At 55.3% G+C, this 57,671-nt stretch carries 52 protein-coding genes (2 of these 52 running past the window's edge); 29 read left to right on the top strand and 23 right to left on the bottom strand.

Going from position 1 to position 57,671, the window contains the following annotated elements:
* From gsiD to EPG66_RS05590, 5 genes are all read left to right on the top strand, one after another.
* On the top strand, positions 1-789 hold the 3' portion of the coding sequence (gene gsiD / locus EPG66_RS05610; protein ID WP_182686190.1) for a glutathione ABC transporter permease GsiD. The gene continues 117 nt to the left of window position 1, outside the view; 789 of the gene's 906 nt are visible here — the last part of the coding sequence; the start codon falls outside the window, past its left edge; the stop codon is at positions 787-789.
* Positions 786-1,235: a DUF4385 domain-containing protein gene (locus tag EPG66_RS05605; RefSeq protein WP_010254385.1), complete on the top strand. Its 450-nt coding sequence runs from the start codon at positions 786-788 to the stop codon at positions 1,233-1,235. The genes gsiD and EPG66_RS05605 overlap by 4 nt, the downstream gene beginning before the upstream one ends.
* A gap of 516 nt (positions 1,236-1,751) precedes the next feature.
* On the top strand, positions 1,752-2,387 hold the full coding sequence (locus tag EPG66_RS05600; RefSeq protein ID WP_010254395.1) for a carbonic anhydrase: 636 nt from the start codon (positions 1,752-1,754) through the stop codon (positions 2,385-2,387).
* 141 nt (positions 2,388-2,528) lie between these two features.
* Positions 2,529-3,188: a DUF3313 domain-containing protein gene (locus EPG66_RS05595; protein ID WP_182686435.1), complete on the top strand. Its 660-nt coding sequence runs from the start codon at positions 2,529-2,531 to the stop codon at positions 3,186-3,188.
* A 115-nt stretch (positions 3,189-3,303) separates the two neighbouring features.
* Positions 3,304-4,440, top strand: coding sequence for a PQQ-dependent sugar dehydrogenase (locus EPG66_RS05590; RefSeq protein ID WP_182686188.1), 1,137 nt, complete (start codon positions 3,304-3,306; stop codon positions 4,438-4,440).
* A gap of 207 nt (positions 4,441-4,647) precedes the next feature.
* Here the strand turns inward: EPG66_RS05590 and EPG66_RS05585 are convergent, their stop codons facing one another.
* Positions 4,648-5,304: an HAD family hydrolase gene (locus tag EPG66_RS05585; protein WP_182686186.1), complete on the bottom strand. Its 657-nt coding sequence runs from the start codon at positions 5,302-5,304 to the stop codon at positions 4,648-4,650.
* Positions 5,305-5,576: 272 nt separating this feature from the next.
* Here EPG66_RS05585 and EPG66_RS05580 point away from each other — a divergent pair, with 272 nt between their 5' ends.
* A complete protein-coding gene (locus EPG66_RS05580; RefSeq protein WP_010254406.1) occupies positions 5,577-6,779 on the top strand; it encodes a serine hydrolase in 1,203 nt (400 codons plus the stop codon).
* A gap of 300 nt (positions 6,780-7,079) precedes the next feature.
* On the opposite strand, the gene ybjG is transcribed toward EPG66_RS05580, so the two are convergent.
* Both ybjG and EPG66_RS05570 read right to left on the bottom strand, forming a co-directional pair.
* Positions 7,080-7,685: an undecaprenyl-diphosphate phosphatase gene (gene ybjG / locus EPG66_RS05575; protein ID WP_010254408.1), complete on the bottom strand. Its 606-nt coding sequence runs from the start codon at positions 7,683-7,685 to the stop codon at positions 7,080-7,082.
* Between the two features lie 404 nt (positions 7,686-8,089).
* Entirely contained in the window at positions 8,090-9,778 is a 1,689-nt protein-coding gene (locus EPG66_RS05570; RefSeq protein WP_115758265.1) for an aspartate:alanine antiporter, read from the bottom strand.
* A gap of 258 nt (positions 9,779-10,036) precedes the next feature.
* Here EPG66_RS05570 and ybjM point away from each other — a divergent pair, with 258 nt between their 5' ends.
* Positions 10,037-10,402, top strand: coding sequence for an inner membrane protein YbjM (gene ybjM / locus EPG66_RS05565; protein WP_010254412.1), 366 nt, complete (start codon positions 10,037-10,039; stop codon positions 10,400-10,402).
* Between the two features lie 87 nt (positions 10,403-10,489).
* Here the strand turns inward: ybjM and EPG66_RS05560 are convergent, their stop codons facing one another.
* The gene (locus EPG66_RS05560) at positions 10,490-10,753 is read right to left on the bottom strand and encodes a GrxA family glutaredoxin (RefSeq protein WP_010254413.1); all 264 of its coding nucleotides are present in this window, start codon (positions 10,751-10,753) and stop codon (positions 10,490-10,492) included.
* A 254-nt stretch (positions 10,754-11,007) separates the two neighbouring features.
* Here EPG66_RS05560 and EPG66_RS05555 point away from each other — a divergent pair, with 254 nt between their 5' ends.
* The 10 genes from EPG66_RS05555 (at position 11,008) to rlmC (ending at position 19,830) form a co-directional block, all read left to right on the top strand.
* Positions 11,008-11,259, top strand: a complete 252-nt coding sequence (locus tag EPG66_RS05555; protein WP_031593165.1) for a DUF1418 family protein — start codon at positions 11,008-11,010, stop codon at positions 11,257-11,259.
* Positions 11,260-11,275: 16 nt separating this feature from the next.
* Complete coding sequence (gene nfsA / locus EPG66_RS05550; protein WP_010669740.1) at positions 11,276-11,998, top strand: oxygen-insensitive NADPH nitroreductase; 723 nt, start codon at positions 11,276-11,278, stop codon at positions 11,996-11,998.
* 20 nt (positions 11,999-12,018) lie between these two features.
* On the top strand, positions 12,019-12,921 hold the full coding sequence (gene rimK, locus EPG66_RS05545; protein WP_115758266.1) for a 30S ribosomal protein S6--L-glutamate ligase: 903 nt from the start codon (positions 12,019-12,021) through the stop codon (positions 12,919-12,921).
* An 87-nt stretch (positions 12,922-13,008) separates the two neighbouring features.
* Positions 13,009-13,488 (top strand): YbjN domain-containing protein, encoded by a 480-nt coding sequence (locus EPG66_RS05540; RefSeq protein WP_022625960.1) that lies wholly within the window; start codon positions 13,009-13,011, stop codon positions 13,486-13,488.
* 387 nt (positions 13,489-13,875) lie between these two features.
* Entirely contained in the window at positions 13,876-14,985 is a 1,110-nt protein-coding gene (gene potF / locus EPG66_RS05535; RefSeq protein ID WP_109653102.1) for a spermidine/putrescine ABC transporter substrate-binding protein PotF, read from the top strand.
* 122 nt (positions 14,986-15,107) lie between these two features.
* Complete coding sequence (potG, locus tag EPG66_RS05530; protein WP_010254420.1) at positions 15,108-16,241, top strand: putrescine ABC transporter ATP-binding subunit PotG; 1,134 nt, start codon at positions 15,108-15,110, stop codon at positions 16,239-16,241.
* A gap of 9 nt (positions 16,242-16,250) precedes the next feature.
* A complete protein-coding gene (potH, locus tag EPG66_RS05525) occupies positions 16,251-17,213 on the top strand; it encodes a putrescine ABC transporter permease PotH (protein WP_010254421.1) in 963 nt (320 codons plus the stop codon).
* Positions 17,210-18,055, top strand: coding sequence for a putrescine ABC transporter permease PotI (gene potI / locus EPG66_RS05520; RefSeq protein WP_010254422.1), 846 nt, complete (start codon positions 17,210-17,212; stop codon positions 18,053-18,055). The genes potH and potI overlap by 4 nt, the downstream gene beginning before the upstream one ends.
* A gap of 75 nt (positions 18,056-18,130) precedes the next feature.
* Positions 18,131-18,598 (top strand): YbjO family protein, encoded by a 468-nt coding sequence (locus EPG66_RS05515; RefSeq protein ID WP_010254423.1) that lies wholly within the window; start codon positions 18,131-18,133, stop codon positions 18,596-18,598.
* 41 nt (positions 18,599-18,639) lie between these two features.
* On the top strand, positions 18,640-19,830 hold the full coding sequence (gene rlmC / locus EPG66_RS05510; RefSeq protein ID WP_182686184.1) for a 23S rRNA (uracil(747)-C(5))-methyltransferase RlmC: 1,191 nt from the start codon (positions 18,640-18,642) through the stop codon (positions 19,828-19,830).
* Here the strand turns inward: rlmC and EPG66_RS05505 are convergent.
* The 6 genes from EPG66_RS05505 to EPG66_RS05480 all read right to left on the bottom strand — a co-directional run bounded on the left by EPG66_RS05505 (position 19,809) and on the right by EPG66_RS05480 (position 24,285).
* Positions 19,809-20,540 (bottom strand): arginine ABC transporter substrate-binding protein, encoded by a 732-nt coding sequence (locus tag EPG66_RS05505; RefSeq protein ID WP_064704719.1) that lies wholly within the window; start codon positions 20,538-20,540, stop codon positions 19,809-19,811. The two genes, rlmC and EPG66_RS05505, sit on opposite strands and share 22 nt — an antisense overlap.
* A 115-nt stretch (positions 20,541-20,655) precedes the next feature.
* Complete coding sequence (gene artM / locus EPG66_RS05500) at positions 20,656-21,324, bottom strand: arginine ABC transporter permease ArtM (RefSeq protein ID WP_031593159.1); 669 nt, start codon at positions 21,322-21,324, stop codon at positions 20,656-20,658.
* The gene (artQ, locus tag EPG66_RS05495; RefSeq protein ID WP_010254430.1) at positions 21,324-22,040 is read right to left on the bottom strand and encodes an arginine ABC transporter permease ArtQ; all 717 of its coding nucleotides are present in this window, start codon (positions 22,038-22,040) and stop codon (positions 21,324-21,326) included. Before artQ ends, artM begins: the two co-directional genes overlap by 1 nt.
* A gap of 6 nt (positions 22,041-22,046) precedes the next feature.
* Positions 22,047-22,778 (bottom strand): arginine ABC transporter substrate-binding protein, encoded by a 732-nt coding sequence (artJ, locus tag EPG66_RS05490; RefSeq protein WP_031593157.1) that lies wholly within the window; start codon positions 22,776-22,778, stop codon positions 22,047-22,049.
* A 15-nt stretch (positions 22,779-22,793) separates the two neighbouring features.
* Positions 22,794-23,522, bottom strand: a complete 729-nt coding sequence (gene artP / locus EPG66_RS05485; protein WP_010254433.1) for an arginine ABC transporter ATP-binding protein ArtP — start codon at positions 23,520-23,522, stop codon at positions 22,794-22,796.
* A 223-nt stretch (positions 23,523-23,745) separates the two neighbouring features.
* A complete protein-coding gene (locus EPG66_RS05480) occupies positions 23,746-24,285 on the bottom strand; it encodes a lipoprotein (protein WP_182686182.1) in 540 nt (179 codons plus the stop codon).
* 106 nt (positions 24,286-24,391) lie between these two features.
* Here EPG66_RS05480 and EPG66_RS05475 point away from each other — a divergent pair, with 106 nt between their 5' ends.
* Entirely contained in the window at positions 24,392-24,712 is a 321-nt protein-coding gene (locus tag EPG66_RS05475; protein WP_003849304.1) for a heavy metal-binding domain-containing protein, read from the top strand.
* Positions 24,709-25,533 carry an N-acetylmuramoyl-L-alanine amidase gene (locus tag EPG66_RS05470; RefSeq protein WP_182686180.1) on the top strand — a complete coding sequence of 275 codons (825 nt, stop codon included), beginning with the start codon at positions 24,709-24,711 and terminating at the stop codon, positions 25,531-25,533. Before EPG66_RS05475 ends, EPG66_RS05470 begins: the two co-directional genes overlap by 4 nt.
* Positions 25,534-25,537: 4 nt before the next feature.
* Here EPG66_RS05470 and ltaE read toward each other — a convergent pair whose 3' ends face one another.
* The 3 genes from ltaE to EPG66_RS05455 form a co-directional block, all read right to left on the bottom strand.
* A complete protein-coding gene (ltaE, locus tag EPG66_RS05465; protein WP_182686179.1) occupies positions 25,538-26,539 on the bottom strand; it encodes a low-specificity L-threonine aldolase in 1,002 nt (333 codons plus the stop codon).
* A gap of 69 nt (positions 26,540-26,608) precedes the next feature.
* On the bottom strand, positions 26,609-28,330 hold the full coding sequence (gene poxB / locus EPG66_RS05460; RefSeq protein WP_182686177.1) for a ubiquinone-dependent pyruvate dehydrogenase: 1,722 nt from the start codon (positions 28,328-28,330) through the stop codon (positions 26,609-26,611).
* Between the two features lie 130 nt (positions 28,331-28,460).
* Positions 28,461-29,360, bottom strand: a complete 900-nt coding sequence (locus tag EPG66_RS05455; protein ID WP_031593151.1) for a LysO family transporter — start codon at positions 29,358-29,360, stop codon at positions 28,461-28,463.
* Between the two features lie 132 nt (positions 29,361-29,492).
* Here EPG66_RS05455 and EPG66_RS05450 point away from each other — a divergent pair, with 132 nt between their 5' ends.
* The gene (locus EPG66_RS05450) at positions 29,493-31,130 is read left to right on the top strand and encodes an ATP-dependent nuclease (RefSeq protein WP_182686175.1); all 1,638 of its coding nucleotides are present in this window, start codon (positions 29,493-29,495) and stop codon (positions 31,128-31,130) included.
* 73 nt (positions 31,131-31,203) lie between these two features.
* Here the strand turns inward: EPG66_RS05450 and cspD are convergent, their stop codons facing one another.
* Entirely contained in the window at positions 31,204-31,425 is a 222-nt protein-coding gene (cspD, locus tag EPG66_RS05445; RefSeq protein ID WP_010254451.1) for a cold shock-like protein CspD, read from the bottom strand.
* 316 nt (positions 31,426-31,741) lie between these two features.
* On the opposite strand from cspD, the gene clpS reads away from it, so the two are divergent.
* Together clpS and clpA are read left to right on the top strand one after the other, a co-directional pair.
* Positions 31,742-32,062 carry an ATP-dependent Clp protease adapter ClpS gene (clpS, locus tag EPG66_RS05440; protein ID WP_010254453.1) on the top strand — a complete coding sequence of 107 codons (321 nt, stop codon included), beginning with the start codon at positions 31,742-31,744 and terminating at the stop codon, positions 32,060-32,062.
* 52 nt (positions 32,063-32,114) lie between these two features.
* A complete protein-coding gene (gene clpA / locus EPG66_RS05435) occupies positions 32,115-34,391 on the top strand; it encodes an ATP-dependent Clp protease ATP-binding subunit ClpA (protein ID WP_031593147.1) in 2,277 nt (758 codons plus the stop codon).
* Between the two features lie 86 nt (positions 34,392-34,477).
* Here clpA and infA read toward each other — a convergent pair whose 3' ends face one another.
* The 5 genes from infA to trxB all read right to left on the bottom strand — a co-directional run bounded on the left by infA (position 34,478) and on the right by trxB (position 40,379).
* Positions 34,478-34,696 carry a translation initiation factor IF-1 gene (infA, locus tag EPG66_RS05430; protein WP_002211347.1) on the bottom strand — a complete coding sequence of 73 codons (219 nt, stop codon included), beginning with the start codon at positions 34,694-34,696 and terminating at the stop codon, positions 34,478-34,480.
* A gap of 345 nt (positions 34,697-35,041) precedes the next feature.
* On the bottom strand, positions 35,042-35,734 hold the full coding sequence (gene aat, locus EPG66_RS05425) for a leucyl/phenylalanyl-tRNA--protein transferase (RefSeq protein ID WP_182686172.1): 693 nt from the start codon (positions 35,732-35,734) through the stop codon (positions 35,042-35,044).
* A 33-nt stretch (positions 35,735-35,767) separates the two neighbouring features.
* The gene (cydC, locus tag EPG66_RS05420; protein ID WP_069026010.1) at positions 35,768-37,498 is read right to left on the bottom strand and encodes a heme ABC transporter ATP-binding protein/permease CydC; all 1,731 of its coding nucleotides are present in this window, start codon (positions 37,496-37,498) and stop codon (positions 35,768-35,770) included.
* Complete coding sequence (gene cydD, locus EPG66_RS05415) at positions 37,498-39,267, bottom strand: heme ABC transporter permease/ATP-binding protein CydD (RefSeq protein ID WP_182686170.1); 1,770 nt, start codon at positions 39,265-39,267, stop codon at positions 37,498-37,500. The genes cydC and cydD overlap by 1 nt, the downstream gene beginning before the upstream one ends.
* A gap of 143 nt (positions 39,268-39,410) precedes the next feature.
* Complete coding sequence (gene trxB / locus EPG66_RS05410; RefSeq protein WP_003849329.1) at positions 39,411-40,379, bottom strand: thioredoxin-disulfide reductase; 969 nt, start codon at positions 40,377-40,379, stop codon at positions 39,411-39,413.
* 520 nt (positions 40,380-40,899) lie between these two features.
* On the opposite strand from trxB, the gene lrp reads away from it, so the two are divergent.
* The 6 genes from lrp (at position 40,900) to EPG66_RS05380 (ending at position 50,059) form a co-directional block, all read left to right on the top strand.
* The gene (lrp, locus tag EPG66_RS05405; RefSeq protein WP_006118610.1) at positions 40,900-41,394 is read left to right on the top strand and encodes a leucine-responsive transcriptional regulator Lrp; all 495 of its coding nucleotides are present in this window, start codon (positions 40,900-40,902) and stop codon (positions 41,392-41,394) included.
* 118 nt (positions 41,395-41,512) lie between these two features.
* Positions 41,513-45,064: a DNA translocase FtsK 4TM domain-containing protein gene (locus EPG66_RS05400; protein ID WP_182686168.1), complete on the top strand. Its 3,552-nt coding sequence runs from the start codon at positions 41,513-41,515 to the stop codon at positions 45,062-45,064.
* Positions 45,065-45,241: 177 nt separating this feature from the next.
* Positions 45,242-45,853 (top strand): outer membrane lipoprotein periplasmic chaperone LolA, encoded by a 612-nt coding sequence (gene lolA / locus EPG66_RS05395; protein WP_003849334.1) that lies wholly within the window; start codon positions 45,242-45,244, stop codon positions 45,851-45,853.
* Positions 45,854-45,860: 7 nt separating this feature from the next.
* Positions 45,861-47,204 (top strand): replication-associated recombination protein A, encoded by a 1,344-nt coding sequence (locus EPG66_RS05390; RefSeq protein WP_033757131.1) that lies wholly within the window; start codon positions 45,861-45,863, stop codon positions 47,202-47,204.
* Between the two features lie 92 nt (positions 47,205-47,296).
* Complete coding sequence (gene serS, locus EPG66_RS05385) at positions 47,297-48,589, top strand: serine--tRNA ligase (protein WP_010254930.1); 1,293 nt, start codon at positions 47,297-47,299, stop codon at positions 48,587-48,589.
* A 318-nt stretch (positions 48,590-48,907) separates the two neighbouring features.
* Positions 48,908-50,059: an MFS transporter gene (locus EPG66_RS05380; protein ID WP_182686158.1), complete on the top strand. Its 1,152-nt coding sequence runs from the start codon at positions 48,908-48,910 to the stop codon at positions 50,057-50,059.
* Between the two features lie 543 nt (positions 50,060-50,602).
* On the opposite strand, the gene pflA is transcribed toward EPG66_RS05380, so the two are convergent.
* The 4 genes from pflA to ycaO form a co-directional block, all read right to left on the bottom strand.
* Positions 50,603-51,343, bottom strand: coding sequence for a pyruvate formate lyase 1-activating protein (gene pflA / locus EPG66_RS05375; protein WP_010254935.1), 741 nt, complete (start codon positions 51,341-51,343; stop codon positions 50,603-50,605).
* Positions 51,344-51,508: 165 nt separating this feature from the next.
* Positions 51,509-53,791, bottom strand: a complete 2,283-nt coding sequence (gene pflB, locus EPG66_RS05370; protein WP_031594115.1) for a formate C-acetyltransferase — start codon at positions 53,789-53,791, stop codon at positions 51,509-51,511.
* A 71-nt stretch (positions 53,792-53,862) separates the two neighbouring features.
* On the bottom strand, positions 53,863-54,723 hold the full coding sequence (focA, locus tag EPG66_RS05365) for a formate transporter FocA (protein WP_010254939.1): 861 nt from the start codon (positions 54,721-54,723) through the stop codon (positions 53,863-53,865).
* A gap of 373 nt (positions 54,724-55,096) precedes the next feature.
* Positions 55,097-56,860 carry a 30S ribosomal protein S12 methylthiotransferase accessory factor YcaO gene (gene ycaO / locus EPG66_RS05360; RefSeq protein WP_182686156.1) on the bottom strand — a complete coding sequence of 588 codons (1,764 nt, stop codon included), beginning with the start codon at positions 56,858-56,860 and terminating at the stop codon, positions 55,097-55,099.
* Between the two features lie 326 nt (positions 56,861-57,186).
* Here ycaO and serC point away from each other — a divergent pair, with 326 nt between their 5' ends.
* Positions 57,187-57,671, top strand: partial view of a 3-phosphoserine/phosphohydroxythreonine transaminase gene (gene serC / locus EPG66_RS05355; RefSeq protein WP_010669757.1) — the beginning only. It continues 601 nt past the right edge of the window; only the first 485 of its 1,086 coding nucleotides appear in the window; it begins with the start codon at positions 57,187-57,189; the stop codon falls past the right edge of the window.

The raw sequence follows: 57,671 nt of genomic DNA, 5'->3' as shown, positions 1-57,671 counted from the left end.
CTGGCCGGGCTGTTTGTGCTGATACTGATTGTGCTGGCGGTTATCGCCCCGTGGATTGCGCCATTCGACGCAGAGAACTACTTCGATTATGACCGGCTCAATGACGGCCCCTCGCTGATGCATCTGTTTGGCGTCGATTCGCTGGGGCGCGACATCTTCAGCCGGGTGCTGGTCGGCACGCGGATTTCCCTGATTGCGGGCTTCTTTTCGGTGGTGATCGGCGCGCTGATCGGCACGCTGTTTGGGCTGTTAGCCGGCTATTACGAAGGCTGGTGGGACCGCATCACCATGCGTATCTGCGATGTGCTGTTTGCCTTTCCCGGCATTCTGCTGGCGATTGCGGTGGTGGCGATTATGGGCAGCGGCATGAGTAATGTGATTGTGGCGGTCGCTATCTTCAGTATCCCGGCGTTTGCCCGGCTGGTTCGCGGCAATACGCTGGTGCTGAAGCATCAGACCTATATTGAGTCGGCACGCAGTATTGGCGCTTCTGACTGGACTATCCTGATGCGGCATATCCTGCCCGGCACGGTATCGCCGATTGTGGTCTATTTTACCATGCGGGTTGGTACCTCAATCATTACCGCGGCCAGCCTGTCGTTTCTGGGACTAGGAGCGCAACCGCCTACGCCGGAGTGGGGTGCAATGCTGAATGAGGCGCGGGCCGACATGGTTATCGCGCCTCACGTGGCGATTTTCCCCAGCCTGGCCATCTTCCTTACCGTTCTGGCATTTAATTTACTCGGAGACGGGCTGCGCGACGCACTTGATCCTAAACTAAAGAGATGAAACCTTTCGATTATGATCAGGACTTCAGCACTATCGACTTCCGCCAGCACCCCGAGCTTTATCAGGTCGGGCGTGGCGAGCAGGGCGTGCTGATGGTCGAGCCTTATAAAGGCGAAATACTGCCACACTGGCGTTTTCGTACCGTTCCCATTGCTGAAGAGTCGGCTGAGAAAATCATGGCGCTGTTTGAGGAGTATCGGCGCAAGGACGATTTTGTCGGCATGGATATGGCGCGCAAATTTATTCAGATGGGGTATACCCGTGCGCGCCGTTACAGCAACCACAAGGGCGGACGCAAATATGACGCGGATGGCAAGGAGCTGCCGCGCGGCGTCAACGAGGAAAAAGCCGCGGCGGCGGCTGTTTTCAAAGGCTACTGGGACAAACTTCGTGCAGATGAGGACTATCTGCGACGTAAAAAAGCGCATCAGCAGCAGTATGGTTAAGCGTTAACGCTGCTCTCCCGGCAGTCGCTACCCCCTGCTGCCGAGGTTGTTTTAATGAACCCGTCCTGCTCAATCTTATCCCTCATTGCTTGCCTGCAACGGCTCTGGCGCAGCGCCCGTGCTGCCAGATGCACAACCGTTTCGCCACGCCCTAAAACGCCATCGCCCGCCACGCTTGCCGGATAAGTTCAGACAGCAGCAGAAGTGAAACCTTTTCTGCTGGCGAGCCGGGGGCGTAAAGTAGTGAAAAAACGCGTAAAAGCCGATCCACAGCACAGGCAAAAAAACGGGCGGTTCAAACCGTGCTTTTTCCAATAACTTCCCGTGCTATAAAAAGAAATTGGCTGCGGAGCCTCTGACTGGCGGACAAGCGAAACGCTGACAGTGGCCGCTGTTCAGAGCATCCGGTAAAACGCGGGTTGATATTCACTTGTTTTCATTAATAATAAACGGGCAAACCCCACTGAGGGGGCTATGCCCCTCAGGTAATGAAATGGATAATGTGAGAGCTAAATAATGAAAGAGATCATCAACGGATTTCTGAATTTCCAGCAGAATGTGTTTCCTGAAAGGAAGGATCTTTTCAAAAGCCTGGCATCAAATCAAAATCCGAAAGCGCTGTTCATCTCCTGTTCAGACAGCCGTCTGGTGCCTGAACTGGTGACGCAGCAGGAGCCAGGAGAGCTGTTCGTTATCCGCAATGCGGGCAACATCGTTCCCTCATTCGGCCCGGAGCCAGGCGGTGTCTCCGCCACTATCGAATATGCGGTAGTCGCGCTGGGCGTCTCCGACATCATCATCTGTGGTCACTCTAACTGTGGTGCCATGAACGCCATCGCCTCCTGCGCCTGCATGGATACCATGCCTGCGGTTGAGCACTGGCTGCGCTATGCCGATGCGGCAAAAGCGGTGGTTGAGCAGCGTGAGTATGACTCGCCAGAAAAGAAGCTGAACGAGATGGTCAAAGAGAACGTCATCGCCCAGCTGAACAACATGAAAACCCATCCTTCCGTGTCCGTCGCGCTGCGTAACGGTAAGCTGCGTCTGCACGGCTGGGTTTACGATATCGAAAGCGGCACCATTATGGCGCTGACCCAGGGTGGCAAACAGTTCATCACCCTGTCTGAGAATCCTGACACCTGCTTTGAGTAATCTTTTTCGCCCGCTGTGCTCTGCAGCGGGTTTTCCTGCTACTCATTCAGCATAAGAGCGTTAAACCGCCTCTGTTATTCTGCATTTCCCCTCTGGCTTATCTATGCTTGCTTAAACCTTCCTGATACAAGCGAGTTGATGATGCGTAAAACTTCCGTTGCTGCTCTTCTGGCGGTCTCTGTCGTGCTGCTTAGTGGTTGTACATCTCATGTTGCTGATAAGCAGCAATATTCAGGTTTTTTAAGCGATTACAGCCAGTTGCAACCGACGTCGTCAGCCAGTGGTGAACCGACTCTGCGCTGGATTTCACCCGATTATCAAAGCAGCCATTATAAAGATGTGCTTTATACATCGCTGATCTACTACCCGGCGGCGCACCCCACGCCACGCGTCACTCAGCAAACGCTGGATCAGGTGCTCAGTTACACCGACATCCAGCTAAAAGGCGCGATAGCCACCCGTCTGCCTCTGGTGAATCAGGCTACGCCGCATACCCTGAAGGTAAGGGCCGCCATTACCGCCGTGTCAGCAGAAAACCAGGGCGTGCAGTTTTATGAAGTGGTACCGGTTGCCGCGGTCGTTGCCAGCACCATGGCGGTGTCAGGGCATCGTACTCAGAACAGCGAACTGTTTCTGGAGATAGAGGCCAGCGATGCGGTGACGGGCAAACCGCTGATCCGGGTGGTTCGCAAAGCCTTTGGCAAAACGGTCAGTAACAGCAATACGCCGATCACCTTTGACGAGCTGAAGCCTGGTATCGATACGATGGTGCGTGACACGGTAAGTTTTAACGCGCCCTGACTCTGACGGGCGACAGCAGAGCGCTGTCGCCCTGATTAATCTTTTGTAAATCCTCAACATCATTGCAGAGGGGCTGACTACGCTTAAGGGCATTCTATCCCGTCAGGAGATCGTTATGGCCCGTTTCTCAACAACCTTGTTGCTAAGTGGCGCACTATTCTGCGCCTCGCCGCTGTTTGCCGCCGACGTAAAGGTCGAGTTATTACAGGATAAGTTACAACATCCATGGTCCGTCGCCTTCCTGCCCGACAACAAAACACTGCTGATTACCGAACGTAGCGGACAACTGCGCAGCTGGAGCCCGGAGAGCGGTCTGTCACAGCCGATCCAGGGGGTGCCAAAGGTCTGGGCAGAACGGCAGAGTGGCCTGCTGGACGTGGTGCTGGCACCCGATTTTGCCACCAGTCGTCGCGTCTGGCTTAGCTATACCGAAGCGAACAGCAGTGGCAAAGCGGGCGCGGTGGTAGGTGTGGGCACGCTGAGCAAGGATAACCGGCAACTCAGCGATTTCCGCGAGGTGATTCGGCAGACGCCGATGCTCTCCAGCGGCAACAACATCGGAACCCGGCTGGCGTTTGATACCCAGGGCTATCTCTGGATCGCCTTCGGCGATAACTTTGCCAGCAGCGCTGCGCAGGATCTTGATAAGCTGCAGGGCAAACTGCTGCGGCTCAACGCCGATGGCAGCGTGCCGGACGATAACCCGTTTGCGAAACAGCGCGGCGCACGGCCAGAGATCTGGGCCTATGGTTTGCGTAATCCGCAGGGGCTGGCGCTTAACCCCTGGACCGGCAAGATATGGGAAAATGAACATGGCCCGCGCGGCGGCGATGAAGTGAATATCATGGAGCGGGGCAAGAATTACGGCTGGCCGCTGGCAACCTACGGCATTGACTATAGCGGTGACAAAGTGCCGGAGTCACAAGGCACACAGGTTGCGGGTACCGAACCGCCGCTTTATCACTGGAAGGATTCTCCGGCCATCAGCGGCATGGCGTTCTACAATAGCGCCCGTTTTCCGCAGTGGAAAAACTCGCTGTTTATCGGCGCTCTGAAAGAGAAAAACCTGATTCGTCTGAGTATCAACGGCGAGAAAGTGGTGGAAGAGCAGCGTCTGCTGGACGATCAGAAGGCGCGCATTCGCGATGTGCGGCAGGGGCCGGATGGCTGGCTCTATGTGCTGACCGATGAGGCCAATGGCAAGCTGCTGAAAGTGGGATTAGCGCAGGACGCTGGCGCGTCCCGCGGCTAAGAGCCTGTCCCCTGGCTATTTTATGTGTCAGTCTAGGCCAGGGCAGTGCTCACACAGGCTGCTTTAGCAACCTGAACGCCCGTCAGGGCGGCCCTGAAGGAGCGAGCGCAGCGAGTAATCCTCACGGACTACGTGTACTACGGATTGTTCCGCGCTGTCCGTGTCCAGGCTGCCAGCAACAGTACGCCTGATGGACCAGGCTCTGAGTCAGCGCGCCCAGTGATAAACCTGCCAGCCGCGGTTTAACGCTTCCTGGTGCAGCTGTTCGTCAGGGTTGATGACATGGGCATGATCGGCCTGTGCCAGTAGCGGCAGGTCGTTCATCGAATCGCTGTAGGCCCAGGTGCGGTCAAAGGCCTCGTCCTGCTGCAGCGCTTTCCAGTCACCCAGTCGGGTGACTTTACCCTCTTTATAGGTCATGGTGCCGTAAGTGTTGCCGCTGTAGCGCTCGTCCACGATTTCAACGCCAATCGCCAGCGCGCCGCAGGCACCCAGCTTCTCTGCAATCGGCACCACCAGATGCTCGCCGCTGGCGGAGATGATCATGACCTTGTCGCCACGCGAACGGTGCCACTCAATCCGCTCGCGGGCCGCAGGATAAACGCGTGGCATAATGTCGCGGTGAATGAAGCGGCGCACCCAGCCTTCAACGGTAAGCGTGGCCATGCCCGCCAGAGGCGAGAGTGTTTTATTCATATACTCTTCAATCGACAGCGTACCGGCATAGTACTGGCTCATTAATGCCTGTTCCTGATCAATCAGTTCACTGGGGGCGAATCCCTGTGATACCAGCCAGCGCAGCCACAGGCTGGTGCTGTCTTCACAAATGAGTGTTTCATCCAGATCAAAAAGGGCTAAGTCCATGGTCGGTCTCCTCGGCTGACTGGCGTTCAGGTTAACTGATATTTGTGACGGGCTTAACTCTTCTGCGAAAAATCGGAATTTCACGCAGTTTTGATAGCGACAGAATCGGGGAAAAGCGGCACGCGCGCGGCACTTGTGCCAGGGTTACTCTACTAAACTCTAAAAAACTTTACGATTCGACGGTTTTTTTCGCTGCCGTCAAGGGTTAGCGTTTGAGTGAGAATTTTCTGCCCCTGGAATTTCGATTTAACAAGGACAATCCGGCCAAGCCCATGACAAACACTCGCTTCACATCTCGCCTGCGGCACCTTGCTGCCACTTCATTACTGATTCTTGCCCCCGTCAGCGTTTTTGCTGAGCAGGCTCCCGCCGCGCCAGGCATTGATGCTAAAGCGTGGATTCTGATCGACTATGCCAGCGGTAAAGTGTTAACCGAATCCAGTGCCGATCAGCGCCTCGACCCCGCCAGTCTGACTAAAATGATGACCAGCTATGTTGTTGGTCAGGCGATTAAAGCGGGCAAAATCAAGCCGGATGACCTGGTTACCGTCGGACAGGATGCCTGGGCCACCGGCAACCCTAAGCTGCGCGGCTCGTCGCTGATGTTCCTCAAACCTGGCGATCGTATTCCGGTGCATGAGCTGAATAAGGGAATCGTGATCCAGTCCGGCAATGACGCCTGTATTGCGCTGGCGGATTATGTCGCGGGCAGTCAGGATTCGTTTATCGGCCTGATGAACAACTATGTGAAGGCGCTGGGACTGCAGAATACCCACTTTATGACGGTGCATGGTCTGGATGCAGAAGGGCAGTACAGTACCGCGCGTGACATGGCGCTGATTGCTCAGGCGCTGATCCGCGATGTGCCCGAAGAGTATGCGCTGAATAAAGAGAAAGAGTTTACCTTCAATAATATTCGTCAGATCAACCGCAACCGCCTGTTGTGGAGCACCAACCTCAAGGTTGATGGCGTCAAAACCGGGCACACCTCGGGCGCGGGAAATAATCTGGTCGCTTCAGCAACTGAAGGCGATATGCGTCTGATCTCGGTGGTGCTGGGCACCGCCAGCGATGCGATTCGTTTCCGCGAAAGCGAAAAGCTGCTGACATGGGGCTTCCGTTTCTTTGAAACGGTCACACCGATTAAAGCGGATGCGCCGTTTGCGCAGCAGCGGGTCTGGTTCGGTGATCGCAGCCAGGTCAATCTGGGCGTAGCGAAAGATGCTGCGCTGACCATCCCTAAAGGGCAGATGAAAAATCTGAAGGCGAGTTTCAGACTCACTACGCCGCAGCTGGAAGCCCCGCTGAAGAAGAATCAGGTGGTCGGCACCATCGATTTCCAGCTGGATGGGAAAACGATTGAGCAGCGGCCACTGGTGGTGATGCAGGATGTGCCGGAAGGCGGGTTCTTCAGCCGGATGATTGATTTCGTGATGATGAAATTTAATGGCTGGTTCGGGAAGTGGTTTTCATAAGTAAGCAGGGACGCAGGCTCGTACTGCGTTGAGCCCGAGCCTGCACAGGGAACAGGGTCAGATCGGAAAGACGCAAAATCCGTCATCCATGACACGCTCGGCCCGCGCGATTACGCACCTCATCCCTGAGGTGCGCCCGTTGCCGGGCCAACGCTTCGCGTTGTTCAAAAACGCTCCCGGCGTTTTTGTCCCTGGCGCGGGACGCTTTCCTCCTCTGACCCTGTTCCCTGCGCTTTAAGCTTATTCGCTGCGGTAAATCCGGGTTTGCCACAGTGCTGGGGACGCTAAGGCGTCCCTTTCTTAATCCTGCGTCCAGCCTTTGCGAATCGGCACGGCAAACAGCGATCGATAGAGTGGATTGATCACCGCCAGCATCCGCTCGCCATAGAACTGCCACGCCAGATGCGAAGCCAGACAGCTCAGCAGCCCCACCAGGAACCCGCCCAGCATATCCATTGGCCAGTGAACGCCAAGGTAGACCCGCGACCAGGCAATAGCGCAACCGGCCACCATCAGAACCACACCTGACCAGAGGCGATGCCAGAAGATAAAGGCCAGCGCAAAGGTGAATATCGTGGTGCCGTGATCGCTGGGATAGGAGTCATCGGCGGCGTGATGCAGGAACTGATAACCAAAACCGATAGCGAAAGGGCGGGGATGTGGTAACAGCTGGCCTACAGACCAGGAAATCGCCAGCGCATAGATTAGCGCCATACCGGTTTTCAGTACCAGTACCCGCTGCGAAGACACCTGATCGCGCGGTCCCCAGAGCCACATCGCTACGATTAACAGCGGCACGATGGCGATCAGATCTTTGGCAAAAAACGTCGCCAGCTGCAGTAACCAGGCGGGTGAAGCCGGTGTGGCATTAATGGCAGTAAACAGTGAATGGTTCAGCTCTTCCATTTCGGGATAAATTCCTCAGCAGACAGTCCGGTTAACGGCAGCTGGCAGCATTCCGCCAGCCCGGCCCGATAACAGCGGCAAAAAAAACGGTCAGCGACAGCACGCTCACCCAATCAGTCAGCACAAATTGCTAACTAAACAGTGGTCTATCCTGCTTTTTACCGTTTTGTTCGTCTATAGAAAGGCTCTTAATCTGCCGTTGAGTTGTGTAACTGTTTAAGTTTTATGACACATGCAGTTGAGAATCAGGTGGGGAATGACGGACAGGGACGAAAAAAGGGCATAAAAAAACCCGCCGGGAAAAAGACCAGCGGGCTCCACAATTTGGGGATTTCAAAGAAAAGCAGTGGCACTTATTATGACTATCCCTTAACAATAAAGTTCTGGACGCAGGCAAAAAAATTTTATAGGGGCAATATCGGCCAGACAATCACAATCAGCGTCCCCGCCAGCGTCAGCAACACGTTGGCGATGGCATAGGTCCCGGCATAGCCCAGCGCCGGGATATTGCTGCGTGCCGTATCACTGATGATCTCCATAGCCGGTGCACAAGTACGCGCGCCCATGATGGCGCCAAACAGCAGGGCGCGGTTCATCCGCAACACATAAGCACCAAACAGATAGCAGATGATCACCGGAATCAGGCTGACCAGCAGGCCGCACAGCAGCATCATTGCACCGTCGCTGCTCAGGCCGTGATTAATGCCGCTACCGGCACTCAATCCTACTCCCGCCATAAACACCATCAGACCGAACTCTTTGACCATGGTGAGCGCGCCCTGCGGAATATAACCAAAGGTCGGGTGGTTGGCGCGCAGGAAGCCGAGCATGATACCGGCGAACAGCAGGCCCGCGGCGTTACCAATACCAAAACTGAAATTGCTGAACTGGAAGGTGATCAGACCAATCATCAGACCCACGATAAAGAAGGCGCAGAAGGCTAAGAGATCGGTCATCTGACTGTGAATCGCGATAAAGCCAATGCGATCCGCCACGCTTTTGACCCGTCGTGCCTCGCCGCTGACCTGCAGCACATCACCTTTGTTCAGCATGATACTGTCGTCGATCGGCATCTCTATCTGACTGCGTATCACCCGGTTCAGGAAGCAGCCGTGATCGGTGAGGTTTAACTTGCTGAGGCGTTTGTTTACCGCATTGTGGTTTTTCACCACGATCTCTTCTGTGACGATGCGCATATCCAGCAGGTCGCGGTCAAAAACCTCTTTGCCGTTGCGGAAGCTGGGGTCGAGCCGGGCGTGAGCATCCGGATAGCCCACCAGCGAGATATCATCACCGAGCTGCAACACCGCATCACCGTCGGGACTGGCGAGAATACCGTTGCGGCGGATGCGCTCAATGTAGCAACCGGTCTGACGATAGATGCCCAGTTCACGCAGGTTTTTGCCGCCGCTCCACGCCACCAGTTCAGGACCGACGCGATAGGCACGGATCACCGGCAGGAAGACTTTGCGCTGGCTGTCCGCATCCAGACCGCGTTCCCGGGCGATCTGCTGAGCGCAGGTGGGCAGATCCTGATGTTGCAGACGGGGCAGATAACGTGCGCCGAAAATCAGACTGACCAGGCCTATCAGATAGGTTACGGCATAGCCGAGGCTCAGTTGATCCTGCATCAATCCAAGCTGCTTCGGATCGCTGATGCTTTGCCGCAGGGTATCGCCCGCCCCGACCAGCACCGGCGTTGAGGTCATCGACCCCGCCAGCATGCCGGCGGTGAGACCGATATCCCAGCCAAAGAATTTGCCCAGTCCCAGCGCCAGCAACAGTGCGCTGACCACCATGACGATGGCGAGCATGAAATAGTTTTTGCCGTCGCGAAAGAAAATGGAAAAAAAGTTGGGACCGGCTTCGACGCCGACACAAAAAATAAACAGCATAAAGCCCAGACTCAATGCATCGGTATTGATCGTAAAGTGCTGCTGGCCTAATAAGAGCGAAACCACTAATACGCCAATCGAATTTCCCAGCTGAACCGAGCCCAGACGCAACTTACCCAGACAGAGGCCGAGCGCTAAAACGACAAACAATAACAAAATGTCATTTCCGCTTAACAATCCTGCGACGTTAATATTCACTGTTTAACTTCTTGTTTACATGTAACCTATTGAAGAGTAGCCTGTTTTTCGCTATCGTGAGCAGGCCGTTGAGGTGCTGTTGCATCAGTACTGCAAATAGAACCTTTACTGCGGCGCTATTCTAATCACAAATATCTTTCACAGCCATTGGCTGTTTTCATTCGTTGCCACAGCGAACTGTTTCTTTTTATTTCCATCTGAACGCATCAGGGTTATCAGCAGGTTATTGTCGGGGTTACTTTTAATCAGTGGGGTGGTATGCCGCAGCGTTCTTATCTCTGGACTACCCGCCTGTGCGGCGTGGTGTTGTATAGTCTGGTGTTTGTCTTTACCTGTCATTTCTGGCAGGTCGGTCCCGGCCCACTTCGTGGTCAGCCCGAATTACTGCTCTTTATGTTGCCCGGTATTGTGATGGCATTGGTGCAGGTGGAAAGCCCGTTAAAAAGTACCCTGCTGATGGGGCTGTGGGGAACGTTACTGGCAGCACTGCTGTTAAACAGCAGCCTGTTTATCCACAGCAATGCACTTTTTGTGGTCGCATGGAGCCTTAGCGCGCTGTTCTGGGCAGGCTGCGGTGCCTTGCTGGTGCGGTTGATGCAGATAGTGATGGCCTCTCTCAATTAAACAGTGCCGGGTGACGGGTGTCAGGCAGAAAGTAAAAAGGCGAGACAGGAAAACCTGTCTCGCCTTTTTCATTCCGGCTATCTGTAGTTACGCGGCAAATCCCAGATTCTCTTTAGTCCAGGCCGCAAACTCGGTGTAACCACCGATATGTTTTTCGTCGACGAAAATCTGTGGCACGGTGCTGACCGGTTTACCGGCGCTCGCTTCCAGATCGGCTTTAGTAATGCCTTCTGCGTTAATATCGACATACTGATAGCTAAAATCATCACGCTCAGCGGTCAGCTTGTCGGCCAGTTCATGGGCACGCACACAGTAGGGACAGCCCGGACGACCAAAAATAACAGCAATCATTGAGAACTCCTTGCAGCGACTATTATGTGATGTGTATCACACAATGAAACAGAGAATGGCAACCATGATGCCCGCTCGTATCGCTTAAGGAAAGCAGGATTTGCCTGTTAGTCTGATGCCCGCACGCTATTGCTGACCGGTCAGGAAGCCTCTGAATCAGAGGCTTTTCGCGCCGGCAGCCCGTGTAACCCGCGCAATTTTTGGGTTGTTGACCATAATTGACGCTCAGTCAGCCGCTAAGGCAGGAGGATATCATGCAGAGTGTAGCCAGATTACCCCGATTTGTGGTGGTGCTGGAGGCGGCTGGCGGCCTGTTAATCGTGGCCGCGCTGCTGCTGATCAACCACTGGCTTCCGCTGCCAGACCTGGCGGACGTGAAAACGCTGGCGACTGTGCTGTTCATTGCTGGCGTGGTTCTGATGCTACCTGCTGCCTGGCTGTTAATGTGGCGCACCGCGAAAGCGATAGCACCACAGCTGTTCAATCAAACTGACAAAAAAAGATAATGTTGCTGGAGACTTTATGACACCGACCATTGATTTACTGTGCAGCCATCGTTCAATCCGCGCTTTTACTGACCAGCCGGTCAGCGAAGCACAGCGTGAAGCGATTATTACTGCGGCGCAATCGGCGTCCACATCCAGTTTTTTACAGTGTTCTTCCATTATCCGTATCACCGACAAAGCGCTGCGCGACAAGCTGGTGACGCTGACGGGCGGACAGACATGGGTCGCGGATGCGCCTGAGTTCTGGATCTTCTGCGCTGACTTTAATCGCCATCTGCAGATTTGCCCTGATGCGCAGCTGGGTCGTGCCGAGCAGTTGCTGCTGGGCTGCGTCGATACCGCGCTGATGGGTCAGAATGCTATGGTCGCAGCGGAATCGCTGGATCTGGGCGGCGTCTTTATCGGCGGAATCCGTAACAGCATCGCGGAAGTGACAGAACTGCTGGGCCTGCCGAAATTTGTCCTGCCGCTGTTTGGTTTTTGCCTGGGTCATCCGGAGTCAAAGCCGGACGTCAAACCGCGTATGCCGCACGCGATGCTGGTGCATGAGAACCGCTATCAGCCGCTGGATCCGGCGGTGCTGGCCGAATACGATAGCCGCACAGAGCTCTATTATCAGCAGCGCGACAGCAACCAGCGCAGCGAAACCTGGAGTGAGCTGATCCAGCGCCTGATCATTAAAGAGACGCGTCCGTTTATGCTCGATTATCTGCATCAGCAGGGCTGGGCCACGCGTTAAACCAGCAAGGGAGAGCAGCGATGAAGATAGCTATCCTGTCGCGTGATGAGACGCTCTACTCCAGTCGGCGACTGCGTGAGGAGGCCGCCGCGCGCGGCCACCAGGTCCGGATCATCGATCCGCTCTCCTGCTATATGAATATTAATCCCGCCTCACCGGCGGTTCACTACTGTGGTGAACCGCTGGGCCATTTTGATGCGGTTATCCCGCGCATTGGCAACCCTATTACCTTTTATGGCACGGCCGTGCTGCGACAGTTTGAGATGTGCGGCAGTTATCCGCTGAATGAGTCCGCCGCCATTACCCGCACCCGTGACAAATTGCGCTCGCTGCAACTGCTGGCACGGGAAGGCATCGACATGCCGGTTACCGGCTTTGCCTCCTCACCCGATGACACCGCTGATCTGATCGCCCTGGTCGGCGGTGCGCCGCTGGTGGTCAAGCTGGTGGAAGGTACCCAGGGCATTGGCGTGGTGCTGGCGGAGACGCGGCAGGCGGCGGAAAGCGTTATCGATGCCTTTCGCGGCCTGAATGCCCATATTCTGGTACAGGAGTTTATTAAAGAAGCGCAGGGTCGTGATGTTCGCTGTCTGGTGATTGGCAATCAGGTGGTGGCAGCGATTGAGCGGGTGGCGAAAGAGGGCGACTTCCGCTCAAATCTGCATCGCGGCGGCAAAGCTTATCCGATCGTCATTACGCAACAGGAGCGCCAGATCGCCGTGAAAGCGGCGGCCACGCTCGGGCTGGAAGTGGCGGGCGTCGATATTCTGCGCGCCCATCGCGGCCCGCTGGTGATGGAAGTTAACGCCTCGCCCGGTCTTGAAGGCATTGAAACCAGCAGTGACCTTAACATCGCCGCCCTGATGATCGCGCGGATTGAGCAGCAGGCCATCCCCGGGCTCCGTCCTAAAACCGCTGGCTGACACGCGCTTTTCAGCGGTTTTCATGGCATCGTCGCGCATTTTTCCGTAAGCTAAGTCGCCTGTTTATCACCCCACTGGGATTTTACGATGGATTCTCTTGTCGTTCCGGATATCGACCTGCTGCGTCGCTGGCTGGATCAGCAAAATATCACCTGGTTCGAATGCGATGCCTGTCAGGCACTTCATCTGCCGCACATGCAAAACTTCGATGGGGTGTTTGACGCCAAAATCGATCTGGTCGACAACGTCATTCTGTTTTCGGCGCTGGCTGAAGTGAAGCCGACGGCGCTGATTCCACTGGTTGGCGATTTGTCGCAGATCAATGCCAGTTCGCTGACGGTGAAAGCATTTATCGACATTCAGGATGATAATCTGCCGAAACTCATTGTCTGTCAGTCAATGATTACTACCGCCGGGTTAACCTTTGGTCAGTTCTCGCACTTTATGAAACAGAGTGAAGAGCAGATCTCGATGGTGATCCTGGAAGCCTTTGCCAACAATCTGTTGATTGTGGGCGAAGAAGAAGAGCACGTTCCGGTGACCAGCGTTCATTCTGTGCTGCACTAAGCCCGACATGGTCACACACTAAGCCGTCCCTGAGACGGCTTTTTTATGCCCGCCATCCACTGCCGCGATAATTTTTTATTCTGCACTTTGCCCTTTAACGCCAGATATTAGTCGTGGTTTATGCCATCAAAGCCGAACCTCATAGCTCAAACATGCATAAAATATCGGTTTCAGGCGTTTTTTACGCTGGGGTCTGGTGAAGCCTGACCGGGGGGGCTATGCTTGCGGGGCTGTAACAGGCGCGTAACTGCGCCTCAGCTATAGGTTTTTGCTATTAAACTCCCGCTGAATAATGATTCATTGTGTCACTGACGTCTTGTACAGAACGCAATGCAGGGATCTCTGGTTTGCAGCGTTGTAATGACCCGCTCAGGAGGATGGAAAAATATGTTCAACTCACGTCAGAAATGGCTGTCAGCTGTGGTAGCTGCTGCGCTGATGGCCGCATCGGCCAGCAGCATGGCGGAAGATAAAACGCTGCACGTCTACAACTGGTCCGATTATATTTCGCCAGACACCGTGCCGAACTTTGAAAAGCAGTCCGGCATCAAAGTGGTCTACGATGTGTTTGACTCCAACGAAGTCCTGGAAGGCAAACTGATGGCGGGCAGCACCGGCTATGATGTGGTGGTGCCATCCTCCAGCTTCCTGGCGCGTCAGCTGCAGTCCGGGGTATTCCAGCCGCTGGATAAGAGCAAACTGCCTAACTACAAAAATCTCGATCCGGCGCTGATGGAAAAAGTGGCGCAGCACGATCCGGGTAACAAATATGCCATCCCTTATCTGTGGGGCACCACCGGTATCGGCTACAACGTCGACAAGGTCAGGGCCGCACTGGGCGCCGATGCGCCGGTCAACAGCTGGGATCTGGTGCTGAAGCCGGAAAACCTGGAGAAGCTGAAAAGCTGCGGCGTCTCCTTCCTGGATGCGCCAGAAGAGATTTTCGCCACGGTGCTCAACTACCTGGGCAAAGATCCTAACACCTCTGATGCCAAAGAGTATTCCGGCGCGGCCACTGACCTGCTGCTGAAACTGCGTCCGAATATCCGCTACTTCCATTCGTCGCAGTACATCAACGATCTGGCCAACGGTAATATCTGCGTTGCCATTGGCTGGTCGGGCGATATTCTGCAGGCGAAAAACCGTGCTGATGCGGCGAAAAATGGCGTACATCTGGGCTACAGCGTTCCGAAAGAGGGCGCACTGGCCTTCTTCGATATGATGGCGATCCCGAAAGATGCGAAAAACCTCGATGGCGCTTACGCCTGGCTGAACTACATCATGGATCCGAAAGTGATCGCCGATGTCTCCAACAAAATGAACTACGCCAACGGCAACAAAGCGTCGCTGCCGCTGATCAATGCCGATGTCCGCAACAACCCGGGTATCTTCCCGACGCCTGAAGCGATGTCGAAATTGTTTGTGCTGAAAGTCCAGGATCCAAAACTGGATCGTGTGCGTACGCGCGCATGGACTAAAGTAAAAAGTGGTAAGTAATTCGTCCTTAACGGATTGACCTGTCATGTATCAGCAACAGAGGCGCGGTGTCGGCCTCTGTTGTGCCATTTTTAGCGGCACATTTTGTCGCCATGTTCCGCCTGGCTCCGGAGAGAACCTTTGTGAACGATGCCATTCCCCGTCCTCAAAATAAAACCGCAAAGGCGTTAACGCCACTGCTGGAAATTCGCAATCTGACCAAATCCTTTGACGGGCAACACGCCGTGGATGATGTCAGCCTGACAATTTATAAAGGTGAGATCTTTGCCCTGCTGGGCGCATCGGGCTGTGGTAAATCAACGCTGCTGCGCATGCTGGCCGGTTTTGAGCCGCCAACCAGCGGGCAGATTGTGCTGGATGGTCAGGATCTGTCCCACGTTGCTCCCTATCAGCGCCCGATCAACATGATGTTCCAGTCCTACGCGCTGTTTCCCCACATGACGGTGGAGCAGAATATCGCCTTTGGTCTGAAACAGGACCGGCTGCCGAAAGGGGAGATCACCAGCCGGGTAGCAGAGATGCTGGCGCTGGTGCATATGCAGGAGTTTGCTAAACGCAAACCGCACCAGCTCTCCGGTGGTCAGCGTCAGCGTGTGGCGCTGGCCCGCAGCCTGGCGAAGCGGCCGAAACTGCTGCTGCTGGATGAGCCGATGGGGGCACTGGACAAGAAGCTGCGCGACAGGATGCAGCTGGAAGTGGTCGATATTCTGGAGCGTGTTGGCGCTACCTGCGTGATGGTGACGCACGACCAGGAAGAGGCGATGACCATGGCGGGCCGTATCGCGATTATGAATCGCGGCAAGTTCGTGCAGATTGGTGAACCGGAGGAGATCTACGAGCATCCTACCAGCCGCTACAGCGCGGAATTTATCGGTTCGGTTAATGTTTTCGAAGGCTTACTGCGTGAACGTCAGGCGGATGGCCTGGTGATTGACAGTCCCGGCCTGATGCATCCGCTGAAAGTCGACTCCGATGTCTCGGTGGTGGATAACGTTCCGGTCCATGTCGCACTGCGCCCGGAAAAAGTGATGTTGTGCGATGAGGTGCCTGCCGATGGCTGCAACTTTGCGGTGGGTGAAGTGGTCCACATCGCCTATCTCGGCGACCTCTCTATCTTCCATGTCCGTCTGCACAGCGGACAGATGATCAGCGCACAGTTGCAAAACGCACATCGCTACCGCAAAGGGTTGCCGACCTGGGGTGATGAAGTCCGCCTCTGCTGGGAATGCGACAGCTGCGTGGTGTTGACGGTTTAAGGAGCGGCTATGAGCCAGATTTTCCAACGCGCTAAAGCGCCTGCCCGACTGGTCGGCACGCCGCTGCAACGCTGGGCCACGCGGATAAAAATGCAGCATGGCCGCAAGCTGGTGATCGCCTTGCCTTATGTCTGGCTGGTGCTGTTATTTCTGCTGCCGTTTCTGACGGTGCTGAAGATCAGCTTCGCGGACATTGCGCGAGCGATTCCCCCCTACACCGAGCTGGTGAGCTGGGCTGATGACCAGTTCAGCATTGTGCTCAATTTCGGCAACTACCTGACGCTGACCGACGATCCGCTCTACGTCGATGCCTATCTGCAGTCGCTGAAAGTGGCGGCGATCTCCACGGTGATCTGTCTGCTGATTGGCTACCCGCTCGCGTGGGCCGTGGCGCACAGCAAGCCATCCATGCGCACCATTCTGCTGCTGCTGGTGATCCTGCCGTCGTGGACCTCATTTCTGGTGCGCGTCTACGCCTGGATGGGGCTGCTTAACAACAACGGTATTCTGAACCGGTTCCTGCTGTGGCTGGGTGTGATCGATCATCCGCTGGTGATCCTCTACACCAATACAGCGGTCTATATCGGTATCGTCTACTGCTATCTGCCGTTTATGGTGCTGCCAATCTACACCGCGCTGACCCGCATTGATTACTCGCTGGTGGAAGCCTCACTGGATCTGGGTGCGCGTCCGCTGAAGACCTTTTTCAGCGTGATTGTCCCGCTGACCAAAGGGGGCATTATCGCCGGGTCGATGCTGGTGTTTATCCCGGCGGTGGGGGAGTACGTGATCCCTGAACTGCTGGGTGGGCCGGACAGCATCATGATTGGCCGTATCCTGTGGCAGGAGTTCTTTAACAACCGCGACTGGCCGGTGGCCTCCGCGCTGGCGGTTATCATTCTGCTGATCCTGATTCTGCCGATCATCTGGTTCCACAAGCATCAAAACCGTGAAATGGGAGAGAAGGCATGAATAATTTGCCAACCATTCGCTCACCCTGGCGTACCGGGATTCTGGTTTGCTGCTTCCTGTTCCTCTATGCGCCGATGCTGCTGCTGGTGGTTTACTCCTTCAACAGCTCACCGCTGGTAACGGTGTGGGAGAGCTTCTCGTTCCACTGGTACAGGGTGCTCTTTCAGGACAGCGCGATGATTGACGCCGTTCTGCTGAGTCTGAGCATTGCCGGTCTCTCCGCTACCATGGCGGTGGTGCTGGGCACGCTGGCGGCGGTGATTATCGTGCGCTTTGGTCGCTTCCGCGGCCACAATGGTTTTGCCTTTATGCTGACCGCGCCGCTGGTGATGCCCGACGTCATCACCGGCCTGTCGCTGCTGCTGCTGTTTGTGGCAATGGGCAACGCCTTTGGCTGGCCGAGCGAACGCGGCATGCTGACCATCTGGCTGGCCCACGTCACCTTCTGTACCGCCTATGTGGCAGTGGTGATTAACTCGCGTCTGCGTGAGCTGGACCGCTCCATCGAAGAGGCGGCGATGGATTTAGGCGCAACGCCGCTGAAGGTCTTTTTCGTGATTACCGTGCCCATGATTGCTCCGGCTATTGTGACCGGCTGGCTGCTGGCGTTTACCCTGTCACTCGACGATCTGGTGATCGCCAGCTTTGTAACCGGGCCGGGTGCCACCACATTGCCGATGGCGATCTTCGCCACCGTGCGACGCGGCGTTAACCCGGAAATCAATGCGCTGGCTTCATTGATCCTGTTTGTGGTCGGTTTAGTTGGTTTTATCGCCTGGCGGGTGATGGCACACGAAGAAAAACAACGTTTAAGCGATATTCAGAAAGCTAAACGTGGCTGAAATCCGTAACCTTTGCCACTATATGAACGGGCCGGTCTGACCGGCCCGTTTTTCGATCAGGTGGAGTCAGGGACTATGTCAGAAATCTTCAAAAGCAGTGCCACGCTTTCAATCGCGCCGGTTCCGGTGACGGTTGCGGGCATTGCTATTATTGCGACCCGCTGCCTGAGCGTCCTGATGCTGGCAAACGAGCTGGGTTACAGTGAACTCGCCAATTTTGTTCACCGCAGCGCCCAGTCCTGGGACGCGACACTCATCTTTGTCGCCAGCCAGCTGATCTTCCTGTTCGAACTGCGCTGCGCCTTTACGCTGATGCGCGGCAGTAACCGTGGACGCTGGGGCTATGTGGCGACGCAGGTGATTGTGCTCAGCTATATGCTGGTCGCCTCGCTGGGCTGGATCTACCCTGAGATTTTCAGCATTGATGGCGACAACAACGTCCAGATTATCCACCATACCCTGTCGCAGAAAATCCCCGATCTGCTGGTGCTCCTGCTGCTGTTTCTGCCTGCCAGCAGCCGCGCTTTTTTCAGGAAGCGATGATACAATCGCGCTCCGCCCGACCCGATCGTTAAGGCTTTACCATGCACTGCGCGCTTTATGACGCTAACCGTTGCCGCTCCTGTCAGTGGCTGGAAAAACCCTATCCCACTCAGTTGAACGAAAAACAGTCGATGCTGGAACAGTTACTGGCTGAGCAGCCGGTCACTGCCTGGTTGCCGCCGGTCACCTCACCGCAGCAGGCATTTCGTAATAAAGCCAAAATGGTGGTAAGTGGCAGCGTCGAGCGTCCGGTGCTGGGATTAATCCATCGTGATGGTGAAGCTGTGGATCTGTGCGATTGTCCGCTCTATCCCGCCAGCTTCCAGCCGGTTTTTGCTGCACTTAAGCCGTTTATTGCCCGTGCCGGACTGACGCCCTATAACGTGGCGCGCAAACGCGGCGAACTCAAATTTCTGCTGATAACCGAAAGCCAGCAGGGCGGCGTGATGCTGCGTTTTGTCCTGCGCTCAACCGCGAAACTGGAACAGCTGCGCGCCGCATTGCCGTGGCTGCAACAGCAGTTGCCGCAGCTGGCGGTGATCTCTGCCAATATTCAGCCGGTGCATATGGCGATTCTGGAGGGGGAAGAGGAGATTGCGCTGACGCCCGCGCAGTCGCTGGCAGAGAACTTCAACGGCGTGCCGCTGTGGATCCGCCCGCAAAGCTTCTTCCAGACCAACCCGCAGGTTGCCAGCGCACTCTATGCCACCGCGCGCGACTGGGTCAGGGCGCTGCCGGTCAACAGCATGTGGGATCTCTTCTGCGGCGTGGGCGGTTTTGGTCTGCACTGCGCGACAGCGGAGATGGAACTGACGGGCATTGAGATCAGCGCCGAGGCGATAAAATGCGCCCAGCGTTCCGCTGAGATGCTGGGGCTGGAAAAAGTGCAGTTTGCGGCGCTGGATTCTACGGCGTTTGCGACCGGACGCGATGAGGTGCCGCAGCTGGTGCTGGTTAATCCACCGCGTCGTGGGATTGGTGAGGCGCTGTGTGACTATCTCAGCCAGATGGCCCCGGATTATCTGCTCTATTCAAGCTGTAATCCGCAGACCATGGCGCAGGATATTGCCCGACTGAATGCCTATGAGGTGACGAAGGTGCAACTGTTCGATATGTTTCCCCACACCGCCCATTTTGAAGTGCTGACACTGTTAACCCGCCGTCAGCACGAGTCCGGGAAAGCATCGGCAGAGGCAGCCTCAGCCGGTAATTACTCAGGGAACCACTTCTGATTAAGCTGCTGCCAGCTGCCGTTGGCTTTCAGTTCGTTCAGTGCCTGATTGAACTGATCGCGAAGCACCGTATTGCCTTTACGCACGGCAATGCCGAGACCGGTGCCAAAGTAGTCCGCATCCGTAACATGTTCACCGACAGTGGCGAGATCTGCATTGGTCTTCAGCCACTGATTCACCACCGCGCTGTCGCCAAACACGCCATCCAGCCGGCCACTCTTCATATCCAGAATCGCATTCTGATAGCTGTCATATGCCACCACTTTCACTTCCGGATGCTTATCCTGCAGGTACTTCTGGTGAGTGGTGCCGTTTTCCACGCCAATGCGCTTGCCCTTAAGCTCACCAAAGTTGCTGAACTGGCCTTTACGGGCGATCACGATGGCGGAGTTAGCGTAATAAGGCTGGGTAAAATCGACCTGCTTGCTGCGCTCAGTGGTGATATCCATGCCGGAAATCACCGCATCATAGCGGCGGAACTTCAGTGACGGGATCAGGCTGTCGAAGGCATTGTTGGTAAAGGTACACTCCGCTTTCATCTGCTGGCACAGCGCTTTGGCCAGATCGATATCGAATCCCACCAGTTTATTTTCCCGGTCCAGTGATTCAAACGGCGGGTAGGTCGCTGAGGCGGCGAAGCGAATCTTTTCCGCTGCCTGGGCGGTAAGTGCCAGCGAAGCCAGCGCAGCGGCAACAATCCATTTTTTCATTTTATGATTCCTGTGAAGTGGTCAGCCAGAGAAGGCGATACCCTGCCATAAAATGCATTTTTATGCAATTAGTGTGATTTTTCAGGCGAAAAGGGCGAGGGGCCTCGCCCGGATATCAGTTACGTCGTTCGAAGGCCAGGGCGCGCTTTTCGATCAGCCGCATCATCAGCGTCAGCAAACCGTTAACGCAGAGATAAACCAGACCCGCCGCGGCATAGACCGTGATGTCGTAGGTGCGGCCATAGAGCAACTGTCCGTGGCCCATGACTTCCATCAGGGTGATGGTGTAGGCCAGCGAGGTGCCTTTGAACACCAGCACCACTTCATTGGAGTAGGAGGAGAGGGCGCGTTTAAATGCATACGGCAGCAGAATGCGCAGGGTATCTTTGCGGCTCATGCCGAGCGCGGCACACGATTGCCACTGACCGGAAGGAATCGCACGCACCGCACCGTAAAATAGCTGTGTGGTGTAAGCCGCGCTGTTCAGTGACAGCGCCAGCATCGCGCACAGCCAGGGTTGCGACAGTAAATGCCACAGCCAGGGGATCTGCTGGATCGAGGGAAACTGTCCCGGACCGTAATAGATCAGGAAGATCTGCACCAGCAGCGGTGTGCCGGTAAACAGTGTAATAAAGCCTTTGACCAGCGGGTTGAACACCGGCGTTTTCAGCGACAGTACCACGGTGAAGAGCAGCGCCAGCAGCAGGGCCACGACCAGCGAGGCTGCCGTCAGCGTCAGGCTGGTATGCAACCCTTTCAGGAGTTCAGGCAGATAGGCCAGCATTAGCTGTTCCCCCGTTCAAAGCGGGTGGTGCGCAGTTCGATGCGGCGTAACACCGCCTGGCTGAAGAGCGTGATCACTAAGTAGATAGCGGCCGCCACCAGGAACCAGGTAAACGGCTCCTGCGTGCGGGTGGCGATACTTTTGGTTTGCAGCATCAGATCGTTGACGCTAATCAGCGAGACCAGCGCAGTATCTTTCAGCAGCACCAGCCACTGATTGCCCAGACCGGGCAGGGCGTGACGCCACATCTGGGGCATAATCAGCCGGAGAAAGATGGCCGATTTTTTCATACCCAGCGCCTGACCCGACTCCCACTGACCCATCGGCACCGCTTTCAGCGCGCCGCGCAGCGTCTGCGAGGCGTAGGCGGCATAGAGCATCGCCAGCGCAATCACACCGCACAGGAACGGACTGACGTCGAAGTTTTCAATTTCTACCTGAATCGGTAACTGAAACAGGCCGAAATTCAGGGTGAAGCCGTCAGAGAGGGTGAGCAGCAGCTGTGAGGCACCAAAATAGATAAACAGCACTACCAGAATTTCCGGCAGGCCGCGGATTAGCGTCACCAGACCGGTGCCAATCCACGCCAGCGGTTTCAGGCGCAGTGACTCCCAGCCAGCGAAAATCATCGCCAGCACCAGGCCAGCGATGAGAGCACAAACAGCAAGGCCGACGGTCATGCCGGCGGCGCTTGCGAGGGTCATCATTTCATTCATCAGAGATTACTGCTGGAACCATTTGCTGTAGATGGTTTTGTACGTGCCGTCTGCTTTGATCTTATCCAGCGCGCCATTGAATCTGGTCTGCAGATCGGTGTTACCGGTACGTACCGCAATGCCCAGGCCGGTACCAAAGTAGGCTTTGTCTGTGACTTTCTCGCCGACGGCAGCCAGTGCGGCATTCTGCTTCAGCCATTCGTTGACGACTGCGGTGTCACCGAACACAGCATCAATACGGCCATTTTTCAGATCCAGCACCGCATTCTGATAGCTGTCGTAAGGAACGGTGGTGATTTCGCTGTGTTTCTCAGTCAGGTATTTCTGATGGGTGGTGCCGTTCTGGACGCCAACCCGCTTGCCTTTCAGCGCTTCCACGCTGGCGACTTTGCCTTTCTGGGCAACAAACAGCGCGGAGTTGTCATAGTAAGGCTTGGTGAACAGAACCTGTTTTTCACGATCTGGCGTGATATCCATGCCCGCCATCACCGCATCAAAGCGACGGAATTTCAGGCTTGGGATCAGGCTGTCGAACGCCTGATTGGTGAAGGTGCAGGTCGCGTCAATCTCTTTACACAGCGCATTGGCCAGATCGACATCAAAGCCCTGAATCTTGTTGTCCGCATCCACAAACTCAAAAGGAGGATAAGAGGCTTCGGTCGCAAAACGAATCGTCTGAGCCGCCGTAGCGCTCAGGCTAAAACCAGCAAGCAGTGCAGCAAGTACCATTTTTTTCATTTTTAGCATCCTGACTTAGTGCGAAAGATAGTGAGCAAACGCCTCGGTTTGCGGCTGTGTAAAGCGGCTGGCATCGCCCTGTTCCACAATGTGACCGTTCTCCATATAGACGACGCGGCTGGCCGTTTTACGTGCCACCTCCACTTCATGGGTCACAATCACCTGGGTAATGCGGGTCTGGGCCAGTTCGCGAATGATACTGACAATCTGTGCGGTAATTTCAGGGTCCAGCGCGGCAGTCGGCTCATCGAACAGCAGCACCTGTGGCTCCATCATCAGCGCGCGGGCAATCGCCACACGCTGCTGCTGACCACCGGAGAGATGCAGCGGAAAGCGATCGCTGTAGGGCGTCAGGCGCAGCCGGTCAAGCAGCTTGTCGGCGCGGGCGCGGGCGTCGCTTTTGCTGAGGCCCAGTACCCGGCAAGGCGCTTCAATCAGATTCTGCAGCACGGTAAGGTGCGGCCAGAGGTTGTACTGCTGAAACACCATACCGACGTTCTGACGCAGTTCGCGAATCGCAGCATCGGAGGGTTTCTGGCTGAAGTCGAACTGATTACCGGCAATCTGCAACTGACCTGAACGGGGTTGCTCCAGCAGGTTAAGCACCCGCAGCAGCGAACTCTTACCCGCACCGCTGGGACCCAGCAGTACCAGGGTCTCGCCTTGCGGACACTCAAGGTTGATGTCGAACAGCGCCTGATGAGCACCGTAGAAGCAGTTTATTGCGTTTAGTTGAATACTCATGCGCCAGATTTGAATAGCTATTAGTGTCGCGGATTTTAACGTCACCAGAATAGTTATGCAAATAAGGTGGGTTAAAATTTGTAAAACAGCAGGCTAACCGCAAAAGCTTAGCACAATATCATGCACAGTCTGGGGGCAGCCCGCTGCAGCGGGCCGGACGGCGGAAATAAAAAAGCGCAGCGCCCGGGGGCGACTGCGCTTCGCTGAACGGATAAGCCTGAGTTTATTTTTTCGATTTCTCAAGCATCTGGCTAAGGCTGCCACCCTCTGCATGCGCAGGGTTGGCCATGTAGCGCACATCATCCACCACCCAGCAACTGCCCTGATGGATCATCAGCACTTCATCCTGCCACTGCTTGCCGTCGCGGCTCAGATCGACCCGCAGCGGGATGTTGCGCGCATCGCGGTTCGGAATGGTGGAAGCATCAGCAACGCTGGCAGTGGTCGGACCCTGTGACAGGCTGGAGAAGAGATCGCCATTGCGCCACTGTGCGCCTGCATTGCTGCCGCTTGCCGACTGCAATGAGTGGTACAGCGCATCACTCAGGTAAGGGCGATATTTTGCCAGGGTGTTGCTGTCGGGCAGACCCTGCGTAGGCTGTTCGATACGCAGGTCGTAAAACTGCTGGGCCACCTGGTCAGGACCGCCTTCAATGCACGGTGCGGTACGTGGGCCATTATCCTTAATGACTGGCTCAACGGTGGTACAGGCGCTGAGCAGCAGGGCTGCCGGGATCATTAGCGCAAACGCGTTGTTTCTCATCTCGATTTCCTTATGGTTCTCTGGCAAGGTGCCCTTTTTAGCATAGAGTATAGCCGTGCTTTTTAGTCGAAAGAGCCTTAGCCCGGTTTTCAACAAGGAGAATGCGATGAAATTTTCAACAACCCCAACGCTGGAAGGTCACAGCATCAGCGAATATTGCGGCGTCGTCACCGGTGAAGCGATTCTGGGTGCCAACATCTTCCGTGATTTTTTTGCTGGCATCCGTGATGTGGTCGGTGGCCGCTCCGGTGCTTATGAGAAAGAGCTGCGCAAAGCGCGAGAGATCGCGTTTGAAGAGCTGGAGGAGCAGGCAAAAGCGCTGGGCGCCAACGCAGTAGTCGGTATCGATATTGACTACGAAACGGTCGGCAAAGATGGCAGCATGCTGATGGTAAGCGTAAGCGGTACGGCGGTGATCATTCGTTGAAACGGTGGCTGTGGCTGATACTGGCGCTGCTGCTGGCGGGCTGCCAGTCCGGGATAGAATCCCGTGACGGCTACTGGGCCGATCTGCGGCATCCGGCGCAGGGCGCGCGACCGCGGGTGAAGGTGATAGTGATCCACTACACCGCCGAAGATTTTTCTTCGTCGCTGGCGACCCTGACCGATCGGGAGGTCAGCACCCACTATCTGATCCCCCGCCAGCCGCCACAGCGCGCCGGGAAAGGCGTTATCTGGCAGCTGGTGCCGGAGCAGCAGCTCGCCTGGCATGCCGGGCCAAGCTTCTGGCGCGGAGCCAGCCGCATCAATGACACATCGATTGGTATCGAACTGGTGAACCAGGGTTATCGCCGGACCCTGACCGGTCTTGAATGGCAGCCGTTTACCGCCGCGCAGATCACCACGCTGGAGGCGCTGCTGCGCGATGTTGCACAGCGCTACGGCATCGCACCGGAAAATATTGTCGGTCACAGTGATATCGCGCCGCAGCGTAAGCAGGATCCCGGCCCACTCTTTCCGTGGCAACAGCTGGCCCAGCGCGGAATGGGTGCCTGGCCCGATGCCCGGCAGGTCGCGTTTCATTTAGCGGGTCAGGATCCGCACGCGGTGGTGCCCGTGGAGCCACTACTGGAAAGTTTGCAGCGCTACGGCTATCCGGTGACGGCAGGGATGAGCGCGCGTGAACAGCAGAGGGTAATCGCCGCGTTTCAGATGCATTTCCGGCCTGCGGATTATCGCGGGCAGCCCGATGCAGAAACCGCGGCGATAGCCGCCGCGCTACTGGATAAATATGGCGCGGCGCAATAGCGGATTATTGGTGTAAAAACGCCTTCCAGTGGGCGACGACCTGCGCCAGCGCCGCACGATCAGCATCCAGATGGGTGACCAGACGGGTGCGGGTTCCTGCGCTGATTAACACCCCGCGCGCCTTCATCCACTCACCTAATGGTTTGACCTGGGTTTCCGGCACCGCCACAAACAGCATGTTGGTCTGCTGATCGATGACCTGAACGCCCAGCTCATGCAACTGCTGTCCCAGCCAGGCGGCATTATCATGATCCTCCTGCAGCCGCGCCACGTTGTGTTCTAACGCATAGAGACCCGCCGCCGCCAGAATACCGGCCTGGCGCATGCCGCCGCCGGTCATTTTACGCCAGCGACGTGCGCGCTCAATCAGCGCCGTGTCGCCACAGAGCAGAGAACCGACAGGCGTGCCCAGACCTTTAGAGAGACAGATTGTCAGGGTGTCGCAGTAGCGGGCAATCGCTGCCAGCGTGGTCTGCTGCGCGACTACCGCATTGAAAATGCGTGCGCCATCAATGTGCAGCGCCAGCTGGTGCTCGCGGGTAAAAGTCCACGCCTGTTCCAGATACGCCAGCGGCAGGACTTTACCGTGATGCGTGTTCTCCAGACTCAGCAGGCGGGTGCGGGCAAAGTGAATATCGTCCGGCTTGATGGCGGCCGCTACTACGTCGAGCGGCAGGGTGCCATCGTCGGCAGCCAGCACTGGCTGCGGCTGAATACTGCCCAGCACTGCCGCGCCGCCCGCCTCATATTTGTAGTTGTGCGCCTGCTGACCCACGATATATTCATCGCCGCGTTCGCAATGGCTGAGTAGTGCCACCAGATTCGCCTGGGTGCCGGTCGGGAAAAACAGCGCCGCTGCTTTGCCGCTCAGCCGTGCGGCTTCCGCCTCCAGCGCATTTACAGTGGGGTCGTCACGGTAGACGTCATCACCGGTCTCGGCAGACATCATCGCGCTTAACATGGCGGCGCTGGGCCGGGTTACGGTATCACTGCGTAAATCGATCACCCTATGCTCCTGAACGTGGCGAAAGAAAAAAAAGGCGGGCATCACGCCCGCCTGGATGGAGTCTCTGTTTTACCGCAGCCAGTTGGTTTTCGCCAGTTCTACCACCTCATCACCGCGACCATTCATAATGGCGCGCAGCATGTAGAGACTGAAGTCTTTAGCCTGCTCCATTTTGATCTCCGGCGGCATCGCCAGTTCCTCTTTGGCGGTAATGACATCCACCAGCACCGGGCCATCGTGGGCAAACGCCTGCTCCAGCGCGCCATTGAGATCAGATGCCTTTTCCACCCGGATACCCCGGATACCGCAGGCCTCGGCGATAGCGGCAAAGTCAGGATTCTCCAGCTCGGTGCCATCGGTGAGATAGCCACCCGCTTTCATCTCCATCGCCACAAACCCCAGCACGCTATTGTTAAAGATTACCAGTTTGACCGGCATTTTCAGTTGCGCCAGTGAGATAAAATCCCCCATCAGCATGCTGAAGCCGCCGTCGCCACACAGTGCCACCACCTGACGATTGCGATCGATCGACTGCGCGCCCAGCGCCTGTGGCATCGCGTTCGCCATTGAGCCGTGGTTAAACGAACCCAGCAGGCGACGTCTGCCGTTCATCTTCAGATAGCGCGCCGCCCAGACGGTCGGTGTCCCGACATCGCAGGTAAAGATGGCGTCATCACTGGCGTAGTGGCTGATCTGCTGTGCCAGATATTGCGGATGGATCGGCTGCTTATCGTTGGGCTGCGCCAGCTCGTCCAGACTTTTACGTGCCTCGACATAGTGCTTAACCGCGCTGTCGAGATGGCTGCGATCGCTTTTGTGCGTCAGTTGCGGCAGCAGCGCCTGCAGTGTGCTTTTTACATCGCCGACATAGGCCTGATCGACGTGACAATGTGACCCAAGGCTGCCCGGATTGATATCAATCTGGATGATTTTAGCCTTTTCCGGATAGAAGGCGCGATAGGGGAACTGCGTGCCCAGCAATACCAGCGTCCCGGCATTCATCATGGCGTGAAAACCGGATGAGAAACCGATCAGACCGGTCATGCCGACATCATAAGGGTTGTCATATTCGATGTGTTCTTTGCCGCGCAGCGCATGGACGATAGGGGCTTTCAGCGCTTCTGCCAGCGCTACCACCTCCTGATGCGCTCCGGCGCAGCCACTGCCGCACAGCAGCGTAATATCGCTGGCTTCGTTCAGCGTCTGCGCCAGCTGCGCCAGTTCGGCGGGCTGTGGCAGGACCTGCGGCAGCTGTGGCGGATACCATTCCGCGCTGGCGCTTTCTGGCGCCAGTTTAAGCGCGACATCCCCAGGCAGCACCACTACCGAGACACCACGATTCAGAATTGCTTTACGCATCGCGATACCCAGTACCTGCGGTAGCTGCTCAGGATTCGAAACCAGTTCGCAGTAGTGGCTGCATTCGCGGAACAGCTCCTGCGGATGGGTTTCCTGAAAATAGCCGCTGCCGATTTCGCTGGAGGGAATATGTGCCGCAATCGCCAGAACAGGAACGCGGTTACGATGGCAATCGAATAGACCGTTGATCAGATGTAAGTTGCCTGGCCCACAGGAGCCGGCGCAGACCGCCAGTTCACCGCTGATGTGCGCTTCCGCGCCCGCTGCGAATGCGGCGACTTCTTCATGGCGCGTCGGCATCCATTCAATGGTGCCCATGCGATTAAGACTGTCGCTCAGGCCGTTAAGGGAATCCCCGGTGACGCCCCAGATGCGTTTTACGCCCGCGCTTTCCAGCGTTTTGGCGACCAGCGCCGCGACGGTTTGTTTCATGCTCTTCTCCTTTGTCGGCCCGCCCTGAAGTGTGACGTGACCAGAACCGAAAAAAGAAGCGTAGACGACGCGGCAGAAAAGCAGGCGTGAAAAAATGCGCTGGCAGAGCTCAGCGCATATCAGACAGGATTCAGGCGGAGAAGAGGGCGATGAGAATCGGGGCCAGCAGGCTCATCACAAAGCCGTGCACAATGGCGGCCGGGACGATCTCATTGCCGCCCGCCCGCTGCAGCACCGGCAGGGTAAAGTCCATTGAAGTTGCGCCACACAGGCCCAGTGCGCTGGAGCGATGACGGCCAATCAACGCCGGAATGAGCATGATTGCCACCAGTTCACGTATCAGGTCGTTGAAGAAGGCGGCGCTGCCGATCACCGGACCAAAAGCTTCGGTCATCAGAATGCCGGAAAGAGAGTACCAGCCAAAACCGCTGGCTAACGCCAGACCGGTTTTCAGCGGCACGCCCAGCAGCAACGCCGCAATCATGCCGCCGATAAGTGCGCTGACCAGCACTACGCTGGCAACCAGCAGGCCACGACGGTTCAGGATAATCTGACGCAGCGTCATGCCGCTGCCGCGCAGCTGAATGCCCACCAGAAACAGCAGGAAGATCAGCGCATATTCGCTGGCCGTCGAGGCGTGTTGCAGCAGTGGCCATTGGGTCAGGCCAAGCAGAAAACCGATGACAACCACGCCGCACAGCTTCAGAGAGTCCAGCGCCATATGCAGCCGCGAGGGCAGTTTCTCCTGCCGATGCGCATGCTGCCAGGGAGCATATTTTTCCAGCCCGCGCAGCGCCAGCAGGTTGCACAGCAGAATGCAGAATGCCGCTACCAGCGCGGTGTAAAATACCGCCAGCAGATTGCTGCTCAGGTTGTCGAGAAAGGCCAGGCTGATGCCCATAAAGAACAGAATGACGTAAACCATCCAGCCCAGCAGCTGATTGACCCGGCGCAGGGTTGAAGTTTGACGGAACGGTAGCAGCCAGCCGGCGATCAGCGGCAGAAGAATAATCAGGAGTCCGGAGTACATAGCGATAAGGGCCATCCATGGAGGAAGAGGCCACACGCTAGCGAAAAAGCGTAACGGAGTAAACCCTGAGAAAGCGGCTTGACCGGCTCGCTGGCGGCAACCATGCTGTTTATAAACTGAGGATGGACGCCTATGATTCTGGAACATATCGACATTCGCGGTTTCCGCGGCATCAATAAGCTCTCACTGCCTTTAACCCAGACCAATCTACTGATTGGTGAGAACGCCTGGGGCAAATCCAGTCTGCTGGATGCCCTGAGCCTGTTACTTTCGCCCCATGAACCGGCCTATGTTTTTACCGAGGCTGATTTCCATTTCACCCCAGGCGATGTGACCGATGCGATGCGCCGTCTGTCGGTGGTGTTCCACTTTCGCGATGACGGCAACGACCCGGATGCGGTGCTCTCAACCTTCTGGCAGCGTGATGCTCAGGGCCAGCGTCAGCTCTGTTACAGCGTCAGCGCCACCTGGCGTGACAGCGGTATCGAAACCCGCCGCCGTTTTGTTGACCTGAACTATCAGCTGTTGCCTGAGCAGAACTGCGCGGCGGCCATCGATCTTTTGCTGAAACGGTATCCTGTTCTGCGATTGCGCGATGCGCGTTTCAGTAAGCGGACGCGGAGTAGTGCACCGCTCCCCACCGCACATCCTGAGCTACTGGCGGGTATGGAGACGCTGGCGCGCGATCTGGAGCACCATCCGCAACAGCTCAGCGATGAGGTGCTGCGGCAGGGGCTGAAGACGATGCAGCAACTGATGCAGCACTACTTTCTGGTGCAGCCGCCCGATGCGGGCAACGAGGTCAGGCTAAGGGATCCGCAGACGCGCGAGGGGGGACAGGGATGGCGGGCGCTGGATCACCTGAATCAGCTGATTGCCGGAACCGACTCCCGCAGCCGTCAGCTGATTCTGCTGCAGATGTTTACCCTGCTGATTGAGGCTCGAGGAGACGTCCCGCTGACCGCCGGTGCCCGCCCGCTGCTGCTGATTGAAGATCCGGAAACCCGGCTGCATCCGATTATGCTGTCGGTAGCATGGAATCTGCTGAGGCTGCTGCCGCTGCAAAAAATCGCCACCACTAATTCGCCGGAGCTGCTGTCGCAGGTGCCGGTGGAAAACGTCTGTCGTCTGGTGCGAGGACCCTCGCGCGTAGCGGCCTGGCGTATCGGTCCGGAGGGACTGAGTGCCGAAGAGAGCCGGCGCATTGGCTTCCATATTCGGGTCAACCGGCCTGCTGCGCTGTTTGCCCGTTGCTGGCTGCTGGTGGAGGGGGAAACCGAAGTCTGGATCATGAATGAGCTGGCGCAGCAGTGCGGTTACAACTTCGCCGCTGAAGGCGTGAAGGTGATTGAGTTTGCGCAGTCGGGGTTAAAGCCGCTACTGAAGTTTGCCCGGCGCATGGGTATCGCCTGGCATGTCCTGACTGACGGTGATCAGGCGGGGAATAAATATGCCAGTACGGCACGCACTCAGTTACAGCCGGGTGAACCGGAGCCGCGTTTTCTGACGCAGTTACCGGCGCTGGATATGGAAAATTTTCTCTATCAGCACGGTTTTCAGGATGTCTATCATCAGATGGCGCACCTGCCGTTAAACGTTCCGATGAGTTCCAGGCGTATTATTACTAAGGCGATTCACCAGAGCTCCAAGCCGGAACTGGCGATCGCAGTGGCTACGTCAGCGACGGAACGCGGGCCAGAAGCCATCCCGCCGTTGATGCGGCAGATGTTTGCCCGGGTGATTGGACTGGCGCAGGGCCAGGCAGATTAGGTGACATCGAACAGGAAAATGCCAGCGGCACTGGCTGGCATTTTTGGGTCTTTGTTCCGAAAGGCGATATGTGTCAGGCCACGGCCTGCACCTCGACCGGCACGATCAGGCTGGCGTGATTGCCTTTCGGGCCTTCGTGGACATCGAACTGAACCTGCTGGCCTGCCTTTAGCGTGCGGTAGCCTTCCATCTGAATGGTGGAGTAGTGCGCAAAAATATCTTCGCCACCGCCAATCGGACAGATAAAGCCAAAGCCTTTGGAATTGTTGAACCATTTAACTGTGCCCGTCTCCATGCTTTTACTTCCCTCGCAAGACATTTTATAAGTAGGTGAGGTCATCGAAGCTGTGAGTCGGATTTGATTAAAACTCAATCAGCCTGTGCAGCTAGAATGTAGAGAAAGCGCGGCTGACGTCAAGCAAACCACCGGGCCAGGTGGGGAAAAAATCATCAAAATTTGAGGCAGTTAACGCTATTGCGAATTTTGTGATGCAGGTCGCGCAGGGGAATTTCTGAATAAATTTTCAGCAGCGGCATGCGGCTTGACAGGCATGTTAAACTCTCAATATGTAGCTACTTAAAGGCTAAAAGCAAAATCTCAACGGAACACTATGGCAAACGCAAACGACTGGCTTAACTTTGAACATCTGGCCGACGATAAAGTACGTGAAGGGTTAAAGCCGCCTTCTATGTATAAAGTCATTCTGAATAATGACGATTATACACCTATGGAATTTGTTATTGACGTTGTACAAAAGTTCTTTTCTTATGATGTTGAACGTGCAACGCAGCTGATGTTGAAAGTTCACTATCACGGCAAGGCGATCTGTGGTGTATTTACTGCAGAAGTCGCCGAAACAAAAGCGGCCCAGGTGAACAACTATGCACGGGAAAATCATCATCCGTTGCTGTGTACGCTGGAAAAGGCCTGAACCCGTCTCCATATAGGAAACAGGTAAGGGCGATAATTGGGGGAGGTGCCTAATGCTCAATCAAGAACTGGAACTCAGTTTAAATATGGCTTTCGCCAGAGCGCGTGAGCACCGTCATGAGTTTATGACCGTCGAGCATCTGTTACTGGCGTTGCTCAGTAACCCGTCGGCCAGAGAGGCACTGGAAGCCTGTACGGTGGACATTGTGGCTCTGCGGCAGGAACTCGAAGCCTTCATCGAACAAACCACGCCCGTGCTGCCTGCCAGCGAAGAGGAGCGTGATACACAACCCACGCTTAGCTTCCAGCGCGTCCTGCAGCGTGCGGTTTTCCATGTCCAGTCATCCGGTCGCAGCGAAGTCTCCGGTGCGAATGTGCTGGTCGCCATTTTCAGCGAGCAGGAGTCGCAAGCGGCCTATCTGCTTCGCAAACATGAAGTGAGCCGCCTTGATGTGGTGAATTTCATCTCTCACGGTACGCGCAAAGATGAGCCCGGCCAGGCGCCAGGCGCAGAAAATCCGGTTAACGAAGAGCAAGCAGGCGGGGAGGAGCGTATGGAAAACTTCACCACCAATCTTAATCAGCTTGCTCGCGTCGGTGGTATTGATCCACTGATTGGTCGCGATAAAGAGCTGGAACGTACCGTTCAGGTGCTATGCCGTCGCCGTAAAAATAACCCGCTGCTGGTGGGTGAGTCGGGTGTGGGTAAAACCGCCATTGCTGAAGGTCTCGCCTGGCGCATAGAGCAGGGCGATGTACCGGAAGTGATGAAAGACTGCACGATCTACTCGCTGGATATCGGTTCGTTATTAGCCGGCACCAAGTACCGTGGTGACTTTGAAAAACGTTTCAAAGCGCTGCTGAAGCAGCTGGAACAGGACGAACACAGCATTCTGTTTATCGATGAGATCCATACCATCATTGGTGCGGGTGCCGCGTCCGGCGGCCAGGTCGATGCTGCGAACCTGATCAAACCTCTTCTTTCCTCTGGCAAGATTCGGGTGATGGGTTCCACCACCTATCAGGAATTCAGCAACATCTTTGAAAAAGATCGTGCCCTGGCGCGTCGCTTCCAGAAGATTGATATCACGGAGCCTTCATCTGAAGAGACCGTGCAGATCCTGAATGGCCTGAAGACCAAGTACGAAGCGCATCACGATGTGCGCTATACCGCGAAAGCGGTGCGCGCAGCGGTGGAACTGGCGGTGAAATATATCAACGACCGTCATTTGCCTGACAAGGCGATTGATGTGATTGATGAAGCGGGTGCGCGTGCGCGCCTGATGCCAGCCAGTAAGCGCAAGAAAACCATCAACGTCTCTGACATTGAAACGGTGGTGGCCCGTATTGCCCGTATTCCTGAGCAAAGCGTGTCAGCAAGCGACCGCGATACGCTGAAAAATCTGGGCGATCGTCTGAAGATGCTGGTGTTTGGCCAGGACAATGCGATTGAGGCGCTGACGGAAGCGATCAAAATGAGCCGTGCAGGTCTGGGTCAGGATCGTAAGCCGGTCGGTTCCTTCCTGTTTGCCGGGCCTACCGGTGTCGGTAAAACGGAAGTCACCGTGCAGCTGGCGAAAGCGCTGGGTATTGAGCTGCTGCGCTTTGATATGTCCGAGTATATGGAGCGTCACACCGTCAGTCGTTTGATTGGTGCGCCTCCGGGTTACGTCGGCTTTGATCAGGGCGGCCTGCTGACGGATGCGGTGATTAAGCATCCTCATGCGGTGGTGTTGCTGGATGAGATAGAGAAAGCACACCCGGATGTCTTCAACCTGCTGCTGCAGGTGATGGATAACGGTATGCTGACCGACAACAATGGTCGCAAAGCGGACTTCCGCAACGTGGTGCTGGTCATGACCACTAACGCCGGTGTCCGCGAGACTGAACGTAAGTCGATTGGCCTGATTCATCAGGACAACAGCACCGATGCCATGGAAGAGATCAAAAAGATGTTTTCTCCAGAGTTTCGTAACCGTCTCGACAACATTATCTGGTTCAGTCACCTGTCACCAGAGGTGATCCATCAGGTGGTCGACAAGTTCATTGTCGAGTTGCAGGCGCAGCTGGATGCCAAAGGCGTGTCGCTGGAAGTCAGCGATGAAGCACGCGACTGGCTTGCTGAGAAAGGCTATGACAAAGCGATGGGCGCTCGTCCGATGGCGCGCACCGTGCAGGACAGCCTGAAGAAACCGTTAGCCAATGAACTGCTGTTCGGTTCGCTGGTGGATGGCGGCTCGGTGTCAGTGGCGCTGGATCGTGAGAAAGGTGAACTGACCTATCACTTCCTGAGTGCTGAAAAACGCAAAACCGAAGGCACGGTGCACTAATCACCTGCTGCAGATATGAAAAAGGCCGGATTAAAATCCGGCCTTTTTTTTCGCTGCAAATTGCAGAGCGATGAGATTACTGCAAATTAGCGACTACGGAAGACAATGCGGCCTTTGCTCAGGTCGTACGGGGTCAGCTCAACGGTCACTTTGTCACCCGTCAGGATGCGGATGTAGTTTTTGCGCATTTTACCGGAGATATGAGCAGTAACCACGTGTCCGTTCTCAAGTTCTACGCGGAACATGGTGTTAGGTAACGTATCCAGTACGGTACCTTGCATTTCAATATTGTCTTCTTTGGCCATCGAATCCTCTGGGTGTACTACCTTTCAGTTGAACCGGCAAGATAATGCCCAATTCAACGATTTATGTAAAGAACCGTCGGCGATTTTGCCAACGCTTTGCCGGGGTGCACGTCAGTCGCGCGCATCCGGTAAAATTAGGGTGTTTATGTGACGTCTGCGGGGGATTAGCGGGCTAAGAATCTGTATCAACCGGTTACACGCGCACGATTGAAAACAGTTCCGAGAGTGCGTTGAGATTCCCAGCCTGGCAATTCCGGCTCGTTATTGCGAAGCGCGGACGACATACCAAACTCGACCATTATACCACTTAATACGCCTTTATGTGTGCAAAACATCTCTGTGCGACTAAAAAAGGGTTTGTGTCTGCCAGCAGCCATCGCTGACAGGCTGGCACGCAAGGCTTTGTACATATTGCAGATAGTCAGCGCGCGGTATCTCCTGCGCGCCCAATGAGGCCGTATGAGGGTTAAGTACCTGACAATCCACCAGACGGCCCTGATGTCTGAGGAAATGCTGACAAAATACCCAAAGTGCGGTTTTGGACGCATTCTGCTGACGGCTGAACATTGATTCGCCGCAGAAGATTTGCCCCATCGCCAGCCCATACATGCCACCTGCCAGCTGATGTTCGTCCCAGACTTCAATGGAGTGAGCGTGGCCCAGTTCATACAATCGCAACCAGGCGCGCTTCATTTCAAAGGTGATCCAGGAGCCTTCCTCACGACCGGTGGCACAGCCCTCGATCACCTCTGCAAATGACTCATTCATCGTCACCCGATAGGGCGAACGGCTGTGGAAACGCTTCATACTCCGGCTGAGATGAAACTGCTCAGGCAACAGCACTGCTCGGGGATCGGGCGACCACCAGAGAATCGGGTCGCCAGAGGAGAACCACGGAAAGATGCCGCGCTGATAAGCGTTAAGTAAGCGGGCAGGGGAGAGATCACCCCCCATGGCCAGCAGGCCGTTTGGCTCGCGCAGCGCCATCTCCGGTGGGGGAAATTGCAAAGATTCCCGTGACAGTTGAACCAGTCTCATCGCGTTATGTTACCCATCAGCATTTCGCTAAGACTATAGCGCAATCCGCTGCCGGAAACGCCAGTACCGACCCGCTTTTGAGATTAATTCGGCATGACTTCCCTGTTCCACAATCACGCCATTATCCATCACGCAGATGCGATCCATCTGCTCCAGGCCGCTGAGCCGGTGCGTGACCATTATCACGGTCTTGCCAGCGGTCAGCCGCTGCAGCAGGGTGAGGATATGCTGCTCGGTTGTGGCATCCAGTCCTTCGGTGGGTTCATCCAGCAGCCAGAGATCGCCGTCATGCAGTAACGCACGCGCCAGCGCCAGCCGACGCAGTTCGCCGCCTGACAGCGGGCGACCGCCTTCTCCCATCCAGGCGTTTAATTCTTCCGGGCTCTCAAGCAGGCGCTGCAGGCCGACGTCATTCAGCACGCGGCGTAACTGCTCATCAGTAGCATCGGGACAGGCCAGTAGTAAGTTATCACGCAGGCTCTGACTGAAGAGATGAACCCGCTGAGTCACTACACTGATGCGCTGACGCAGCGCTGGCTCTGACCATGCGGTGATCGGCAGGTCATTCAGACAGATGACACCGTGCTGGCTATCCCAGCCCCGGGTCAACAGCGCCAGCAGAGTGGATTTGCCACAGCCGGTCGGCCCCAGCAGTGCAATGTGTTCACCGGCAGCCACCTTGAGGGTACAGCGGTTCAGTACCTTATCCGGGCGGTCGGGATAGCTGAAGTCGAGCTGATCGATAGCAACCGCGAGTCGTCCTGGCCGGGCGTCTGAATCTGCCGGAAAGGTGATAGCGGGTGACTGATCGATAATGTCATTGACCCGCTGAGCGGCATTTATCACCTGCGACATGGGCAGAAAGGCCCCCGCAACCGGTGCCAGCGCCTCGAAAGCAGCCAGCGCGCAAAACACTACCAGTGCAATCAGCGAGCCGGGCAACTGCTGCTGGCTGATAGTCGCCGCACTGAGCCAGAGCAACAGTGTGACGGTTACGCCGCTGATCAGCAGCAGCAGGCTCTGTGCCGCAGCCTGCAAGCGCTGTTGCTGGCTCTGAGCCTGCTGCCAGCGCTGTTCATCTTCATCAAGTTGCTGACGCCAGCCCCGCGAGGCACCGTACAGGGTGAGTTCAGCCTGAGCCGCCAGCCACTGCATCAGCTGTAAGCGCCAGCGGGCGCGCCCACGGGCAATCGCGCCGCCTGCAGGCGATCCCAGACGGTAAAACAGTGCTGGCATCACCACCAGTGTACTCAGCATAATGCCGCCCAGCGTCAGTGCCAGCTGAACATCGATGAAGCTCATTCCAAGGGTAACCACGACAATCACCACCAGTGCACCGAGCAGCGGAGAGATGACGCGCAGATAGAGGTGATCCAGCGTATCGACATCGGCCACGAAGCGGTTGAGCAGGTCCGCCTGCCGGAACCGCGAAAGCTGGCCCGGCGAAAGGGCCATCAGGCGACTGAATGTGTGGACACGCAGATGCTGAAGAACCCTGAATGTTGCATCGTGGCTGACCAGACGTTCAGCATAGCGTGCGGCAGTGCGAATGATGGCGGCGCCACGCACGCCTGCCGCAGGCAGCATATAGTTGAAGGTATAGAGACCGGCTACGCCTGCCACTGACGAGGCGGCCAGAAACCAGCCTGAAAGCGTCAGCAGACCGATACTGGCCAGCAGGGTAACAATCGCCAGCACGATGCCCAGCGCCAGGCGATAAGGGTGGCGCAGCCAGAGACGAAGAAAAGGACGCAAGGCGGACATCAGCGAATCTCCTGTTGACGATGCTTCAGCATCTCACTGAAAGCACCCGGCTGTTGCGACAGCTGCTGCCAGTTACCCTGTTGCACCAGCTTACCGGCTTCCATTACCCATAGGGTCTGCCAGTGACTTAGCGTATCAATCTGATGGGTTATCATCAGCGTGGTCTGGCGGGCTGCCGCCTGGTTCAGTGCCAGCATCACATGACGTTCACTGAGCGCATCCAGGCTGGCTGCGGGTTCATCGAGCAGCAAAAAATGCGAGGATTTATAGAGTGCGCGCGCGACCGCGACCCGCTGCGCCTGACCCACCGATAGCTGATTACCGCCATCGCCAGGCTGGGTGTCAATGCCCTGGGGCAGACGAGGCAGGAACTCATTAATGCCGCACGACTCCAGCAGCGCCGCAAAACGCTCGTCATCCCAGGCCGCATTCATCACGATATTGTCGCGCAAGGTAGCGGCCGGTAACTGAGGATTCTGTCCTACCCAACTGAGCTGCTGATGCCAGTCACTCCGTCGTATATCGCGAAGTTCAACGCCATTCGCTTTCAGCGAACCCTGATAAGGCAGAAAACCGAGCAGGGCGTTCATCAGGGCCGTTTTACCGGCCCCGCTTTGACCGACCAGCGCAATCTGTTCGCCAGGTGAAACAATAAAAGAGAGCGGGCCGCACAACACCTGACCATCAGGCGCACAGACACGCAGATCTTCGGCGGTAAGTGCGATTGAGCGATCGGCAGAGAAGGGCAACTGGCCTTCCTGCGGTGCGGTGGCGGGCGTCGCCTGCATAAAGGCTTCAAGGGCATCGGCACCGCCTACAGCCTGGGCTTTGGCATGATAAAAAGCGCCGAGATCGCGCAGCGGCTGGAAAAACTCCGGGGCGAGGATCAGCACCAGAAAGCCGGCAAACAGCGTCACGCCCTGGCCGTAATCACCGAAATGCAATTCGCCCAGATAGGAGAAACCAAAGTATACAGCCACTACGGCAATCGCCAGCGAGGCAAAAAACTCCAGTACGGCAGAGGAGAGAAAGGCTAAGCGCAGCACTTCCATGGTGCGCTGGCGAAAATCGGTGGTGGCGGCGGCAACCGCCTGCTGCTCAGCTGCGCCACGATGAAACAGCCGCAGCGTCTCTCTGCCGCGCAGGCGGTCGAGAAAGTTACCGCTCAGGCGGGCCAGCACCAGGAAGTTCCGGCGGTTAGCCTCGGCCGCACCCATCCCGACCAGCGCCATAAATAGCGGAATCAGTGGCGCGGTGGCAAACAGGATCAGACCCGCCGTCCAGTTGAGCGGAAAAATAGTCAGCAGAATGCAGCAGGGGATCAGAACCGCCAGGGTCATCTGCGGCAGATAGCGCGCGTAATACTCCTGCATCTCTTCGATCTGCTCCAGCAGCAGCGTCGCCCAGCTGCCGGCTGGCTTTCCCTGAATCCACGCCGGCCCCAGATCAGACAATCGGTCTAATACCTGCTGACGTAAAGCCTGACGGATAGCCTGCCCGGCACGATAACCGGTCAGTTCACGGGCATAGTTAATCAGGGCGCGAAGCACAAAGCAGAGCAGTAACAGCAGGATGCTGACTGTCAGCGCTTCACGCGGCTGCTGGTCAATAATCAGAGCCTGCAGCAGCGAGGCCAGTAAACCCGCCTGAGCAATAATCAGAAGTGCACTTGCCATGCCCAGCAGGGTGTTGAGTCGCAACCAGCGACCGGCGAAATGACGTTGCTGACGAAGCCAGCGGGTAAGATGCTGCTGCCGCGATTTGTCCATGCGAGACCATGATGAATGTCGATGACGGGTGAAAATGGAAAGACATTTCCATCTCTTCAGGCGCAAGAATCTAGCATGAGAGCAATAAAAAAGGCGACGGAAAAACCGTCGCCAGGAACATTTGAGATCAGAGGGTTAACAACTTACTGATCGTTTTTAACCAGTCCGTCAAGAAAGCGCTCAGCGTCTAACGCGGCCATACAGCCGGTGCCCGCAGAGGTGATCGCCTGACGATAGATATGGTCCATCACATCGCCTGCCGCAAAGACGCCAGGGATGCTGGTCTGAGTGGCGTTGCCGTGCAGACCTGACTGAACTTTGATGTAACCGTTCTCCAGCGCCAGCTGACCTTCAAAAATGGCCGTATTCGGGCTGTGTCCGATAGCAACAAAAAGACCCGCTACCTCCAGCGCTTCAGTCTCATCACTGTTCTGGGTAGAACGCAGCGTCAGACCGGTGACGCCCATCTGATCGCCCACCACTTCTTCCAGTGTGCGATGGGTGTGCAGCACGATATTGCCATTGCGCACTTTTTCCATCAGACGGTCGATCAGGATCTTCTCTGCGCGGAAGCTGTCACGGCGGTGAATAAGGTGCACTTCAGCCGCAATATTCGCCAGGTAGAGCGCCTCTTCCACAGCCGTGTTACCACCGCCAATCACCGCGACTTTCTGGTTGCGATAGAAGAAGCCGTCACAGGTTGCACAGGCAGAGACGCCTTTGCCTTTGAAGGCCTCTTCGGAAGGCAGACCGAGGTAGCGCGCTGATGCACCGGTGGCGATGATCAGGGCATCTGCCGTGTATTCGCCGCTGTCACCCGTGAGGCGGAACGGACGGTTCTGCAAATCGACGGTGTGAATGTGATCGAAAATGATCTCAGTATTAAATTTTTCGGCATGCTCATGCATCCGCTCCATCAGCGATGGACCTGTCAGATCGTGCGGGTCGCCCGGCCAGTTCTCCACCTCGGTGGTGGTGGTCAGCTGTCCGCCTTTTTCCAGACCCGTGATCAGTACCGGGTTCAGGTTGGCGCGTGCAGCATAAACGGCTGCGGTATAACCCGCTGGGCCAGAGCCCAGAATGAGTAACTTACTGTGTTTGGCCGTACTCATGCGTTCCTCAGTTTCATTCGGCTGACATAGCCTGCGATTGTAGGGAATATCCGGCGACAATGACAAGGCTTCGGCAATTTTGTTAACGATAGCTGCAAACGGCGTAGACGATGAGCGACGGTTTTGCCTGGCCAATGCGCCAAAAGGGGGCAAAACTCGGGTCAGAGGGGTGCAATAGTGGAAAAATAGTCATTTAAAAACAGATACCCAGCGGACTGTCTGGCATCTTGTCCTGAATTTGGTGATTTTACTTTGACAATCGCCTGCGCTTTTGCGAAAACATTATCAGAAGCGAATAACATTTATCGGAACAAAACAGGTTTTCATCGCCCGTTTTGCACGTAACGCCGAATAAAAGCAGCCTGATATGGATAATGACGCATGATGTGGACAGACAACATGCGTCATATCGATAGGTGTCAGAACACAGGCTCTGTTAGCTCACTTCAGAAATGCCCCGAACAATGAGCGTTTTCAGGGCGTGGCAGGTAAAGGGAAGGAATTAAGAGAGACAATAATAATGGTAGACAATAAGAAACGCCCCGGGAAAGACCTCGACAGAATTGACAGGAACATTCTGAATGAACTTCAGAAAGATGGTCGCATTTCAAACGTAGAGCTTTCCAAACGCGTAGGCTTATCGCCTACGCCATGTCTTGAACGCGTGCGTCGTCTCGAACGTCAGGGATTTATTCTTGGCTACACCGCGCAGCTGAACCCGCACTATCTGGATGCGTCGCTGCTGGTGTTCGTTGAGATTACTCTGAATCGTGGTGCACCGGATGTGTTTGAGCAATTTAACGCCGCTGTGCAAAAACTTGAGGAAACTCAAGAGTGTCACCTCGTTTCCGGCGATTTCGACTACCTGCTGAAAACGCGCGTACCTGATATGTCAGCCTACCGTAAGCTGCTGGGTGAAACCCTGTTGCGCCTGCCGGGCGTAAACGACACGCGTACGTATGTGGTGATGGAAGAGGTTAAACAGAGCAATCGACTGGTGATCAAAACTCGCTGATGCGGGGCAGGTGCAAAACCTGTGAGATTTCGGTACACTCCTGTGCATTCATACAGGATCAGCGTCGGGCTCGCCCGGCGCTGTTGCTTCTTACTTTACAGGCACCTGGAGAGTCCTCTTGAGCCAGGAATATACAGAAGATAAAGACGTTTCGTTACAATCGATGAGCAGTGGACGTCGTCTGCTGGAAGCGATGCTCATTCTGGTGGCGCTGTTTGCCATCTACCTGATGGTTTCTCTGGTCAGTTTTAACCCTTCCGACCCGAGCTGGTCGCAAACGGCCTGGCATGAACCTATCCATAATATCGGCGGCAGCGTCGGTGCCTGGCTGGCTGACACCTTACTCTTCATCTTTGGTGTGATGGCGTATGCCATTCCGCCCGTCATCCTGGGTCTGTGCTGGATTGCTTTCCGTCAGCGCGACAGCCAGGACTACTTTGACTACTTTGCCGTCGGGCTGCGCTTAATTGGCGTCCTCGCGCTGGTGGTGACGACCTGTGGTATGGCGGCGCTGAACGCCGATGATATCTGGTACTTTGCCTCGGGCGGCGTGATCGGCAGCCTGGTCAGTAATGCTATTGCACCCTGGTTCAGTCCGGCTGGCGGCACGCTGATGCTGCTCTGCGTCTGGGCGGCGGGTATTACCCTTTACACCGGCTGGTCATGGCTCACCATTGCAGAAAGAATTGGTGGCGTGGTCATGGGCGTACTGACGTTTGCCAGCAACCGCTCACGTCACGATGAACCCTGGCAGGAAGAGGATGACGAGCGGGACGCGCGTGAATACGCGGATGTGCCTGAGCTTCATGCCGCCGATCAGGATGATGATGTGCTGCTTTCTGCCCCACGTGCAGCTGCTGAGCCTGCGGCGTCACAGCAGGATCCGCTGCTGGCTAAAGCTGCAGCAGCCACCAGTGCGGCAGTCGCGGCTACCGCTGAAGCCGCCGAGGTGACTCTTGCCCCGGCAGCCACGGTGACGCCTGCACCTGCTGCTGCGGTTACAGCTTCGGCGCCTGCCGCGTCAGCGACATCCATCCCTGCATCGCCGTCTGCACAACCTGCGCCTGCGTACGCACAGAGCGCGCCAGCTCCTCAGAGTGTGGCGAATTCCCCGACGCCGGCGCAGAGTGCTTCTGCACCCGCAGACTCACCACCGCTTTATCATTTTGAAATGCCAGACGACGCTCCGGTTACGCCGTCGTTCAGTGCTTACGACGACGATGAACCTAAAATGGGTAACTGGCGGGATACGTCGGTCATCCCTGCGGCATCTGCAGCAGCGGCATCTGCAGCAGCGGCAGCCGCTGCAACGGCAGCCCAGGTAACAACGCGTACTGCGCCTGTTTTTGATTTAGCCCCTGAAACCAATCTCAATCCGCAGGTTAAACAGGGTATCGGTCCGGCACTGCCGCGTCCTAACCCGGTAAAACTGCCAACCCGTCGTGAGCTGGCCTCTTATGGTATTAAGCTGCCTTCTCAGCGCATGGCAGAAGAGAAAGCGAAAACGGAAGAGACCGAACCGGTCAGTGCTGGATCCGTTTCCTCTGCTCCGGATGCTGAAGAGGCGCTGCAGCAGGCTGAACTGCGTCAGGCCTTCCAGTCTGAACAGCAGCAGCGTTACGGCACCAGCTGGCAGCAGGATGAGGAAGATGAGCAGGATGCACAGCAGCAGGATGCACTGGCGCGTCAGTTCGCCGAGCAGCAACAGCAGCGCTATGAGCCAGAAGTGAAAAAAGAGCCGGTATTCAATATTGATACCGCCTCAGCGTTTGATTTTTCACCGATGAAAGATCTGGTAGATGACGGTCCTTCTGAACCGCTGTTTACCATTGCGGCGACGCCAGAAACTGAAGCCCCGGCGGTTTCGCACGAACCCTGGCAGCAGGTGAGTGAGGTTTCAAGACCTCAGGCTCCGGCTCATGTTCCTGCACCAGCCAGCTTTGCCCCGGCAGAGCCTGCCTATAGCGCGCCGGCAGCACCGTCTGAACCTGACTATGCTGCACCTGCGGCAACCTCTGCGCCCGCTTATGGTGCCCCTGCGGCTCCTCAGGCTCCGGCTTACGCTGCGCCTGCCTATAGCACGCCAGCGGCGGTGCCGGTTCAGCCGGTGGAAGAGGCGAAACCTTCACTGCATGACAGCTTGATTCATCCATTCCTGATGCGTCACGAGCAGCCGCTGGAGAAACCCTCCACGCCACTGCCTTCGCTGGATCTGCTGACCGCACCGCCTGAAGAGGAAGAGCCGGTTGATATGTTCTCGCTGGAGCAGACGGCCCGTCTGGTGGAGTCACGCTTAGGCGATTATCGCGTCAAAGCGGAGGTGGTTGGTATCTCGCCTGGCCCGGTTATTACCCGTTTCGAACTCGACCTGGCACCGGGCGTGAAAGCGGCGCGTATCTCCAACCTGTCCCGCGATCTGGCGCGTTCGCTGTCGACGGTAGCGGTTCGTGTGGTGGAAGTGATCCCAGGCAAACCTTACGTAGGTCTGGAATTGCCAAACAAGCATCGTCAGACCGTCTATCTGCGTGAAGTGCTGGATTGCCCTAAATTCCGCGACAACCCTTCACCGCTGGCCGTCGTGCTGGGTAAAGACATTGCCGGTCAGCCGGTGGTGGCCGATCTGGCGAAAATGCCACACTTACTGGTCGCCGGTACCACCGGCTCCGGTAAATCTGTGGGCGTAAACGCCATGATTATCAGCATGCTGTATAAGGCGACGCCGGAAGAAGTTCGCTTCATCATGATCGACCCGAAAATGCTTGAGCTGTCGGTCTATGAAGGTATTCCGCATCTGCTGACCGAAGTTGTCACAGACATGAAGGATGCTGCCAATGCGCTGCGCTGGAGCGTCGGTGAAATGGAGCGTCGCTACAAGCTGATGTCGGCGCTGGGCGTGCGTAATCTGGCGGGCTACAACGAAAAAGTGGAACAGGCCGAAGCGATGGGTCGTCCGATTCCCGATCCGTTCTGGAAACCGGGCGACAGCATGGATATGACGCCGCCGGTTCTGGAGAAGCTGCCTTATATTGTTGTGATGGTCGATGAGTTTGCTGACCTGATCATGGCAGTCGGTAAAAAGGTGGAAGAGCTGATTGCGCGCCTGGCACAGAAAGCCCGTGCTGCCGGTATCCATCTGGTACTGGCGACACAGCGTCCATCTGTGGATGTCATTACCGGTCTGATCAAAGCGAACATTCCGACGCGTATCGCCTTTACCGTTTCCAGCAAAATTGACTCACGTACCATTCTCGATCAGGGCGGCGCGGAGTCATTGCTGGGTATGGGTGACATGCTCTACATGCCGCCGAACTCCTCGCTGCCGATTCGTGTTCACGGTGCGTTTGTTCGTGACCAGGAAGTGCATGCAGTGGTTCAGGACTGGAAAGCGCGTGGTCGTCCGCAATATATCGACAGCATTACGGCGGGCGAAGAGAGCGAAAGTGCCGGTGGTATCGACAGTGATGAAGAGCTCGATCCGCTGTTCGATCAGGCGGTCGGTTTTGTGGTCGATAAGCGCCGAGCGTCGATTTCAGGCGTTCAGCGTCAGTTCCGCATCGGTTATAACCGCGCGGCACGTATCATTGAACAGATGGAAGCGCAGGGCATCGTTTCTGCACCAGGACACAATGGTAACCGTGAAGTGCTGTCGCCACCGCCACACGATATGTAGTGGCTAAATGTTTTGAAACACAACGCAATGAGCCAGTTCCGACTGGCTCATTGTTTTTATGCGGTTAAACCCCATATCTGAATCAGCTTTCGGTTTTTTCCTCTGTTCTGATGGCGGAACGGCGGCCAGGCTTAATGCAGTTATCGATGGGAACGTTTAAATAAGGAATTGAAGCAGATGAAATTACGCGTAATCGCTCTGGGCCTGTTGGCCACCTTTTCTTCAGCCAGCGTTCTGGCTGATGCTTCCAGTGATCTGCAACAGCGCCTGAACAAGGTCAGCAGCTTCCACGCCAGCTTCACCCAAAAAGTGACCGACAGCAGCGGCGCGAATGTGCAGGACGGCGAAGGCGAATTGTGGGTAAAACGTCCCAGCCTGTTTAACTGGCACATGACTGCGCCGGACGAAAGCATCATCATCTCCGACGGTAAATCGCTGTGGTTCTACAACCCGTTTGTTGAGCAGGCGACAGTCAGCCTGTTGCAGAATGCGACCAGCAACACGCCCTTTATGCTGATTGCCCGCAACCAGTCAAATGACTGGAAGCAGTACAATATCAAACAGCAGGGTGACAATTTTGAACTGACACCTAAGAACAGCGACGGCAACCTGAAACAGTTCACCATCCAGGTGACGTCCAGCGGGACCATTAACCGCTTCAGTGCTATCGAACAGGATGGCCAGCGCAGCGATTACCAGCTGAAAAGCCAGCAGAATGGCGCTATCAGCCCGGATAAATTCACGTTCACACCGCCAAAAGGCGTGACGGTGGACGACCAACGTCAGTGAGGTCACGGTGAGTAACCTGTCCCTGGATTTTTCCACCGAAAATTTCAAACCTCTGGCCGCGCGTATGCGGCCAGAAACATTGAAACAGTACATTGGTCAGCAACATCTGCTGGGTGCAGGCAAACCTCTGCCGCGCGCGATTGAAGCAGGGCACCTGCATTCAATGATCCTGTGGGGACCACCCGGGACCGGCAAGACCACGCTGGCTGAGATCATTGCCCATTACGGTAACGCCGATGTGGAGCGTATTTCGGCCGTCACTTCTGGCGTAAAAGAGATCCGTGAGGCGATTGAGCGGGCCCGTCAGAATAAACATGCCGGGCGGCGCACTATCCTGTTTGTGGACGAGGTCCATCGGTTCAACAAGAGCCAGCAGGATGCCTTTCTGCCCCATATCGAAGATGGCACCATTACCTTCATTGGTGCGACCACCGAAAACCCCTCTTTTGAGCTTAACTCTGCTTTGCTGTCACGCGCCCGCGTTTACCTGCTGAAATCACTGACTCTGGAAGATATTGAGCAGGTGCTGGATCAGGCAATGCAGGATAAAGCGCGAGGTTATGGCGACAGTGACATCGTGCTGCCGGACAACACACGCAGGATGATCGCTGAACTGGTTAATGGTGATGCACGTCGGGCGCTGAACACGCTGGAGATGATGGCTGATATGGCCGAAATCACCGCATCAGGTCAGCGAGAACTGACGCCGCAGCTGCTTAACGAAGTCTCTGGTGAGCGATCCGCGCGGTTTGATAATAAAGGCGATCGTTTTTACGATCTGATTTCCGCACTGCACAAATCGGTACGCGGCTCCGCACCGGATGCGGCGCTCTACTGGTATGCGCGCATTATCACTGCGGGCGGCGATCCGCTCTATGTGGCTCGTCGGTTGCTGGCAATCGCCTCCGAAGATGTCGGCAATGCCGATCCACGCGGTATGCAGGTGGCGATTGCGGCCTGGGATTGCTTCACGCGCGTCGGGCCGGCAGAAGGGGAGCGCGCGATTGCCCAGGCCATTGTTTATCTGGCTTGCGCGCCTAAAAGTAATGCGGTCTACAACGCGTTTAAAGCCGCTATGCGTGATGCGCGCGACCATCCCGATTACGATGTGCCGGAACATCTGCGCAATGCCCCGACTAAGCTGATGAAAGAGATGGGCCTGGGTAAAGAGTACCGTTATGCCCATGATGAAACCAACGCCTATGCTGCTGGCGAAGTCTATTTCCCGCAGGAACTGGCCAGCGCGCGCTATTACACCCCAACCCAGCGCGGGCTTGAGGGTAAGATTGGTGAAAAGCTAAGCTGGCTGGCCGAGCAGGATCAAAATAGCCCGACAAAACGCTACCGCTGAAACAGACGTTACGGTAATGTGGGCAATGTTTTCAACGCATTCCGCTGGAATGCGTCCCTTCTTTCAACCAACTTTTTATACACAGGATAAGCATGCTCGATCCCAATCTGCTGCGTAACGAGCCAGACGCAGTCGCAGAAAAACTGGCACGCCGGGGATACAAACTGGATGTGGAAACGCTGCGTTCGCTTGAAGAGCGTCGCAAAGTGCTGCAGGTGGAAACAGAAAATCTGCAGGCAGAGCGTAACTCCCGATCCAAATCCATCGGTCAGGCCAAAGCACGTGGGGAAGACATCGAGCCGCTGCGTCAGGAAGTGAACGCGCTGGGCGAACGCCTGGATGCCGCAAAAGCAGAACTGGATGAACTGCAGAATCAAATCCGTGACTTCTCACTGGCACTGCCGAACATTCCGGCCGATGAAGTGCCGCTGGGCAAAGATGACAGCGAAAACCAGGAAGTGAGCCGCTGGGGTACCCCGCGCGAGTTCAGCTTCCCGGTTAAAGATCACGTTGAGCTGGGTGAAGCGGCTAAAGGCCTGGATTTTGCGTCTGCCGTGAAACTGACCGGTTCACGCTTTGTGGTCATGCAGGGGCAGATTGCCCGCCTGCACCGTGCACTGAGTCAGTTTATGATTGACCTGCACACCGAGCAGCATGGCTACCTTGAAACCTACGTGCCTTATCTGGTTAACCACGAAACGCTTTACGGTACCGGACAGCTGCCTAAGTTTGGCGAAGACCTGTTCCACACCCGTCCGCTGGAAGAGGAGTCAGACAGCAGCAACTATGCGTTGATTCCTACTGCGGAAGTGCCGCTGACTAACCTGGTGCGCGATGAGATCCTCGAAGAGGATAGCCTGCCGGTTAAACTGACCGCGCATACGCCGTGCTTCCGTTCTGAAGCGGGTTCTTACGGTCGTGACACGCGTGGCCTGATCCGTATGCACCAGTTCGACAAAGTTGAGATGGTGCAGATCGTCACGCCGGAGCAGTCAATGGATGCACTGGAAGAGCTGACCGGTCACGCTGAGAAAGTGCTGCAGTTGCTGAACCTGCCATATCGTAAGGTTTTACTCTGCACCGGCGATATGGGCTTTGGATCGACTAAAACTTACGATCTGGAAGTCTGGCTACCGGCGCAGAATACCTATCGTGAAATTTCATCCTGTTCCAACATGGGTGATTTCCAGGCGCGTCGTATGCAGGCGCGTTGCCGCAACAAACAGGATAAGAAACCGCGTCTGGTTCATACCCTGAATGGCTCAGGGCTGGCCGTAGGGCGTACCCTGGTGGCGGTGCTGGAAAATTATCAGCAGGAAGATGGCCGCATCACTGTGCCTGAGGTTTTACGCCCTTATATGAATGGCGTCGAAATTATCGGCTAAGCAACAGTGACTCTCTGAACCCGGCCATGGCCGGGTTTTTTTATGTTATAGCTCCGGAAAAACTGTTTTGTCAGGCCTCAATTTAATCACAAATAAACGTTATCGATATCAGTGAGGACGGAATGGCTAAAAACCTAATTTTTCATAGAGATAGCATTTAGCGACCTGCCGCTTCTTACAATTGTAACCCACTGAAGATTAGTAAATTAAATTGTCTCACAGCAAAATGTGCTGCCGTCAAAATCCGCCCATTGACTTTAAAAAAGCCAGTGGCAAACTGCGCGCAATTTCCTTCATTTGCTCTGGTTTCTATCCCCTATGTCAATCTGGTCACGCCCTGTGATATTGCTGCTTTGCGGCCTGATGTTAATGACGGTCGCAATTGCCGTGCTGAATACGCTCGTTCCACTGTGGCTGACGCATGACTTACTGACAACCTGGCAGGTGGGCATCGTAAGCTCCTCCTATTACACCGGTAACCTCGCAGGAACTCTGCTGGCTGGCTGGTTAATCAGGCAGTACGGCTTCAACCGCAGCTACTACCTGGCTACCTTGATGTTTGCCGTCGCGACCCTGTGCCTGGCGATGATGTCGGGTTTCTGGGCATGGAGTTCAATGCGTTTCATCGCCGGTGTCGGCTGTGCGCTGATGTGGGTGGTGGTTGAGAGCGCACTTCTGTGCAGCGGAACGGTACGTAATCGGGGACAGCTGCTGGCGGCCTATATGGTTGTCTATTATATCGGCACCGTGACAGGCCAGTTGCTGGTCAGCAAACTGTCTACGGAATTACTCAGCGTGATCCCATGGGTGACGTCGCTGGTCTTCTGCGCCGTGCTGCCGCTGGTCTTTACTCGCGTCTCCGCCAGCGGTGAAGCGACAGAAGCCGCTCCGGCCCGCATCTGGCCGATGCTGCGTCGCCGTAGCTCACGGCTGGGCATCAATGGCTGCATTATCTCTGGCATCCTTCTGGGCTCGCTTTATGGCCTGATGCCGCTTTACCTGTCACATCAGGGTATGAGTGATGCTAATGTGGGTTACTGGATGGCGTTGCTGGTCAGCGCAGGCATTGTGGGCCAGTGGCCAATTGGCCGTCTGGCCGATCGTTTTGGTCGCATGCTGGTGCTGCGAGTCCAGGTCTTTGTGGTTATCCTGGGGGCGATGGCCATGTTAACCAATGCCGCGATGGCGCCAGCGCTGTTTGTTCTGGGACTGGCGGGCTTCACACTCTATCCGGTGGCGATGTCCTGGGCTTGCGAGACGGTTGCGCATCATGAACTGGTTGCGATGAATCAGGCGCTGCTGATGAGTTATACCGTGGGCAGTCTGGCTGGACCGGCAATGACCTCTGTTCTGATGCAGAATTATTCTGACCAGCTACTGTTCGTGATGATCGCTGCTGTGGCGCTAGTTTATCTGGTGATGCTGCTGCGCAAAGCGAATCATCAGGCTACGCCAGTGGCACATGCCTGATCGCTGAACAGCAAAAAGGGAGCGTTAAGCTTAATGCCAGTCAGTTAAGCGACAGGTGATAACGCAGTCTGGTGCCGGGCAGGGGCTGGCGGTCCTCGCGCCGCTGCTCGGTTCCTTCACGTCATTCCTCTGCCTGACGGACCGCCGGGGATGGCACATCCTGTGACGCCCCGTCTTTCGCCCGCGTCCTGCGGGCTCTCCTGGCAGACTCATTCTGTTCAGCGCTGCGGATTGCCTGCCCCTGCCCGGCCCCTCCCTGCTCTGAAACTTCAGTGTGTATTGTTAAAAAGGGCACGAGAGTGGAGGCCTGAGCGCCTCTGCTGCTGAAAGGGCTATCCGCAGCGCTGAGGCGTGACGGCGGGCCAGAATTCCACGCCGTCACAGCCGAAGGTACCGCGTGAGCGGCGCGAGGACGGCCCGGCAGCAGCAGAGGTGCTGCGGCTCGCTCGCCCGGAAAAAAAGCTGCCACGTTTGACCGTGACAGCCTTTACAAATCTAATCTTAACTGACCAGCGTTAAGCACCCTTTTTTGTGGCAGATTCTTCAGTACATCACTTCGTGGCCATAGCTGGCGAGAATGTTTTTCACGCGCTCCATCGTCTCTTTGCTCGGTGGCTTCACCCCGTCCAGCTTGTACTCTTCACCCATCGCAATCCATTTATGCTTACCCAGCTCGTGATAGGGCAGTAATTCAATCTTCTCAACGTTCTCCATGTCACGCGTGAATTCACCCAGCCGATGCGCGGTGTCATCATCGTCGGAATAGCCAGGCACCACGACAAAACGGATCCATGTCCGTTTGCCTTTTTTCTGCAGGTAACGGGCAAAGTCCAGCGTACGGTGATTGGAGACACCCACCAGAATCTGATGCACGTCATCATTCATTTGTTTCAGGTCGAGCATCACTAAGTCGGTAACGTCGAGCAGTTCATCGATCACCGGATCATAGCGGCGTACGAAGCCGTTGGTGTCGAGACAGGTATGAATACCTTCGGCCTTACAGGCCCGGAACCAGTCGCGCACAAATTCAGCCTGAAGAATGGCTTCACCGCCTGAGGCCGTGACGCCGCCGCCAGAGGCGTTCATAAAATGGCGATAGGAGAGCACATCCGCCATCAGCGCTTCGACGCTGATCTCTTTGCCACCGTGAGTATCCCAGGTGTCGCGGTTGTGGCAGTAGAGGCAGCGCATCAGGCAGCCCTGGAAGAAGGTGATAAAACGGATACCGGGACCATCGACGGTGCCGCAGGATTCAAATGAGTGGATACGACCGTTAACTGACATTGCGATGTTTTCTCCAGTGAGTCTGCCGGGACAGACGGCGCAATCTCTGTTGCGCTCAGGGCAGGAAATCGATTCTGGTGGGAACCTTGATGGAGATGACCACCAGAACAGACTTTTAATTAAAAGGCTCCTCGCGGAGCCTTTTTGATCGGGTAGAGCAGGTAATTACAGTGACTGAGTGAAGGTTCGGGTAATCACATCCTGCTGCTGCTCTTTAGTCAGTGAGTTAAAGCGGACAGCGTAACCGGAAACGCGAATGGTCAGCTGCGGATATTTCTCTGGATGTTCCATCGCGTCCAGCAGCATTTCACGGTTCATAACGTTAACGTTGAGGTGCTGACCGCCTTCAATGCTGGCTTCGTGATGGAAGTAACCATCCATCAGACCGGCAAGGTTGGTTTTCCGCACGTTATCATCTTTACCCAGCGCGTTTGGTACGATTGAGAAGGTATAGGAGATACCATCTTTCGCATAGGCAAACGGCAGTTTCGCGACGGAAGTCAGTGAGGCAACCGCACCTTTCTGGTCACGACCATGCATCGGGTTAGCACCTGGTCCAAACGGTGCGCCAGCGCGACGTCCATCTGGTGTGTTACCGGTTTTCTTACCATATACCACATTCGAAGTAATGGTCAGAACAGACTGAGTCGGCACGGCATTACGATAGGTGTTCAGCTGCTGAATTTTCTTCATGAAGCGTTCAACCAGATCGCAGGCCAGGTCATCTACCCGTGAGTCGTTGTTACCGAACTGCGGATATTCGCCTTCGATATCGAAGTCGATGGCCAGACCATCTTCGTCACGGATCGGTTTCACTTTGGCATATTTAATGGCAGAAAGTGAATCCGCAGCGACAGAGAGACCCGCGATACCACAGGCCATGGTGCGGTAGACATCCCGATCATGTAAGGCCATCAGTGCCGCTTCGTAGCTGTACTTATCATGCATGTAGTGAATGATGTTCAGCGAAGTCACATACTGTTTTGCCAGCCAGTCCATGAAGTGATCCATACGCTCCATGACGGTGTCGAAATCCAGCACGTCGTCGCTGATTTTGTCGCCTTTCGGTCCAACCTGCATTTTCAGCTTTTCATCCACGCCGCCGTTGATTGCGTAGAGCAGCGTTTTCGCCAGGTTGGCACGTGCGCCAAAGAACTGCATTTGTTTGCCGACAATCATCGGGCTCACGCAGCAGGCGATTGCGTAGTCATCATTGTCGAAATCAGCACGCATCAGGTCATCGTTCTCATACTGCAAAGATGAGGTATCGATAGAGACTTTAGCGGCATATTTTTTGAAATTAATCGGCAGTTTTTCTGACCACAGGATGGTCATGTTCGGCTCAGGTGAAGGACCCATGGTGTAGAGGGTATTCAGGAAGCGGAACGTACTTTTTGAGACCAGAGTACGGCCATCAACGCCCATACCTGCCAGGGATTCCGTTGCCCAGATTGGGTCACCTGAGAACAGCTCATCATATTCAGGTGTGCGCAGGAAGCGAACCATGCGCAGTTTCATCACCAGATGGTCAATCAGTTCCTGTGCCTGTTCTTCAGTCAGTTTGCCGGCTTTAAGGTCACGTTCGATGTAAACATCAAGGAAGGTTGAGACGCGGCCAAATGACATGGCAGCACCGTTTTGTGATTTAACTGCAGCCAGGTAGCCATAGTAAGTCCACTGTACTGCTTCAACCGCATTGGTAGCCGGACCGGAGATGTCATGGCCATATTTTGCTGCCATCTCTTTGATCTGGGCCAGCGCACGGTGCTGATCAGAAATCTCTTCACGCAGACGAATGGTCGCTTCCAGATTAACGCCATTCTCTAAATCTTCCTGCAGTGAGGCGAACTGAGCGAACTTATCCGCCATCAGGAAATCGATGCCGTACAGCGCCACACGACGATAGTCACCGATAATACGGCCACGGCCATAAGCATCAGGAAGGCCGGTCAGGATACCTGATTTACGGCAGCGCAAAATGTCCGGAGTGTAAACATCGAACACGCCCTGGTTGTGCGTTTTGCGGTATTCGGTGAAGATTTTTTTCAGTGAAGGGTCGAGTTCACGGCCATACACTTTGCATGACCCTTCAACCATTTTGATGCCGCCATAAGGAATGATGGCGCGTTTTAATGGCGCCTCGGTCTGCAGACCAACAATTTTTTCCAGTGGCTTAATGATGTAACCCGCGTCGTGCGAGGTAATGGTTGAGGCGAGATCGGTGTCGAAGTCGACTGGCGCGTGGGTGCGGTTCTCAATTTTGATGCCTTCCAGCACGCTTTCCCACAGTTTGGTAGTCGCTTCGGTGGCACCCGCCAGGAATGACTCGTCACCTTCATATGGGGTGTAGTTTTTCTGAATGAAGTCGCGCACATTGACGCTATTCTGCCATTCGCCTTCAGCAAATCCTTCCCATGCTGAAGCCAGTTTTGCATTAAGTTCGGTCATAATATACCTGCCTTATATGAGGAGACTTTACGGTCGGGCACAGCCAACTTCCTGTGCCGTCAAAAATGCGTTTAATGAACCTGGTCACCTTTACGGAGATAGATAACCCAGTAGGTCAACCCAACCAGAACGCCGCCGCCGATAATGTTTCCGATCGTTACGGGAATCAGGTTGTCGATAATAAAGTTACTGAGGGTCAGTGAGTGAAACTGTGCCGCCGTGGTGCCAGCTGCCTGCCAGAATTCAGGTGTCGCGAAGTCACGAATAGCAATGGCATAGGGTATAAGAAACATGTTGGCGATACTGTGTTCGAAACCGCTTGCGACAAACATCGCAACAGGCAGAATCATCACGACCAGCTTATCGGTCAGGGTGCGGCCTGAGTAACTCATCCAGACGGCGAGACAGACCAGCAGATTGGCCAATGTACCCAGACAAACCGCTTCTATGAAGGTGTGATGCATCTTGTGGTCGGCGGTTTGCAGAACATTCAATCCCCAGGCGCCATTCGCGACCATGTGCTGTCCGGCAAACCACATCAGGGCGACAAAGAAGAGTGCGCCTGCAAGGTTACCGGCGTAAACGTTAATCCAGTTGCGGGCCAGCTGTCCCCAGCTGATACGACCACTGGCTTTGGCGACAACGATTAATACAGTAGAGGTAAAAAGGTCAGCACCGCATACCACGACCAGCATTAAGCCGAGTGAGAAGCAGATACCTCCAATCAGTTTGGCTATGCCATAGGGCATCGCGCCGCTACCGGTGGTTGCTGTAATATAAAAAACGAATGCGATTGAGATAAATACGCCGGCGTTTATTGCCAGAAAGAAGGTCGTAAAAGGATGTTTGGTTGCTTTATAGATACCCGCGTCTTCGGCCACTTTCGCCATCGCGGCGGGTAATAAAAGATTAAAAGGGTTGTCAGTTTTCACACTAACTTACTCCTGAAGTTGTCTGAAAAAATACTAACAAAGGAGTATAGGTCAGTAATTGATATGGATCATGTTTGCCAGGGTGGTAACCCACTGGTCGCAAATTAATGAGAAAATAATGATTTAACTAACTGAATATAAATAAATAAATATATTTTAAAAATACAAAAATATTTTAATATAAAGTGATGCGCCACTTTTTTAGTTCAGGCTGTGTTATTAATTAATGGCTTATATGTTAATTAAAATGATGTGATGTAATAGGAAGGAATTTTAAAGTAGCTAATGTTTCATAGAGAAAGTGGAGAATGATGGCACCAGATAAATCCAGTGCCATGTTTAGCCGTCTGCTTTCAGTCTGACGCGTCAGAGCTTACGCGTTTTTCCAGTAGTGACGTTTGGCGTTTTGCAGTTTTTCGTAGGCGGTAAGCAGAGACTGATGGGCCGGGAAGGCCTGCAGCTCATCATCAACAGCCTGAAGGCCGTTAAACGGATTTTCACCACTGATCGCGGCTGAGGCTGCTTCCATTGCGCTCTCACCATACATCCGCAGGAAAGCGTGATGATACTGCAATGGATCACGCTCATCTTCCATAGCCAGTAATAGCAGGGTCTGCAGGCAACGATAGTAGTTAGCGCGCTCTGGCGTAAAGATTGAGCTGTTAAACTCCATCGTCCATTCTGTCCAGATCAATGCCTGATCCAGATCGCCGCCCGCCAGCGCCAGCATCGCTTTTAATTCGCCAACACGCAGCGTGTACCAGCCATTGTCTTTACCGGTCGCCAGACCCAGCAGCTCACGAACGCGGGTGAAGTCATCAAAGCCTTCATCATCAAGCTGTCCAATCAGATCCAGATACTCTTCCGGATTCCAGTTGCTGTCAGGCAGGGCCAGCAGGGTTTCACGCATGCCCGCTCCCATGCTGTTGTTCGCCAGGAACAGATCTTCTGCCGGGTAGATATCAGACATGCCTGGCACGATGATGCGGCAGGCATAGACACCCAGATGTTCGTAATCCGCAATATAGACTTCCTGATCTTCCGAGGCGAAGATTGCCATCAGCGTGGCGAATTCCTGTTCGGTGCTGCCCGCGAATGACCAGTCGACAAAAGGATAATCCGCAGTTTCTTTAAACAGATCCCAGGAGATCAGGCCGCTTGAATCGATGAAGTGTGTTTCAAGGTTGGCATGCTCAGCCACTTCTTCGTCATCAAAGGTCGGTGGGGTAAACACATCCAGATCTTTGAGGCTTCGGCCCTGCAGCAACTCGGTAACGGTACGCTCCAGCGCCACACCGAAATCAGGGTGAGCACCAAATGAGGCAAAACAGGTTCCGTTGGTTGGGTTAAACAGCACCACGCAGATAACCGGATATTTACCGCCGAGAGAGGCGTCATAAGCGAAAATCGGGAAGCCTTCCGCTTCAAGACGTGCAATGGCTTCGATCACCTCAGGATAACGCTGCATCACGTCATCAGGAATCGCAGGCAAGCTGATCGCTTCAGCAATAATGCGGTTTTTAATGTAGCGCTCAAACACTTCAGACAGCCCCTGAACACGCGCTTCATTCGCGGTATTACCTGCCGACATGCCGTTTGAGACATAGAGGTTGCCGATAATATTCATCGGGATATAGACAGTCTGCTGGTCGGACTGACGGGTAAAGGGCAGGGCGCAGATACCACGTTCAGTATTCCCGGACTGCAGATCAATCAGGCCGGAAGCCGTCAGTGCATTGTCGGGATCGTAAAATGCGCGCAGGCGCGGATCCAGAATACCTTCAGGTAAGGACTCATCATCAGGTAACGCAAACCATTTTTCATTGGGATAGTGAACAAAATCGCCGTTAGCGATCTTTTTTCCCAGCCAGAAGTCAGCAAAAAAATAGTTAGTTGAGAGACGCTCGAAATACTCGCCCAGCGCGGAGGCCAGCGCCGCTTTTTTACTGGCGCCCTTGCCGTTGGTAAAACAGAGCGGGCAATCGCGGTCGCGGATATGCACTGACCAGACATGGGGGACAGGATTAAGCCAGGACGCTTCTTCAATGTTAAAGCCAAGATCCTGCAGCTTGTTCTGGAAACGCGCAATGGAGTCTTCCAGTGCGGCATCTTTGCCCGGGATAAATGTTTGCGTCATAGTGCCGCTCTCTCAGTTGTCATAGGGTGCGTAAAGCGCGCAATGATACGGATTTTGCTAACAGACCGCTATCAGGGCGGGACATTTTTACCGGCTTACTTTACCGGCTTAGTTTTCATCACTTCTGCTCTCAGGCCAAACGCGGATTAATGGCGCTGGATAAAGCCTCACAAAATTCCGCGCAGGTTTGCATTGGTAACATAACCTCCGGCGAGCCAGATTCAGAAAATGTGACCGCTCCCTGATTTATGATTGCAGCTATCAGAATGCAGTGATAAAACCGGATGGTTATTCATAACCGTTCGATATGACAGTGGTGAGGGGAAATGACGCAAGTTTATAATTTTAGCTCTGGCCCGGCGATGCTACCGGTTGAAGTGCTTCGTCGTGCAGAACAGGAACTGACGAACTGGCGCGGTCTGGGTACCTCTGTAATGGAGATCAGCCACCGCAGTAAAGAGTTTATCCAGGTGGCTGAAGAAGCGGAGCAGGACTTCCGTGATCTGCTAAAAATACCGTCCAATTACAAAGTTTTATTCTGTCATGGCGGGGCGCGTGCGCAGTTCGCTGCCGTACCGGGAAATCTGCTGGGTAAAGCGACCAGTGCCGACTATGTTGATGGTGGTTACTGGGCGCATAGCGCAATAAAAGAAGCGGAAAAGTATTGTTCCCCACGCACGCTGGATGTCAAAACAACGCGCGACGGTAAACGGGCCATCCTGCCGATGAGCGAATGGGAGGTGAGTGAGACGTCCGCTTACCTGCATTTCTGCCCGAATGAAACCATTGATGGCATCGCGATTGACGAACA

Origin of the sequence: Pantoea pleuroti, assembly GCF_014156615.1 — a bacterium.
GTDB classification, from domain to species: Bacteria; Pseudomonadota; Gammaproteobacteria; order Enterobacterales; family Enterobacteriaceae; genus Pantoea; species Pantoea agglomerans.
The sequence above is the reverse complement of the archived record's forward strand: the minus strand, read 5'-3'. Positions and strand labels throughout refer to the sequence as shown.

Bases quoted from the DNA above. Each gene is read 5' to 3' on its own strand.
- EPG66_RS05605 (WP_010254385.1), top strand. From the start codon at position 786: ATGAAACCTTTCGATTATGATCAGGACTTCAGCACTATCGACTTCCGC.
- EPG66_RS05600 (WP_010254395.1), top strand. From the start codon at position 1,752: ATGAAAGAGATCATCAACGGATTTCTGAATTTCCAGCAGAATGTGTTT.
- EPG66_RS05595 (WP_182686435.1), top strand. From the start codon at position 2,529: ATGCGTAAAACTTCCGTTGCTGCTCTTCTGGCGGTCTCTGTCGTGCTG.
- EPG66_RS05590 (WP_182686188.1), top strand. From the start codon at position 3,304: ATGGCCCGTTTCTCAACAACCTTGTTGCTAAGTGGCGCACTATTCTGC.
- EPG66_RS05585 (WP_182686186.1), bottom strand. From the start codon at position 5,304: ATGGACTTAGCCCTTTTTGATCTGGATGAAACACTCATTTGTGAAGAC.
- EPG66_RS05580 (WP_010254406.1), top strand. From the start codon at position 5,577: ATGACAAACACTCGCTTCACATCTCGCCTGCGGCACCTTGCTGCCACT.
- ybjG (WP_010254408.1), bottom strand. From the start codon at position 7,685: ATGGAAGAGCTGAACCATTCACTGTTTACTGCCATTAATGCCACACCG.
- ybjM (WP_010254412.1), top strand. From the start codon at position 10,037: ATGCCGCAGCGTTCTTATCTCTGGACTACCCGCCTGTGCGGCGTGGTG.
- EPG66_RS05560 (WP_010254413.1), bottom strand. From the start codon at position 10,753: ATGATTGCTGTTATTTTTGGTCGTCCGGGCTGTCCCTACTGTGTGCGT.
- EPG66_RS05555 (WP_031593165.1), top strand. From the start codon at position 11,008: ATGCAGAGTGTAGCCAGATTACCCCGATTTGTGGTGGTGCTGGAGGCG.
- nfsA (WP_010669740.1), top strand. From the start codon at position 11,276: ATGACACCGACCATTGATTTACTGTGCAGCCATCGTTCAATCCGCGCT.
- rimK (WP_115758266.1), top strand. From the start codon at position 12,019: ATGAAGATAGCTATCCTGTCGCGTGATGAGACGCTCTACTCCAGTCGG.
- EPG66_RS05540 (WP_022625960.1), top strand. From the start codon at position 13,009: ATGGATTCTCTTGTCGTTCCGGATATCGACCTGCTGCGTCGCTGGCTG.
- potF (WP_109653102.1), top strand. From the start codon at position 13,876: ATGTTCAACTCACGTCAGAAATGGCTGTCAGCTGTGGTAGCTGCTGCG.
- potH (WP_010254421.1), top strand. From the start codon at position 16,251: ATGAGCCAGATTTTCCAACGCGCTAAAGCGCCTGCCCGACTGGTCGGC.
- potI (WP_010254422.1), top strand. From the start codon at position 17,210: ATGAATAATTTGCCAACCATTCGCTCACCCTGGCGTACCGGGATTCTG.
- EPG66_RS05515 (WP_010254423.1), top strand. From the start codon at position 18,131: ATGTCAGAAATCTTCAAAAGCAGTGCCACGCTTTCAATCGCGCCGGTT.
- rlmC (WP_182686184.1), top strand. From the start codon at position 18,640: ATGCACTGCGCGCTTTATGACGCTAACCGTTGCCGCTCCTGTCAGTGG.
- EPG66_RS05505 (WP_064704719.1), bottom strand. From the start codon at position 20,540: ATGAAAAAATGGATTGTTGCCGCTGCGCTGGCTTCGCTGGCACTTACC.
- artM (WP_031593159.1), bottom strand. From the start codon at position 21,324: ATGCTGGCCTATCTGCCTGAACTCCTGAAAGGGTTGCATACCAGCCTG.
- artQ (WP_010254430.1), bottom strand. From the start codon at position 22,040: ATGAATGAAATGATGACCCTCGCAAGCGCCGCCGGCATGACCGTCGGC.
- artJ (WP_031593157.1), bottom strand. From the start codon at position 22,778: ATGAAAAAAATGGTACTTGCTGCACTGCTTGCTGGTTTTAGCCTGAGC.
- artP (WP_010254433.1), bottom strand. From the start codon at position 23,522: ATGAGTATTCAACTAAACGCAATAAACTGCTTCTACGGTGCTCATCAG.
- EPG66_RS05480 (WP_182686182.1), bottom strand. From the start codon at position 24,285: ATGAGAAACAACGCGTTTGCGCTAATGATCCCGGCAGCCCTGCTGCTC.
- EPG66_RS05475 (WP_003849304.1), top strand. From the start codon at position 24,392: ATGAAATTTTCAACAACCCCAACGCTGGAAGGTCACAGCATCAGCGAA.
- poxB (WP_182686177.1), bottom strand. From the start codon at position 28,330: ATGAAACAAACCGTCGCGGCGCTGGTCGCCAAAACGCTGGAAAGCGCG.
- EPG66_RS05455 (WP_031593151.1), bottom strand. From the start codon at position 29,360: ATGTACTCCGGACTCCTGATTATTCTTCTGCCGCTGATCGCCGGCTGG.
- EPG66_RS05450 (WP_182686175.1), top strand. From the start codon at position 29,493: ATGATTCTGGAACATATCGACATTCGCGGTTTCCGCGGCATCAATAAG.
- cspD (WP_010254451.1), bottom strand. From the start codon at position 31,425: ATGGAGACGGGCACAGTTAAATGGTTCAACAATTCCAAAGGCTTTGGC.
- clpS (WP_010254453.1), top strand. From the start codon at position 31,742: ATGGCAAACGCAAACGACTGGCTTAACTTTGAACATCTGGCCGACGAT.
- clpA (WP_031593147.1), top strand. From the start codon at position 32,115: ATGCTCAATCAAGAACTGGAACTCAGTTTAAATATGGCTTTCGCCAGA.
- infA (WP_002211347.1), bottom strand. From the start codon at position 34,696: ATGGCCAAAGAAGACAATATTGAAATGCAAGGTACCGTACTGGATACG.
- aat (WP_182686172.1), bottom strand. From the start codon at position 35,734: ATGAGACTGGTTCAACTGTCACGGGAATCTTTGCAATTTCCCCCACCG.
- cydC (WP_069026010.1), bottom strand. From the start codon at position 37,498: ATGTCCGCCTTGCGTCCTTTTCTTCGTCTCTGGCTGCGCCACCCTTAT.
- cydD (WP_182686170.1), bottom strand. From the start codon at position 39,267: ATGGACAAATCGCGGCAGCAGCATCTTACCCGCTGGCTTCGTCAGCAA.
- trxB (WP_003849329.1), bottom strand. From the start codon at position 40,379: ATGAGTACGGCCAAACACAGTAAGTTACTCATTCTGGGCTCTGGCCCA.
- lrp (WP_006118610.1), top strand. From the start codon at position 40,900: ATGGTAGACAATAAGAAACGCCCCGGGAAAGACCTCGACAGAATTGAC.
- lolA (WP_003849334.1), top strand. From the start codon at position 45,242: ATGAAATTACGCGTAATCGCTCTGGGCCTGTTGGCCACCTTTTCTTCA.
- serS (WP_010254930.1), top strand. From the start codon at position 47,297: ATGCTCGATCCCAATCTGCTGCGTAACGAGCCAGACGCAGTCGCAGAA.
- EPG66_RS05380 (WP_182686158.1), top strand. From the start codon at position 48,908: ATGTCAATCTGGTCACGCCCTGTGATATTGCTGCTTTGCGGCCTGATG.
- pflA (WP_010254935.1), bottom strand. From the start codon at position 51,343: ATGTCAGTTAACGGTCGTATCCACTCATTTGAATCCTGCGGCACCGTC.
- pflB (WP_031594115.1), bottom strand. From the start codon at position 53,791: ATGACCGAACTTAATGCAAAACTGGCTTCAGCATGGGAAGGATTTGCT.
- ycaO (WP_182686156.1), bottom strand. From the start codon at position 56,860: ATGACGCAAACATTTATCCCGGGCAAAGATGCCGCACTGGAAGACTCC.